Source organism: Streptomyces sp. NPDC046335, assembly GCF_055587985.1.
Genome location: NZ_JBVJFF010000006.1, coordinates 227292 through 282600, shown reverse-complemented (window position 1 = coordinate 282600; position 55309 = coordinate 227292). Strand labels below are relative to the sequence as shown.

55 protein-coding genes (2 of these 55 only partly in view) are annotated in these 55309 nt (G+C 72.7%); 22 read left to right on the top strand and 33 right to left on the bottom strand.

Translation table 11 applies throughout. The features are described from left to right. The 3 genes from ACZ6JY_RS16725 to ACZ6JY_RS16715 all read left to right on the top strand — a co-directional run. Window positions 1-996, top strand: partial view of a sensor histidine kinase gene (locus ACZ6JY_RS16725; RefSeq protein ID WP_469196628.1) — the 3' portion only. Its footprint begins 279 nt before the window's first position; the window shows 996 of its 1275 coding nt (coding positions 280-1275); the start codon falls outside the window, past its left edge; it ends in the stop codon at window positions 994-996. Beyond that, window positions 993-1658, top strand: coding sequence for a response regulator transcription factor (locus ACZ6JY_RS16720; protein WP_469196626.1), 666 nt, complete (start codon window positions 993-995; stop codon window positions 1656-1658). Before ACZ6JY_RS16725 ends, ACZ6JY_RS16720 begins: the two co-directional genes overlap by 4 nt. Before the next feature lie 115 nt (window positions 1659-1773). Further along, on the top strand, window positions 1774-2181 hold the full coding sequence (locus tag ACZ6JY_RS16715; protein WP_469196624.1) for a MarR family winged helix-turn-helix transcriptional regulator: 408 nt from the start codon (window positions 1774-1776) through the stop codon (window positions 2179-2181). Window positions 2182-2192: 11 nt separating this feature from the next. On the opposite strand, the gene ACZ6JY_RS16710 is transcribed toward ACZ6JY_RS16715, so the two are convergent. Next, the gene (locus ACZ6JY_RS16710; protein WP_469196622.1) at window positions 2193-2936 is read right to left on the bottom strand and encodes a maleylpyruvate isomerase family mycothiol-dependent enzyme; all 744 of its coding nucleotides are present in this window, start codon (window positions 2934-2936) and stop codon (window positions 2193-2195) included. Window positions 2937-3006: 70 nt separating this feature from the next. Between ACZ6JY_RS16710 and ACZ6JY_RS16705 the strand changes: the two genes are divergently transcribed. Further along, a complete protein-coding gene (locus ACZ6JY_RS16705; protein ID WP_469196619.1) occupies window positions 3007-3129 on the top strand; it encodes a hypothetical protein in 123 nt (40 codons plus the stop codon). Here the strand turns inward: ACZ6JY_RS16705 and ACZ6JY_RS16700 are convergent. Beyond that, on the bottom strand, window positions 3110-4303 hold the full coding sequence (locus ACZ6JY_RS16700) for an MFS transporter (RefSeq protein ID WP_469196617.1): 1194 nt from the start codon (window positions 4301-4303) through the stop codon (window positions 3110-3112). The genes ACZ6JY_RS16705 and ACZ6JY_RS16700 overlap by 20 nt on opposite strands. Before the next feature lie 230 nt (window positions 4304-4533). Here ACZ6JY_RS16700 and ACZ6JY_RS16695 point away from each other — a divergent pair, with 230 nt between their 5' ends. After that, window positions 4534-5766 (top strand): ROK family protein, encoded by a 1233-nt coding sequence (locus ACZ6JY_RS16695; protein ID WP_469196615.1) that lies wholly within the window; start codon window positions 4534-4536, stop codon window positions 5764-5766. A 22-nt stretch (window positions 5767-5788) separates the two neighbouring features. On the opposite strand, the gene ACZ6JY_RS16690 is transcribed toward ACZ6JY_RS16695, so the two are convergent. The 5 genes from ACZ6JY_RS16690 to ACZ6JY_RS16670 all read right to left on the bottom strand — a co-directional run bounded on the left by ACZ6JY_RS16690 (window position 5789) and on the right by ACZ6JY_RS16670 (window position 10123). Next, window positions 5789-7048, bottom strand: coding sequence for an MFS transporter (locus ACZ6JY_RS16690; protein ID WP_469196613.1), 1260 nt, complete (start codon window positions 7046-7048; stop codon window positions 5789-5791). Window positions 7049-7230: 182 nt separating this feature from the next. Then, on the bottom strand, window positions 7231-7830 hold the full coding sequence (locus ACZ6JY_RS16685; protein WP_469196611.1) for a TetR/AcrR family transcriptional regulator: 600 nt from the start codon (window positions 7828-7830) through the stop codon (window positions 7231-7233). Between the two features lie 126 nt (window positions 7831-7956). Continuing rightward, window positions 7957-8901, bottom strand: coding sequence for a phosphotriesterase family protein (locus ACZ6JY_RS16680; RefSeq protein ID WP_469196609.1), 945 nt, complete (start codon window positions 8899-8901; stop codon window positions 7957-7959). Then, window positions 8895-9491: a DUF4865 family protein gene (locus tag ACZ6JY_RS16675; RefSeq protein ID WP_469196607.1), complete on the bottom strand. Its 597-nt coding sequence runs from the start codon at window positions 9489-9491 to the stop codon at window positions 8895-8897. Before ACZ6JY_RS16675 ends, ACZ6JY_RS16680 begins: the two co-directional genes overlap by 7 nt. A gap of 59 nt (window positions 9492-9550) precedes the next feature. Continuing rightward, window positions 9551-10123, bottom strand: a complete 573-nt coding sequence (locus tag ACZ6JY_RS16670; protein WP_469196605.1) for a TetR/AcrR family transcriptional regulator — start codon at window positions 10121-10123, stop codon at window positions 9551-9553. A gap of 235 nt (window positions 10124-10358) precedes the next feature. Here ACZ6JY_RS16670 and ACZ6JY_RS16665 point away from each other — a divergent pair, with 235 nt between their 5' ends. Genes ACZ6JY_RS16665 through ACZ6JY_RS16655 form a run of 3 tightly spaced genes read left to right on the top strand, consistent with a single transcriptional unit; the run spans window position 10359 to window position 14085 of the window. Continuing rightward, window positions 10359-10652: an SHOCT domain-containing protein gene (locus ACZ6JY_RS16665; protein ID WP_469196603.1), complete on the top strand. Its 294-nt coding sequence runs from the start codon at window positions 10359-10361 to the stop codon at window positions 10650-10652. Next, window positions 10649-11518: an ABC transporter ATP-binding protein gene (locus tag ACZ6JY_RS16660; RefSeq protein WP_469196601.1), complete on the top strand. Its 870-nt coding sequence runs from the start codon at window positions 10649-10651 to the stop codon at window positions 11516-11518. Before ACZ6JY_RS16665 ends, ACZ6JY_RS16660 begins: the two co-directional genes overlap by 4 nt. Continuing rightward, window positions 11515-14085, top strand: coding sequence for an ABC transporter permease (locus tag ACZ6JY_RS16655; RefSeq protein ID WP_469196599.1), 2571 nt, complete (start codon window positions 11515-11517; stop codon window positions 14083-14085). Before ACZ6JY_RS16660 ends, ACZ6JY_RS16655 begins: the two co-directional genes overlap by 4 nt. A 173-nt stretch (window positions 14086-14258) precedes the next feature. Here the strand turns inward: ACZ6JY_RS16655 and ACZ6JY_RS16650 are convergent, their stop codons facing one another. Both ACZ6JY_RS16650 and ACZ6JY_RS16645 read right to left on the bottom strand, forming a co-directional pair. Beyond that, the gene (locus tag ACZ6JY_RS16650) at window positions 14259-14732 is read right to left on the bottom strand and encodes an ATP-binding protein (protein WP_469196597.1); all 474 of its coding nucleotides are present in this window, start codon (window positions 14730-14732) and stop codon (window positions 14259-14261) included. 213 nt (window positions 14733-14945) lie between these two features. Beyond that, entirely contained in the window at window positions 14946-15275 is a 330-nt protein-coding gene (locus ACZ6JY_RS16645; protein WP_469196595.1) for a hypothetical protein, read from the bottom strand. A gap of 352 nt (window positions 15276-15627) precedes the next feature. Between ACZ6JY_RS16645 and cds1 the strand changes: the two genes are divergently transcribed. Next, window positions 15628-16722 carry an L-cysteine desulfhydrase Cds1 gene (gene cds1 / locus ACZ6JY_RS16640; RefSeq protein ID WP_469196961.1) on the top strand — a complete coding sequence of 365 codons (1095 nt, stop codon included), beginning with the start codon at window positions 15628-15630 and terminating at the stop codon, window positions 16720-16722. A 7-nt stretch (window positions 16723-16729) separates the two neighbouring features. Here cds1 and ACZ6JY_RS16635 read toward each other — a convergent pair whose 3' ends face one another. After that, complete coding sequence (locus ACZ6JY_RS16635; RefSeq protein ID WP_469196593.1) at window positions 16730-17221, bottom strand: SRPBCC family protein; 492 nt, start codon at window positions 17219-17221, stop codon at window positions 16730-16732. A gap of 63 nt (window positions 17222-17284) precedes the next feature. Further along, window positions 17285-18124: a DeoR/GlpR family DNA-binding transcription regulator gene (locus ACZ6JY_RS16630; protein ID WP_469196591.1), complete on the bottom strand. Its 840-nt coding sequence runs from the start codon at window positions 18122-18124 to the stop codon at window positions 17285-17287. 287 nt (window positions 18125-18411) lie between these two features. Between ACZ6JY_RS16630 and ACZ6JY_RS16625 the strand changes: the two genes are divergently transcribed. Beyond that, the gene (locus ACZ6JY_RS16625; RefSeq protein WP_469196960.1) at window positions 18412-20676 is read left to right on the top strand and encodes a hypothetical protein; all 2265 of its coding nucleotides are present in this window, start codon (window positions 18412-18414) and stop codon (window positions 20674-20676) included. On the opposite strand, the gene ACZ6JY_RS16620 is transcribed toward ACZ6JY_RS16625, so the two are convergent. The 4 genes from ACZ6JY_RS16620 to ACZ6JY_RS16605 all read right to left on the bottom strand — a co-directional run bounded on the left by ACZ6JY_RS16620 (window position 20636) and on the right by ACZ6JY_RS16605 (window position 25327). Beyond that, the gene (locus ACZ6JY_RS16620) at window positions 20636-23047 is read right to left on the bottom strand and encodes a right-handed parallel beta-helix repeat-containing protein (RefSeq protein ID WP_469196589.1); all 2412 of its coding nucleotides are present in this window, start codon (window positions 23045-23047) and stop codon (window positions 20636-20638) included. The two genes, ACZ6JY_RS16625 and ACZ6JY_RS16620, sit on opposite strands and share 41 nt — an antisense overlap. Window positions 23048-23212: 165 nt before the next feature. Continuing rightward, window positions 23213-23818, bottom strand: a complete 606-nt coding sequence (locus ACZ6JY_RS16615; protein WP_469196587.1) for an Rv1733c family protein — start codon at window positions 23816-23818, stop codon at window positions 23213-23215. Between the two features lie 204 nt (window positions 23819-24022). Continuing rightward, the gene (locus ACZ6JY_RS16610; RefSeq protein ID WP_469196585.1) at window positions 24023-24847 is read right to left on the bottom strand and encodes an MOSC domain-containing protein; all 825 of its coding nucleotides are present in this window, start codon (window positions 24845-24847) and stop codon (window positions 24023-24025) included. 45 nt (window positions 24848-24892) lie between these two features. Beyond that, the gene (locus tag ACZ6JY_RS16605) at window positions 24893-25327 is read right to left on the bottom strand and encodes a DUF6643 family protein (protein ID WP_469196583.1); all 435 of its coding nucleotides are present in this window, start codon (window positions 25325-25327) and stop codon (window positions 24893-24895) included. Window positions 25328-25609: 282 nt separating this feature from the next. On the opposite strand from ACZ6JY_RS16605, the gene ACZ6JY_RS16600 reads away from it, so the two are divergent. Then, a complete protein-coding gene (locus ACZ6JY_RS16600) occupies window positions 25610-26899 on the top strand; it encodes a TerD family protein (RefSeq protein ID WP_469196581.1) in 1290 nt (429 codons plus the stop codon). Between the two features lie 25 nt (window positions 26900-26924). Here the strand turns inward: ACZ6JY_RS16600 and ACZ6JY_RS16595 are convergent, their stop codons facing one another. Next, on the bottom strand, window positions 26925-28100 hold the full coding sequence (locus tag ACZ6JY_RS16595) for a glycosyltransferase (protein WP_469196579.1): 1176 nt from the start codon (window positions 28098-28100) through the stop codon (window positions 26925-26927). Window positions 28101-28158: 58 nt separating this feature from the next. Here ACZ6JY_RS16595 and ACZ6JY_RS16590 point away from each other — a divergent pair, with 58 nt between their 5' ends. Continuing rightward, on the top strand, window positions 28159-28956 hold the full coding sequence (locus ACZ6JY_RS16590) for a glutamate racemase (RefSeq protein ID WP_469196577.1): 798 nt from the start codon (window positions 28159-28161) through the stop codon (window positions 28954-28956). Window positions 28957-29057: 101 nt separating this feature from the next. Continuing rightward, window positions 29058-29615 carry a hypothetical protein gene (locus tag ACZ6JY_RS16585; protein WP_469196575.1) on the top strand — a complete coding sequence of 186 codons (558 nt, stop codon included), beginning with the start codon at window positions 29058-29060 and terminating at the stop codon, window positions 29613-29615. Window positions 29616-29642: 27 nt separating this feature from the next. Here ACZ6JY_RS16585 and ACZ6JY_RS16580 read toward each other — a convergent pair whose 3' ends face one another. Next, window positions 29643-30656 (bottom strand): O-antigen ligase family protein, encoded by a 1014-nt coding sequence (locus tag ACZ6JY_RS16580; protein WP_469196573.1) that lies wholly within the window; start codon window positions 30654-30656, stop codon window positions 29643-29645. A gap of 253 nt (window positions 30657-30909) precedes the next feature. Here ACZ6JY_RS16580 and lnt point away from each other — a divergent pair, with 253 nt between their 5' ends. From lnt to ACZ6JY_RS16560, 4 genes are all read left to right on the top strand, one after another. Further along, window positions 30910-32523: an apolipoprotein N-acyltransferase gene (lnt, locus tag ACZ6JY_RS16575; RefSeq protein ID WP_469196571.1), complete on the top strand. Its 1614-nt coding sequence runs from the start codon at window positions 30910-30912 to the stop codon at window positions 32521-32523. 50 nt (window positions 32524-32573) lie between these two features. Next, a complete protein-coding gene (locus tag ACZ6JY_RS16570) occupies window positions 32574-33080 on the top strand; it encodes an NUDIX hydrolase (RefSeq protein WP_469196569.1) in 507 nt (168 codons plus the stop codon). Window positions 33081-33092: 12 nt separating this feature from the next. Beyond that, window positions 33093-34262 carry a methyltransferase gene (locus tag ACZ6JY_RS16565; RefSeq protein WP_469196568.1) on the top strand — a complete coding sequence of 390 codons (1170 nt, stop codon included), beginning with the start codon at window positions 33093-33095 and terminating at the stop codon, window positions 34260-34262. A gap of 241 nt (window positions 34263-34503) precedes the next feature. Beyond that, window positions 34504-36873 carry a phosphoketolase family protein gene (locus ACZ6JY_RS16560; protein ID WP_469196566.1) on the top strand — a complete coding sequence of 790 codons (2370 nt, stop codon included), beginning with the start codon at window positions 34504-34506 and terminating at the stop codon, window positions 36871-36873. Between the two features lie 21 nt (window positions 36874-36894). Here ACZ6JY_RS16560 and ACZ6JY_RS16555 read toward each other — a convergent pair whose 3' ends face one another. Beyond that, entirely contained in the window at window positions 36895-37617 is a 723-nt protein-coding gene (locus tag ACZ6JY_RS16555; RefSeq protein WP_469196959.1) for a 2OG-Fe(II) oxygenase, read from the bottom strand. 59 nt (window positions 37618-37676) lie between these two features. After that, window positions 37677-38174, bottom strand: a complete 498-nt coding sequence (locus ACZ6JY_RS16550) for a methylated-DNA--[protein]-cysteine S-methyltransferase (protein WP_469196564.1) — start codon at window positions 38172-38174, stop codon at window positions 37677-37679. A gap of 197 nt (window positions 38175-38371) precedes the next feature. Here ACZ6JY_RS16550 and ACZ6JY_RS16545 point away from each other — a divergent pair, with 197 nt between their 5' ends. Further along, entirely contained in the window at window positions 38372-40393 is a 2022-nt protein-coding gene (locus ACZ6JY_RS16545; protein ID WP_469196562.1) for an oxidoreductase, read from the top strand. Between the two features lie 36 nt (window positions 40394-40429). Further along, entirely contained in the window at window positions 40430-40975 is a 546-nt protein-coding gene (locus ACZ6JY_RS16540) for a PadR family transcriptional regulator (protein ID WP_469196560.1), read from the top strand. Here the strand turns inward: ACZ6JY_RS16540 and ACZ6JY_RS16535 are convergent. The 7 genes from ACZ6JY_RS16535 to dhaK all read right to left on the bottom strand — a co-directional run bounded on the left by ACZ6JY_RS16535 (window position 40968) and on the right by dhaK (window position 46996). Beyond that, the gene (locus tag ACZ6JY_RS16535; protein WP_469196558.1) at window positions 40968-42086 is read right to left on the bottom strand and encodes a Gfo/Idh/MocA family protein; all 1119 of its coding nucleotides are present in this window, start codon (window positions 42084-42086) and stop codon (window positions 40968-40970) included. The genes ACZ6JY_RS16540 and ACZ6JY_RS16535 overlap by 8 nt on opposite strands. Then, on the bottom strand, window positions 42083-42835 hold the full coding sequence (locus tag ACZ6JY_RS16530) for a sugar phosphate isomerase/epimerase family protein (RefSeq protein WP_469196556.1): 753 nt from the start codon (window positions 42833-42835) through the stop codon (window positions 42083-42085). Before ACZ6JY_RS16530 ends, ACZ6JY_RS16535 begins: the two co-directional genes overlap by 4 nt. A gap of 132 nt (window positions 42836-42967) precedes the next feature. Further along, window positions 42968-43435, bottom strand: a complete 468-nt coding sequence (locus tag ACZ6JY_RS16525; RefSeq protein WP_469196554.1) for a hypothetical protein — start codon at window positions 43433-43435, stop codon at window positions 42968-42970. Window positions 43436-43666: 231 nt separating this feature from the next. Further along, entirely contained in the window at window positions 43667-44665 is a 999-nt protein-coding gene (locus tag ACZ6JY_RS16520; RefSeq protein WP_469196552.1) for a fibronectin type III domain-containing protein, read from the bottom strand. Between the two features lie 180 nt (window positions 44666-44845). After that, window positions 44846-45256: a PTS-dependent dihydroxyacetone kinase phosphotransferase subunit DhaM gene (locus tag ACZ6JY_RS16515; RefSeq protein WP_469196550.1), complete on the bottom strand. Its 411-nt coding sequence runs from the start codon at window positions 45254-45256 to the stop codon at window positions 44846-44848. Continuing rightward, the gene (gene dhaL / locus ACZ6JY_RS16510) at window positions 45249-45875 is read right to left on the bottom strand and encodes a dihydroxyacetone kinase subunit DhaL (RefSeq protein WP_469196548.1); all 627 of its coding nucleotides are present in this window, start codon (window positions 45873-45875) and stop codon (window positions 45249-45251) included. The genes ACZ6JY_RS16515 and dhaL overlap by 8 nt, the downstream gene beginning before the upstream one ends. A 128-nt stretch (window positions 45876-46003) precedes the next feature. Next, complete coding sequence (gene dhaK, locus ACZ6JY_RS16505) at window positions 46004-46996, bottom strand: dihydroxyacetone kinase subunit DhaK (RefSeq protein ID WP_469196546.1); 993 nt, start codon at window positions 46994-46996, stop codon at window positions 46004-46006. A gap of 138 nt (window positions 46997-47134) precedes the next feature. On the opposite strand from dhaK, the gene ACZ6JY_RS16500 reads away from it, so the two are divergent. Further along, complete coding sequence (locus tag ACZ6JY_RS16500) at window positions 47135-47575, top strand: hypothetical protein (protein ID WP_469196544.1); 441 nt, start codon at window positions 47135-47137, stop codon at window positions 47573-47575. A 7-nt stretch (window positions 47576-47582) separates the two neighbouring features. Here the strand turns inward: ACZ6JY_RS16500 and ACZ6JY_RS16495 are convergent, their stop codons facing one another. Further along, window positions 47583-48152 (bottom strand): 2'-5' RNA ligase family protein, encoded by a 570-nt coding sequence (locus ACZ6JY_RS16495; RefSeq protein ID WP_469196542.1) that lies wholly within the window; start codon window positions 48150-48152, stop codon window positions 47583-47585. Window positions 48153-48273: 121 nt separating this feature from the next. Here ACZ6JY_RS16495 and ACZ6JY_RS16490 point away from each other — a divergent pair, with 121 nt between their 5' ends. Beyond that, complete coding sequence (locus ACZ6JY_RS16490) at window positions 48274-49179, top strand: MerR family transcriptional regulator (RefSeq protein WP_469196540.1); 906 nt, start codon at window positions 48274-48276, stop codon at window positions 49177-49179. Window positions 49180-49276: 97 nt separating this feature from the next. On the opposite strand, the gene ACZ6JY_RS16485 is transcribed toward ACZ6JY_RS16490, so the two are convergent. Next, window positions 49277-50008, bottom strand: a complete 732-nt coding sequence (locus ACZ6JY_RS16485; protein ID WP_469196538.1) for an SDR family oxidoreductase — start codon at window positions 50006-50008, stop codon at window positions 49277-49279. 95 nt (window positions 50009-50103) lie between these two features. Here ACZ6JY_RS16485 and ACZ6JY_RS16480 point away from each other — a divergent pair, with 95 nt between their 5' ends. Beyond that, window positions 50104-50952 (top strand): LysR family transcriptional regulator, encoded by an 849-nt coding sequence (locus tag ACZ6JY_RS16480; RefSeq protein ID WP_469196536.1) that lies wholly within the window; start codon window positions 50104-50106, stop codon window positions 50950-50952. A 68-nt stretch (window positions 50953-51020) separates the two neighbouring features. Here ACZ6JY_RS16480 and ACZ6JY_RS16475 read toward each other — a convergent pair whose 3' ends face one another. From ACZ6JY_RS16475 to ACZ6JY_RS16455, 5 genes are all read right to left on the bottom strand, one after another. Beyond that, a complete protein-coding gene (locus tag ACZ6JY_RS16475; protein WP_469196534.1) occupies window positions 51021-52397 on the bottom strand; it encodes an ABC1 kinase family protein in 1377 nt (458 codons plus the stop codon). An 86-nt stretch (window positions 52398-52483) separates the two neighbouring features. Next, entirely contained in the window at window positions 52484-52972 is a 489-nt protein-coding gene (locus ACZ6JY_RS16470; protein ID WP_469196533.1) for a hypothetical protein, read from the bottom strand. A 107-nt stretch (window positions 52973-53079) separates the two neighbouring features. Beyond that, on the bottom strand, window positions 53080-53523 hold the full coding sequence (locus ACZ6JY_RS16465; RefSeq protein ID WP_469196531.1) for a hypothetical protein: 444 nt from the start codon (window positions 53521-53523) through the stop codon (window positions 53080-53082). Window positions 53524-53744: 221 nt separating this feature from the next. Next, window positions 53745-54806 (bottom strand): polyprenyl synthetase family protein, encoded by a 1062-nt coding sequence (locus ACZ6JY_RS16460; protein ID WP_469196529.1) that lies wholly within the window; start codon window positions 54804-54806, stop codon window positions 53745-53747. A 100-nt stretch (window positions 54807-54906) separates the two neighbouring features. After that, on the bottom strand, window positions 54907-55309 hold the end of the coding sequence (locus ACZ6JY_RS16455; protein ID WP_469196527.1) for a terpene synthase family protein. The gene runs 665 nt beyond the window's last position; the window shows 403 of its 1068 coding nt (coding positions 666-1068); its start codon lies beyond the right edge, outside the window — the gene reads right to left on this strand; the stop codon is at window positions 54907-54909.

Genomic DNA, 55309 nt, shown 5'->3' with positions numbered 1-55309 from the left:
GCGTCCATCACCGCCGGGCTCACGCTGGTCTACCTCGGCGCCGGTTTCCCGTACGGCCCCGTGCTCCTCGCCGTCGCCGTGGCCTGCTTCGCGGCGGTCGTCGCGGGGCACCGGTGCGCGGCATGGGGAGCCGTCGGCGCGCTCTGGGCCGGGCATCTGATCCTCGCGCACTGGCTCTACCGGTGGCTGCCGCCCGGCGACGACGGGGCCCGCTCCTGGAACCAGGAGGTCGTGGTCGCCGTCTGGGTCGTCGCGATCGTGGCCGTCTCCGAACTCGGCCGCGTACGCCGTGAACAGTGGGCCAAGGAGCGTGCCGAGCGGGCGCGGGCCGCCGAGCGGCGTGCGGACGAGGAGCGGCTGCGCATGGCGCGCGAGCTGCACGACGTCCTCGCGCACAGCATCTCCGTCATCAATGTCCAGGCCGGCGTCGGCCTCGCCCTGCTCGACTCCGACCCCGAGCAGGCCCGCACCGCCCTGACCACGATCAAAGCCGCCAGCAAGGAGGCGCTGGGCGAGGTGCGCCAGGTCCTGACCACCCTGCGCGCACCGGGTGAGGCGCCGCGCGCCCCGGCCCCCGGCCTCGACCGGCTCCCCGAACTCGTCGAGCAGGCGGAAAGCGCGGGCCTGACCGTGGACGTCACCACCGAGGGCGCCCCCGCCAAGCTGCCGCCGGGCATGGACCTGGCCGCGTTCCGCATCGTCCAGGAGGCGTTGACCAACGTCGTACGGCACTCCGGTTCACGCCACGCGCGCGTGCTGGTGCGCCACGCGGGGGCCGCGCTCACCCTGCGGGTCGACGACGACGGGCCCGCCACGGGTGCCGAAGCGGGCGGCAGCGGCAACGGACTTGCCGGGATGCGGGAGCGGGCCGCGGCCCTCGGTGGCACGATCGAGGCGGGCCCGCGCCAGGACGGCGGCTTCCGGGTCACCGCTGTGCTGCCACTGCCTCCGGGCCGGGGCGCGAAGACCCGTACCGCATCCCGGGAGGACCAGTGATCCGCGTACTGCTCGCCGATGACCAGTCGCTGGTCAGAGCCGGATTCAAGGCGCTCCTCGACGCGCAGCCGGACATCGGGGTGGTGGGCGAGGCCGCGGATGGCGAGGAAGCGGTGCGGACGGTGCGCGAGCTGCGTCCGGACGTGGTCCTCATGGACATCCGTATGCCGGTGCTCGACGGACTCGCCGCGACGCGCCGGATCACCGGGGAGCCCGGCCTCGACGCCGTGAAGGTCGTCATGCTGACCACCTTCGAACTCGACGAGTACGTCTTCGAGGCGCTCCGCGCCGGGGCGTCCGGGTTCCTGGTCAAGGACACCGAGCCGGACGAACTGCTGCGCGCGGTGCGGGCGGTGGTCGAGGGCGACGCGCTGCTCTCGCCCGGCGTGACCCGCCGGCTGATCGCCGAGTTCGCCGCCCGCTCCAAGGAACCGGCCGCCGCCGACGCCCTCGCCGCGCTCACCGAGCGGGAGCGTGAGGTGATGGCGCTGGTCGGCATCGGCCTCTCCAACGAGGAGATCGCACGCCGCCTGGTCGTCAGCCCCCTCACCGCCAAGACCCATGTGAGCCGCACCATGGTGAAGCTGGCCGCCCGTGACCGCGCCCAGCTCGTCGTCCTCGCCTACGAGTCGGGCCTGGTCCGGCCGGGCTGGCTGGGCTGAGCCGGCGCGGGAGCGGTGAGTTCATGCGTGGCGAGAGGTCATGCGTACGCATTTACTGCACGTGCATTTGATTCCGATGCAATAAACGGCGTCTTCTCTGCTACCGTGCGATGTCATGGCGGCGAAAACGGCCGAGCAGGGGCTCGTGGACCAGTGGCGCGACATCCTCGCGGTGCACGCGCGCACCCTGTGCGAGCTCGACCGCGAGCTGCATCCGCACGGCCTCGGGGCGAGCGACTTCGAGGTGCTCGACGTCCTCGCCGAGGGCTCGTCGGACGACGGCGGCTGCTCGTTCCGCGTGCAGGAGATCGCCTCCCAGATGCACCTCAGTCAGAGCGCGCTCTCCCGTCTCATCGGACGCCTGGACAAGGACGGCCTGGTGGAGCGCTGCATGTGCAGTGAGGACCGCCGGGGCGTACGGGTCTCCCTCACCGACAAGGGGCGCGCGCTCCACCGCGAGGTGCGGCCGTTGCAGCGGGCGGTCCTGAAGCGCATGCTCACCACCGGCGCCCCGGCGGTCTGAGCCCCCGGGGCTCACCGCATCACGATGGCCGACTTCTCCCGCCACAGCGCGGCGAGCGAGGGGTCGCCGGACACCTCGGGGAAGGGCAGCCGGTTCCACAGCGCGAGATAGAGCCGGGCCGCCTGCCCCGACACCTCGCAGTCGGCGTCGGCCGTCGCGCCGCGCTCCGTCACGGGCGGGCCCTCGGAGAGCCGTACGGTCCAGGTCCACTCGGCGGGCGCGTCCGTGGCCCGCACCCTCAGCACCCGTGGCCCGGCGGTGCGGACCCGGCTCTTCTCCCGGCTGTGCAAGCCGAGCAGCAGTTCCTCGATCCCGTCCACGGCGAACTCCGCGTCGATCGGCGACACCCTGTCGCCGCACGCGGACTCGGCGTCCGTCCGGTGCACCGTCGTCTCGTGCGCCTGCCGCCGGGCCCAGAAGGCGAGGGGTGAGGGGGCGGGCAGGAAGGTCCAGCACTCGGCGTCGGGCGGCGTGGCGGTGAGTGTGTCGACCAGCGCGGCGTGCCCCTCGCGGAACCAGCCGAGCAGTTCGGCGCCGTCCAGCTCGGGCAGCTCGCCGCCGAGCCGGAACTCGGTGCGCCGCTCGGCGATGAACGCGGTGGCCCAGCGGTGCACCATGCCGGTGTGCCGCACCAGGTCCCGCACCTCCCAGTCCGGGCAGGCGGGCACCTTGGCCCCGGTCCCTGCCTTCTCGGCCGCCCGGGCCAGCAGAAGGCCCTCGTCGCCGACTGCGCGTATGTAACGGGAAACGTCCATGCGGGGATTGTGTCGGACGGCGGGGACGCGGATCCCGGTATCGAACGATGTCGTCACCGTCGTCACGGTCATGGCTGTCATCACCGTCGTCGCTGTCCTCACCGTCATCGCTGTCATCACCGTCGTGCAACGCCTTCAACCCGCCGCTCCCGGCCCGTGGCGGGGCGCGGTCGTCAGTGGCGGCGCGTCGTGAAGCCGATCGCGGCGGCGATCGCGGCCAGGGCGGCCACGCTCGTGAGCGCCGTCGGCAGGGTGAACCAGTCCGCCATGAAACCGATGGCCGGCGGGCCGAGCAGCATGCCGCCGTAGCCGAGCGTGGACGCGGTCGCCACGCCGCTGGGCCCGGCCAGCGCGCCGGCCCGTTCGATGGCCACGGGGAAGATGTTGGCCAGTCCGAGCCCGGTGACCGCGAAGCCGAGGAGCGCCGCCCAGACGGCGGGGGCGAGCGCCCCGAGCAGCATGCCTGCGGCGGCCGTGACGCCGCCCGCCACGAGCACGCGGGTCTGGCCGAGCCGTTCGAGCAGGACGGTTCCGCTGAGGCGGCCCACCGTCATCGCCAGGGCGAAGCACGAGTAGCCCGCGGCGGCGACCCCGGGGTGGGCGGCCAGATCCTCTTCGAGGTGGAGCGCGCCCCAGTCGGCGAGCGCCCCCTCTCCGTACGCCGTGCACAGGGCGATGAGCCCGAAGACGATGACAAGGCCGCGGGTACGGGCGTCGAGGCGGCGCGGGGCGCTGCCCTTGGACCGGGCGTCGTTCGGCGGGGCCGGGGGCTCGATCCGCAGCAGGGCGCGCCCCGCGACGGCGGTGACGACCAGGCCGGTCACCGTGAGGCCGAGGAGGTGGCGGGTGGGGGAGAGCGACCCCGCGATGAGGCCGCCGACGCCGGCGCCGACCATGCCGCCCAGGCTGAACGCCGCGTGGAAGCTGGGCATGATCGGCCGGCGCAGCGCGGCCACGAGGTCGACGGCGGCGCTGTTGAACGCCACGTTGATGCCGCCGTACGCGGCGCCGAAGACCAGGAGCACCGCGGCCAGCGCTGCCGGGGAGTGGGTCAGCGGCGGTAGCGCCACGCTCAGCGAGAGCAGTACGCCGCAGACCACGGTGACCCGGTGGCTGCCGAAGCGGCGGCAGAGCCGTCCGGTCAGCATCATCGTGATCACCGCCCCGGCCGAGACGCCGAGCAGCGCGAGCCCGAGCGTGCCGGTCGACGCGCCCGTCTGTTCCTTGATGGCGGGGATGCGGACGACCCATCCGGCGAAGATGAAGCCGTCGAGCGCGAAGAAGACGGTGAGCACGATCCGCAGGCGGCGGAGGTCGGGGACAGCGGGCCGCGACGCTGCGGTCCCTAGTTTGTTTAGTAGCGGCACAAAGTGAGGGTAGAGTGCGGATGCCCGACGGAGCAAGGCGTTACGGGCGCCGGATCGGGGCGTACGGGCCGCGGAGCGAGGCGGACGGGTCCCAGGGCTAGGCGTACCTGCCGTGGAGTAAGACCTGCCGGTCGCGGGAGCGGTGCGCGGCAGTGGTGGTTCCCTGGGAGGAACGAGCGGATGACGTCCGAACGGCCTGGCCATGTACGGACCATGGGAGACTCCCCCTCATGAACGGCAAGGCTGACCCCCGCGCCGAGGGGGAAGTGACCACCCGCACCCGCCTGGAGCGAGGCCGCGGCGCGCTGGGACCCGCGCTCGAACTGGTGCACACCGGGCGCGCCCCCACGCGCGCCGTGCTCACCGCGGAGCTGGGCGTCACGCGCGCCACCGCGGGTGCCGTGGCCGCCGAGCTGGAGGCGCTCGGCCTGATCCGGATCGACGCGAAGCCGAGCGCTGCGGCAGGGTCGCAGGGCAGGCCGTCGCACCGCCTCTCCGTCGCGGAGGACGGCCCCGTGGTGCTCGCCGCGCAGGTGCACGCCGACGGCTTCCGGGCCGCTCTGGTCGGCCTCGGCGGGCGCATCGTGGCGACCGCGCCCGGCTGCGAGACCATCGACGCCGACCCCGCCCAGGTCCTCGGCTCCGTCGTCGAGGCGGGCGCACGGCTGCTGCGGGAGACCGGAAGGCGCTGCGTGGGGGCGGGCCTGGCCGCGCCGTCCGCCGTCGCCGAGCCGGAGGGCACCGCGCTGAACCCGCTGCACCTGGCGTGGCCCGCGGGCGCCCAGGTACGGCAGATCTTCACCGACTGCGTACGCGACGCGAAGATCGCGGGCCCCGCCTTCGCCGCCAACGACGTGAACCTCGCCGCGCTCGCGGAGCACCGCCACGGCGCGGGCCGCGGCGCGCGGGACCTGCTCTGTGTGGCGACAGGACACCGCGGTGTCGGCGGCGCGCTCGTCCTGGACGGCCGTCTGCACACCGGGAGTTCAGGCCTCGCCCTGGAGGTCGGCCACCTCACGGTGAACCCCGAGGGCCGGCCCTGTTACTGCGGCAGCCGCGGCTGTCTCGACGTCGAGACCGACCCGCTGGCATTCCTGACGGAGGCGGGCCGCGAACCCGGCCCCGAGGGGCTGCTCGTACAGGCCCGTGAACTGCTGCGTGACGCCTACGGCGACCCTGCCGTGCGCACCGCAGCCGAAGCGCTGATCGACCGGCTCGGCCTCGGGCTCGCGGGCCTGGTCAACATCCTCAACCCGGACCGCATCATCCTGGGCGGCCTGCACCGCGCACTCCTGGAGGCGGACCCCGAGCGGCTGCGTGCCGTCGTCGCGGACCGGAGCCTGTGGGGACAGAGCGGCGGCGTACCGATCCTGGCCTGCACGCTGGACCACAACAGCCTGGTGGGCGCCGCCGAGCTGGCCTGGCAGCCGGTGCTCGACGACCCCCTGGGCGCGCTCGGCTAGACGACCCCTTGGGCGCCCTCGGCTACAGGGTTCCCGCGAGGTCCGGCGCGGTTTTCCGCTCGGCGGCCGGCTCCGGCTCTGGCTCCGACTCCGACTTCGACTCTGGCTCCGGCTCACGCGCCGTCCCGGCCTCGCCACCGGCCCGGCGGCGGCGCAGCACGTCCGGCACCAGTGTGACCAGCCCGAGCAGGGCGAGGCCCGCGCCGATCCACAGCGGTGCCCGCAGCCCGAAGGCGTCGATGGCCGGGCCGCCGACGGAGGTGGCGATGATGATGCCGAGCGTGATGAACGACGAGTGGACGGTGTTGACCAGCGGCCGCGCGTTGCCGACGCGCTGGACGCGGGTCACCAGGGCCGGGTTCATCGTCACCCCGACCAGGCCGATGCCCATCATCAACACCACGGCGGGCACGGAGAGTTGGGCGAAGAGCGCGAAACCGGTGAGGAAGGCCAGGTTCAGCGCGAGCCCGATCAGCAGCACCGGGATCGTACGACGGTCGGCGAACCGCCCCACGACCGTGTTGCCGACGACGGTGGCCGCCCCGTACGCGATGAGAAGCAGCGGCACGGTTCCTGTCGCGAAGCCGGTGATCTCGGTGAGGATCGGGTTCAGGTAGCTGAAGGCGGAGAAGGTGGCGCCGATGACGAAGGTGCTGGTGGTGAGCGTGAACCAGAGCCGCGGGTTGCGGAAGGCGCCCAGTTCCTGCCGGAGGCCACCGCTCTCCTCGGCGCCGCCGTCGGCGCCCGGCACTCCGGCGAGCGTGGCCAGGGCGGCGAGCACCGTCAGTGCCGTGATGGCCCAGAACGCCGCGCGCCAGCCCAGGTGTTCACCGATGACGGTGGAGAGCGGCAGGCCGAGCAGCGTGCCGAGCATCAGCCCGTTGAGGGCCACGGCGACGGCACGGCCACGCACCGCGGGCCCGGTGATGCGGAAGACCAGCGAGAGGGAGACGCCGAAGAAGGCCTGTGACGCGATGCCGGTGACCACGCGGGCCACCAGCATGGTGCGGTAGTCGGGCGCGAGGGCGGCGAGCACGTTGCCCGCGGGGAAGATGCCGAAGAGCAGCATCAGCGCACTCTTCTGACGCAACCTCAGGAGAGCGACGGTGAGGAAGGGGCCGCCGAAGGCCATGGCGGCTGCGAAGGCGGTGATGAGGTAGCCGATCTCGGGAATCGTGGCGTCGAGGCCGTCGGCCATCTGGGGCATGAGACCTGCGACGACGAATTCGCTGGTCACCATGGTGAAGATGCCGAGGGCCAGTACGTATACGGCGCGGGGCATGGCGTCGTACTCCTGTCAGGTGGTGGGACCGAGGCTGGTCTCATGGTTTTGGATAGGTCAGTACAAAACAAGGGCATGGGTGGGTCACCCACGGTGGTGCGGGATGTGGCGGCCGAGCCGGACGGAGTCGCCCCGGTGGCGCGGGTGCGGAACGGTTGAGGGCGGACCCTGTCAGTGCACCGTCAGCGCACCGCCAGCGCGTCGAGCGCCGTCTCTGCGATGGCCTCCAGGGTGGCCCGGTCGGCACCGCCCTGCGCGGAGACGCGCATGCCGCCGATGACGGCGTTGAGGTACCGCGCGAGGGTCCCGGCGTCCCGGGCCGAGGTGATGTCACCGTCCCGCTGACCGGCCCGGATGGCGGTCTCCATCGAGGCGAGCCGTTGCGCGAGGTCCCGCTCCAGCATTCCGGCGGCTTCGGGGTCACGCGCGGCGAGCTCGACGGTGGTGTTGACGGTGAGGCACCCGATGCTGTGCCCGTCCTCGCGCTGAGCGAACTCCCCGTCGATCACCCGGGCGAACAGTGCCCGCAGCCGCGCGGTGGCCGGCCGCTCCACGTCCTCCAGGATTTCGAGCTGGCCGGTGTTCATGGCCTCCATGTAGCGGGCGAGGGCGCGCCGGAACAGGTCGTGCTTGCTGCTGAAGGTGTTGTAGATGCTGCTGCGGCCCAGGCCGGTGGCTTCGCAGAGGTCCTGGGTCGAAGTGGCCTCGTAGCCCTTCGCCCAGAACGCGTGCATCGCCGCCTCCAGGGCCCGCTCCTCGTCGAAAGTCCTCGGTCGGGCCATGCGGGAAACCGTACAGGTTTTGGAATGAACAGTGCAATACCGAAAGGCGAGCCGGAAATTGGGTCCTGGGGTCCTGGGTCCTTGGGTTCTGCGTCCCGAGTCCCGAGTCCTGCGCCCTGGGCCGGTCTAGCCCCACTTCACCGCGAAGGCCCGCCCCGGATTGACCGCGAGGATCTGCCGTACGGGCTCCTCGCCCACCGCGAGTTCGAGCCGTCGGCGTACCCCGCGCAGCAGGTGCGGCATGCCCGGGCCGCCGTCGACCGACCTCGCCCCCGCCGTCGTCGTGTCGCCGCCGAGGAGGAGGCGGTCGCCGAAGCCCGCTTCGACCAGGGCGCGCACCGCGTCCGGCATGCGCCAGTCCGTCGCGTGGTGGGCGCGGGAAGGGCCGTCGAAAGCCAAGTAGGCGCCGCTTTCGGCGGCGAGGCGGTGGACGGTGAGGTCGGGGGAGCGGTTGAGGTGGCCCAGGATGACTCTGTGCGGCGGCACCGCCGAATCGGCGCAGAGGAGGTCGAGTACGTCGAGCGGGGCCGTGCCCAGCTCCAGGTGTACGGCGATCGGGGCGCCCGTCGCGTGGTGGGCCTCGGCCGCTGCCGCCATCGTCAGGCGGGCGTGGGCGTCGAGCCCGTGGAAGCCGCCCGCGACCTTGATGAGCCCGGCCCGTACGCCCGACTCCCCGATGCCTTCGGTGAGTTCACGGACGAACAGTTCCGCGAGTCCGTGCGCCCGGAGCCGGTCCAGTGTCTTCGGGGTGTAGTGGACGGCCTGATGCAGGCCCGTCGCGGCCACCACGTGCACCCCCGCCGCACGTGCGAGCGCGGGGAGCCGCTCCGCCCGCCGCCCCATGCCGTGCGGCGTCCACTGGACCACGCCGCGACCGCCGGCCGCGCGGAACGCCGCCAGTTCGTCGGCCGCGGATGAGGGTGAGTCCAGTTCCTGCCCCGGTAGTCGCGGGCTGCGGAGGAAGAGGTGGTCGTGGGCGTCACAGACGCCGAGATCCGCCGGGGGGATGTCACCGAGGACGGTACGGACCGTGGCCGAGGGGGCGGGATCCGGGCCGGGCGGCGTCACCACTGCCGCCCCCGCGGCAGCTTCGCCCGCTCAGGCGCCGAGACATGCAGCACCTCGAAGACGTCCCCGGCGCCCCGCGGTGCCTCGTGCTCCCAGAGAGAGAAGTGCACCGCCTCCCAGGTCCGCGGGTCGACGGCCGTCAGCGCGGACAGCGCGCCCTCCTCGCGGATGAACCGCTCGGCCTCGTCCGCCAGTTCGTCCGCCAGCCCCGGCAGGGGCGTCGCCTCGGGGATCGGCCGGCGGTGGCGTATCGCCGCCCTCGGCGTGGCCGCGCCGGTCGCCGTGGCGGCGGGCGACTCCTCGTACGAGAGGGCCGTCCAGTGCTGCACCACGGGCCGCCCGAAGTCGTCGGCGAGGCCCTGGAATCCGGGGCCGCAGAGGAAGGAGTTCATGCCGTGGGCGGTGTTCCAGAGGTAGAACGGCGCGTACTGGTTGACGGGGGAGCCGTCCCTGCCGCGCTCGCGCATCAGGTACGCCTTGAAGCCGAGCCCGGGGAACGCGTCGAGCAGATGGCCCTTCGTGGCGACGCGGCGCCGGATGACGTCCATGTCGTAATCGGCGGGGAGCGTGATCTCGTACTGCATGGCGTGCATCGTGTACTCCTCTACTCCTCTACTCCTCTACTCCTTCGGCTGAGGCTGAGGCTGGTGGCTCACTCGGCGGTGGGCGTGGCCGACGCGAGGAGGGCGAGCAGGCCGCGCGCGCCCGCCTCGAAGGCGGCCGGTGAGCCGGAGGCGCGGGCCAGGACATAGCCACCCTGGACCGTCGCCACGATCGCCGACGCGGTCTCGTGCGGGTCGAGCGACGCCGCGAACTCGCCCCGCTCGCGCCCCTCCCGCACGATCGCGGCCAGCCGGTCGCGCAGCCAGTCGAGCGTCTCCGTGACGGGCGCGCGCAGGGCGTCGTCGGCGATGACGTCCGGGTCCATCGTGAGCCGCCCGAGGGGGCAGCCCCGCAGCACGTCGCGCTCGCGCAGGAGGTACGCCTCGATGCGCGCGTACGCCGGTCCGTCGCCGCCCAGCACGTCCTCGACCGTGCGGCGCAACTCGTCGGCGGTGCGCCGGATCGCGGCGAGCGCCAGGTCGGGTTTGCCCGCGAAGTGGTGGTACATACTGCCTTGCCCGGCGCCCGCGTGCCGCTGGATCGCCTTGGGGCTCGTGCCCACGTATCCGCGCTCCCACAGGAGTTCGCGGGTGGCCTCGATCAGACGCTCGGGAGTGCTCATGAGAGCACTGTACATACTAGTAGGTACAGAGACGGTGTCGTGGCCGTGGAGCAGTCGATCCGGCGCCGCGTACTCCCGCCGTCGTACGTGCGGTGACGCTGGCCGTACGACGACTCGGCACGCCTCGCGGAGCGAGTCTCGGAGTGTCGTTCGAGAACCCTCCCGAACCCCTTCCGAACCCCTTCCGAACCCCTTCCGAACCCCTTCCGAGAACCCTTCCGAGGAGCTGACTCCCATGCAGACCCTGGCGCACTGGGACGGCGGGCCCGGCCCGTGGATCCTGTTCTTCCCGCTGATCTGGGCGGCCGTCGTGATCGGCGCCGTCACCCTCCTCCGCCGAGCCGGACGGCGTGGCGGGCGCGGACCGTTCCGGTCCGCCGGGCGCCGTGCCGGGGTCGGGGCGGACTCGCCCATCGCCGTCCTCGGGCACCGCTTCGCGGCCGGCGAGATCGACGAGGACGAGTACTGGCGGCGGCTCTCCGTGCTGAACGAGGAGTTCGGCCGTGCGCCCAAGGGCGGTGCCGCATGAGCACCGCGGCCGGACGTCCCGCGCACACCGCGCACACCGCGCACACCGCGGACGCCGTGGATGCCGCCCGGGTCGCAGGGGCCGTGAAGGTCTACGGCAGCGGCGACACCTCCGTAAGGGCCCTGGACGGGGTGAGCGTCGGCTTTCCGGCCGGGCGGTTCACCGCGATCATGGGCCCTTCGGGCTCGGGCAAGTCCACCCTGATGCACTGCGCCGCGGGCCTCGACACGCTCACATCGGGCGCCGCCTTCATCGGTGACACGGAGCTCGGGACGCTGGACGACCGGCGTCTGACGCTGCTGCGCCGCGACCGCGTGGGTTTCGTGTTCCAGGCCTTCAACCTGGTGCCGACGCTGACCGTCGCCGAGAACATCTCCCTGCCCATGGACCTCGCGGGCATCCGCGGCGACCGCGAGTGGACCGAATCCCTGATCGACGTCGTCGGGCTGCGCGACCGGCTCGGTCACCGACCCTCCGAACTCTCCGGCGGGCAGCAGCAACGCGTCGCCGTGGCACGGGCGTTCGCGGGCAGGCCCGATGTGGTCTTCGCCGACGAGCCGACCGGCAACCTCGACTCACGCTCCGGCGAGGAGGTCCTGAACCTGCTCGGCCGGGCGGTGCGCCGGATGGGCCGCACCGTCGTCATGGTCACCCACGACCCGGTCGCCGCCGCCCACGCCGACGAGGTGGTCTTCCTCGCCGACGGCCGCCTCGTGGACCGGATGGCGGCCCCGACGGCCGACCGCGTCCTCGACCGGCTCAAGGCCTTCGACGCGGACCACGCGGGCGACAGGTCCGCAGACAGGTCCGCAGACAGGCCCGCACACCACCCGGACGCATATCCCGTACGAGGAGCGCGGCCATGAGCTCTCTCGGAGCCTCCACCCGCATCAGCCTGTCCTCGCTGCGCGGCCACAAGCGCCGCTTCGCCGGCACGTTCCTGGCCGTCATGCTCGGCGTCGCCTTCCTGGCGGGCACGCTCGTCATGGGCGACACCCTGCGCGCGAGCTTCGACACGATGTTCGGCGCCGCGACCAGCGGCACCGACGCCGTCGTCCGCAGCGCGAACGCCGTCACCACCCCGGACGACAGCCAGGGCACCCGGCAGCCGGTGAAGACCTCCCTTGCCGACGAGATCGAGAAGGTCGACGGAGTCGCCGCCGCCGCGCCCAGCATCCAGGGCGCGGGCCAGCTCCTCGGCAAGGACGGCGAACCCATCGGCGGTCAGGGACCGCCCACCCTCGCGGGCAACTGGATGGCGGACACCGGCCTCAACGCCTACCGGCTCGCCCAGGGGCGCGCCCCGGAGCGATCCGGCGAGGTCGTCGTCAACCGCGGCGCGGCCGAGACCGGTGACCTGGAGATCGGCGACACCACGACGCTGCGCACGCCCGACCCCGTACGCGTCACCATCGTCGGCCTGGCCACGTTCGGCGGCGAGGACGGCATGGCGCAGACCACCTTCACCGGCATGACCCGGGCCGACGCCGAGAAGTACCTGACACCGAGGCCCGGCGAGGCGGCGGCCATCCAGGTGCGGGCGGGCCCCGGCGTGAGCGAGCGCCAACTCGTCGAGCGGCTGGAGCCCGTACTGCCCGAAGGCGTCGAGGCCATCACCGGCGAGGCGTCCGCCGCGGAGAACACGGACAACGTCTCCGGTCAGTTCCTGACGCTCTTCACCGGCTTCCTGCTGGTCTTCTCCGGGGTCGCCCTGCTCGTCGCCACCTTCAGCATCCACAACACCTTCGCCATCGTCGTCGCCCAGCGCACCCGCGAGAACGCCCTGCTGCGCGCGCTCGGCGCGTCCCGCCGCCAGGTCACCGCGTCGACCCTCGTCGAGGCGGCCGTCGTCGCCGTGGTGGCTTCGGCCGCGGGGCTCGCGGGCGGCATCGGCATCGCCGCCGGACTCCAGGCGCTCTTCCCCGCCATCGGCTTCCCCTTCCCCGAGGGCGACCTGGTGGTCGGCGCGCTCTCCATGCTGCTGCCGCTCGCCGTCGGCGTGGTCGTCTGCCTCGGCTCCGCGCTGCTGCCCGCGGTCCGGGCCGGGCGCACCGCGCCGCTCGCCGCGCTCCGCGAGAGTGCGGTCGACCACTCGGGGGCCTCGCGCGGCCGGGCCGTGGTGGGACTCGGCCTCGCGTCGCTCGCCGTCGGCCTCACCCTGGCCGGCGTGCTGGTCAGCCCGTCGGTCTGGCTCGCGGGTGCCGGGGCGGTGCTCGCCCTCGCCGCGTTCGTGGTGCTCGGCCCCGTCGCGTCGTCGCGGGCGGTACGGATACTCGGCGGGCCCCTCGACCGGCTGCGCGGCGTGACGGGCGGCCTCGCCAGGCGCAACGCCCTGCGCAACCCCGGGCGGACCGCGGCCACCGCGAGCGCGCTGATGGTCGGCGTGGCCGTGGTCTCGCTCTTCACGGTCTTCGGCGCCTCGCTGAAGGCGACCATGGACCAGACGGTGAACCGCTCCTTCGCGGGCGACGTCGCGGTGAGCACCCCCGGCTTCGGCGCAGGCGGCAGCGGCCTCAGCCCCGCGCTGGCCCCCGCGCTCGCCGAACGCCCCGAGGTGGCCACCGCCGTCGGCCTCGGCAAGGGCGCCGCGGAGATCAACGGCGAGGGACGCGCGCTCACCGTCACCGACCCCGTCCCCTTCGCCAGGTCCTTCGACCTCGGCGAGGTCGAGGGCTCCCTGCGGGCGCTGGGCGACGACGGCATCGCGATCACCCGCGCCGAGGCGGAGAAGCAGGACCTAGAGGTCGGGTCACGGGCCGAACTGGCCTTCCCCGACGGCACGGCGGAGACCTTCGAGGTCCGCGCCGTGTACGGCAGGTCGGAGCTTGCGGGCGACTACGTCATCACCCGCGAGGCCTGGGCACCGCACCGGGCGCAGGACGCCGACAGCCTGGTCTCCGTCACCTTCAAGGACGGCGTCGGCGCGGCCGACGGCAGGGCGGCGGTCGCCGAGACCGCCGAGAAGTACGGCAACCCGGACGTGCAGACCCGCGAGGAGTACGCGCGGTCCGCAGTCGGCGGCATCGACATGATGCTCACCCTCGTCTACGCCCTGCTCGCCCTCGCGGTGCTCATCGCGCTGCTCGGCATCGCCAACACACTGACCCTCGCCGTCCACGAACGCACCCGCGAGCTCGGGCTGCTGCGGGCCGTCGGGCAGACCAGGGCGCAGCTGCGGGCCATGGTCCGCTGGGAGTCGGTGCTCGTGGCCGCCTTCGGCACGGCGGGCGGGCTCGCGCTCGGCGGCTTCCTGGGCTGGGTGCTGGTCAAGGCCTCCGACGGGGCCACGGACAGCGTCTTCGCGTTCGCCCTGCCGCCGGTGCGGCTCGCGGTGGTCGCGGCGGTGGGCCTGGCCGCGGGAGCCTTGGCGGGGCTGCGCCCGGCGCGGCGCGCGGCGCGCCTCGACGTGCTGCGCGCCATCGCCACCGAGTGACCCCACCGGCGTACGCGTGAAGGCGTAGCGGGCGAAGGCGTGACGCGTGAAGCCGTGGCGCGGGAAGGCGTGACGCGCGAAGGCGTGACGCGGGAAGGCGTGGCGCGGGACGGGGTGACGCGTGAAGGCGTACGCCCGGCGCGGGGCACGCGCGCGGGACGATCACCGCCCGGTCAGCCGGCAACGGCCGACCGGGCGGGAGTCTTCTCGGTCATCCCGTACACGGGGCGAAGGGGGACGGGCGCCGAGGGATCGGGGGCGGGGATCGTGAACCACACGACCTTTCCCGACTCCCCCTGGGGACGCACGCCCCAGCTCTCGCTCACCGCCGCGACCATCGCGAGGCCGCGGCCACAGGTCGCCATCGGCTCCGCCTCGTGGATCACGGGCAGCCGGGGATCGTGGTCGTGGACGGAGACGGTGAGCCGTTCGAGGAGCAGCTCGATCTCCACGGTGCACCCCTTGTCCGGTTCGGCATGCCGGTGGACGTTGGTCAGCAGCTCGGTCACGCCGAGTGCGGCCCGGTCGATCAAGGGGTCGAGATGCCAGTACCGCAGCTGCGCGGAGATGATTCGGCGGACCTGGCGGATCCGCGACGGCAGGGCCTGAAGCTCCACCGTGCAATGCCTGCTTGGTTTGCTGATCACGGCTGCGACTCCCCGAATTGAGGTCCGGAAGAAGGCGTCGTTCGGATCCAGCAGGTGGCCGCTTGGTCTGCCGCCTACTGCGTGCCGGCGGCGGGCTGGTTCGCAGCGTCATCGCCGGTAAACCCAGAGTGATGTGAGACCAGAGTGACCCAGGGGGAACGGGTGTGCAACTCGCGCGGGCGGATGGAGTCCGTTCGGCCCGGTGCGGACCGTTCAGCTTCGCGCACGGCGTCCCGCGGCGCCGCGTACCGCCTCGATGAACCTGCGCACGGTCGGGGGCCCGGCCTGGCCGGGGGCCGGTTCGCGCCCGCCGAGGGTGAGCCGGTAACGGATGCCGTTCACCTCGGCCAGGGCGCGGTCCTCCGGGGCGAACCAGGGTTTGCCCGCCCGCACGGCCTGCACCGGAGCACTGTCGATCTCCGTACCGTAACTGGTGAGCAACTCAAGCCTGCCGTCGGCGATCCGGACCTGTCCCGCGCGCGTGAGGGAGCGCAGGCGCCGACCGATCCGCACACCCGTCGCCGTGAACTCCGGCTCAGCCATGACGTAAGCCCCCTCGCGCGCCTCGGTGACATCGCTCCGTCCGGGACAGTGTCCCGTACTCCGTCCGGGTCATGTCCGTGACGTGCAGTCTGCCCGCCGTGAGCGTCGAGCACCAGTGCGCATTGGAGACGTCGGGAAACGCCGTCGACACGGCGCCCCGGCCGCCCGCCGAGCCCGTTGCCGTCGGCTGGGCCAGCAGTGCCTTTGAGGTGCTCAAAGGTGTGTTTATGCAGGTGAGAAGCGTGCGAGGGGTGTTTAAGATCGAGGTGTACGGCCGCGTCGAATCGCGTCCGGCACGACGCGAAGGAGCCCCGCGGTGGACACCCCACAGCAATTTCGAGCCGACGGGCCGATGCCGACGCTCGACGTCGACCACAGTGACGCGGAGTACCGCGACTGGCTGAAAGAAGCCGTCCGCAAGGTTCAGGCCGACGCCAACCGTTCGGCCGACACCCACCTGCTGCGCTTCCCGCTGCCCGAGCGGTGGGGTATCGACCTGTACCTCAAGGACGAGTCCACGCACCCGACCGGCAGCCTCAAGCACCGACTGGCGCGCTCGCTCTTCCTCTACGGCCTCTGCAACGGCTGGATCAGGCCGGGCCGCCCGGTCATCGAGGCCTCCAGCGGCTCGACGGCCGTCTCCGAGGCGTACTTCGCGAAGCTCATCGGCGTGCCCTTCATCGCGGTGATGCCGCGCACGACCAGCGCCGAGAAGTGCCGCCTGATCGAGTTCCACGGCGGCCGGTGCCACTTCGTCGACGATTCGCGCACGATGTACGCCGAGTCGGCGGCCCTCGCCGTCGAGACCGGCGGCCACTACATGGACCAGTTCACCTACGCGGAGCGGGCCACCGACTGGCGCGGCAACAACAACATCGCCGAATCGATCTACCAGCAGCTCCGTCTCGAGCGCTACCCGGAGCCCGCGTGGATCGTCGCCACGGCGGGCACGGGCGGCACATCGGCCACTCTCGCGCGCTACGTCCACTACATGCAGCACGACACCCGCATCTGCGTGGCCGACCCGGAGAACTCCTGCTTCTTCGACGGCTGGACGAAGAACGACCCGGACGCCACGAGCGACTGCGGCTCCCGCATCGAGGGCATCGGCCGCCCCCGCATGGAGCCCAGCTTCGTGCCCGGCGCGATCGACCGCATGATGAAGGTGCCGGACGCGGCGTCCGTCGCGGCGGTGCGCGCCCTGGAAGCCGCCATCGGCCGCAAGGCGGGCGGCTCGACCGGCACCGGCCTGTGGAGCGCCCTGAAGATCGTCGCCGAGATGGTCGCCGAGGGCCGCCAGGGCAGTGTGGTGACGCTGCTCTGCGACCCGGGCGACCGCTATCTGGACAAGTACTACTCGGACGCGTGGCTGGCCGAACAGGGCCTGGACATCACGCCGTACGCGGCGGCGATCGAGACACTCCTCGCCACGGGCGAGTGGCGGTAGCCCCGCCCTAGCCGCGGTCCCGCTCCGCGGCCGCCGTGAGCCGGCGGTCCAGGTTCGTCACGGCGCCGCGGAAGGACCGGCCAAGACCCGCGCGGCCGGCCCTCAGCAGGAAGCGGAACGGAGCGGGGCCGTCCGCCGAGACGGTCCACTGCACGCGGGTGCCGGTCCCCGCCGGGCTGAGCAGCCACTCCTCCATGAGGGCGCGGGGGCCAGGGGCGTTCGTCTCGTCGACGCGGTAGGCATAGCGGTGCGGGGCCTCGGCGGCGAGGATCGTCTCACGGAAGCGGGTGCCGCCCCTGAGGCGCACCTCACGGCCCTTGCCGCCGTCGACCGGGCGGCACAGGGTGACCGCGGTGAACCACCTCGGCCAGTCGGCCAGGTCGTCGGCGAGCGCGCGGTGGACCGCCGCGGGATCCGCGCTCACCTCGCGCGCGAAGACCAGGCGCAGCGGAGCGGACTCGGCGAAGTCGAGCTTCACGGGCTTCAGACGGCGTGCCATCGAACGCTGCCCCCAGTGGAACGGGCGGGTTGACCGGGCACGGTCACCATAGCTGGCGGTCCGTCAGTTGTCTGCGGGTCCGTCCACGGCCTCGGGCTCGCCCGCGACCACGAGCCTGCGCAACTGCTCGGAGACCTCCGCGCGCGCGTCCGCCGGCAGCCCCGCGTCCGTCACCAACGTGTCGACCTGCGAGAGCGCCGCGAACGAACTCAGACCCACCGTCCCCCACTTGGTGTGGTCCGCGACCACGATCACGCGCCGCGCGGACTGCACAAGCCGCCGGTTCGTCTCCGCCTCCGCCAGGTTCGGCGTCGACAGGCCGGCCTCCGCCGATATGCCGTGCACACCGAGGAAGAGCACGTCGAAGTGGAGCGACCCGATCGCCTGGTCCGCGACCGGACCGACCAGCGAGTCCGAGGGAGTGCGCACCCCGCCGGTCAGCACCACCGTGGCCGCGCCCTGCCGCTGCCCGGAGCTGCGCTGCGCGGAGTGGAAGACGTCAGCCACCCGCACCGAGTTGGTCACCACCGTCAGGTCCGGCACGTCCAGGAGATGGTGCGCCAGCGCATACGTCGTCGTGCCGCCGGACAGCGCGATCGCCGAACCCGGCGCCACCAGGGACGCCGCCGTCCGCGCGATGTCCTCCTTGGCGCTCAGCTCAAGACCGGACTTCGCCTCGAAGCCCGGCTCGTGCGTGCTCGCCTCGACGACCGGCACCGCGCCGCCGTGGACCTTCTCCAGGACGCCCTGCCGGGACAGCGCGTCCAGATCGCGGCGGACCGTCATGTCGGAGACGCCGAGCTTGCGGGTCAGCTCATTGACGCGGACCCCGCCCCGGCGGCGCACCTCGTCGAGGATGAGGGCACGGCGCTGCTCGGCGAGGAGGTTCTGATTCTCACTCACGCCAGGCCCCGGCCTTCTGCCTCGTCACATCCGCCGCGCCCCTGCGGCGCGCTGCGCATCATCCTCGCACGCGCCTGTGACACCCGGGTCACCGCCCGCGTTGTGGTTCCCCGCCGCCCGTACGGGGGAGATTCAGTGACGGAGGGTGCGCACCGGCTCCTCAGCCGAGATCCTGGCCCCCTCACCACGCACTTCTCGGGGGATGCCGAACAGTGGAACGTGCGACGAAGGACGAGACCGCCCTGGAACTCCTGGTGCACGGGGTCGGCGGCACCACACCGCAGGACATGCTCGGCGATCCGCGGACCGTGCGGATCTCCGGCGACGAGACGGCGGCCGTCTTCCGCCGGACCGAGGACGCCGACGCCGAGCGGCGCCCCGACGACTACCGCGGCAAACCGGTGCCCGAGGCGTACGTGTGGTGCAACCTCACCTCCGGCAACGGCTCCCGCGCACTGTGGCTCCTGCTGCTGCCCTTCATGGTGGTCAACCTCGCCCACTGGATGCGCCCCACCTCGCGCCGCCGCCGACGGCTCGTGCGCACCTACGGCCTCCTGGTGCGGCTGATCGGCCTCACCCTCACCGTGCTCCTGACCGCCGCCGCCTGCGAGGTCGCGCTCGACCTCACCGCCTGGCAGTGCGCGGGCACCCCCGAGTGCTCCGCCGACCGCGCCTGGCTCGGCTTCCTCGCGACCGACGGGGCGGGGCACGGCGGCTGGTGGTCGCAGCCGGGCCGCCGGCTCGGCCTCGCCGCCCTGGCGCCCGCCGCGCTCACCGGCCTGCTCTGGTACCTCTCCCACCGCACCTGGAGCGCCTACGAGTCCCAGCGGCCGCTGCCCCACCAGCCCGACCCGGAGGAGGAGACCCACCGCTCCGCACTCGCCAGGCCCGGCTTCTGGTACGGCCGCCGCCTCGTCGCCCGGCTGCGCGCCGCCCACACGGCCGCCGGGCTGCTCACCGTCGCCGCCGCCGTCGGCGCCGCGGCCGCGCGGCACGACCGCCGCTCAGGCGGCCCCGCCCTGCTCGACACCCTCGGCTGGGTCCTGGAAGCCGTACTCGTCGTGGGCGGCGGCGTCGTCGTGTGGGTGGTGTGCCGCAGGGGGCGCAGCGAGAACCGGCTCGACCGCAGGCTCGACAGGGTCCTGGTCCGGCGCCTGCCCCAGGCCGCGCTCGCCGTACTCGTCCTCACCCTGCTCTACGCGGGCGTCTCACGCCCCGGCTGGCGGTCCGCGGGCAGGCTGCCGGGCGACGCCACGTTCGGCGGCATCGCGCTGGTCCAGGGAATCCTCGTCATCTGCCTCGCGGCGGTCGCGCACGCCCTGTACCGCTCCTCGCCCAGCTCCCGCACCGCCATCCGCGGCCTCGCCGGACCCGCGGTCGCCATGCTCTCCTGCGCGCTCGGCGGCGTGATGTCCGGCGGCGGCGCCCAGCGCGTGGCCGACTGGCTCGACGGCACCCACGGCTCGATAGCGGGGCCGCCCGTCCTGCTCACCTGGCAGGCGTCCGTGATCCCGCCGCTGCTCGTCGTCGCCGCGGTGCTCTGCGCCTGGCTCGGCGCGCAGACCGTCCGCCGCAAGCGCCGCGAGCGGGCGCAGGTGCCGCTCGACTACCCCGGCGAGCCCAGGGACCCGGCGCGCACCCGCCGCATCGCGGCCACCCGCGCGCGTGCCGCCCTCACCGACCGCGCCCCCCTCGTCGTCGGCATCATCTCGGCCGTGACGCTGCTGCTCGGCGCGGGCGCCATCGTCGGCGCCCGGCTCACCGGGAAGGTGCCGGCCAAGGCCGCCCAGGGGATGCCCGACGTCGTGGAGGGCGCGGCGGAGACCGCGCAGGCGCTCGGGTCCTGGCTGATCGGCTTCGGGTTCATACTGTTCGTCACCTGGGGCCGCCGGGCCTACAAGGACGCGTCCGCCCGCCGCACCATCGGCATCCTCTGGGACGTCGGCACGTTCTGGCCCCGGGCCGCCCACCCCTTCGCCCCGCCCTGCTACGCCGAGCGCGCGGTCCCCGACCTGACCTGGCGCATGGCGGCCTGGACGCGCGCGACCAGCGCCACGGGCGGCCGCCTCGTCATCTCCGGGCACTCGCAGGGCAGCGTCCTGGCCGCGGCGGCCGCCTGGCAGCTCCGCCCCTCCGTGCGCAAGCGCGTCGCCCTGCTGACCTACGGCTCACCCCTGGAGCGCCTCTACGGCCGCTGGTTCCCCGCCCACTTCGGCCCCGCGGCCCTGTCGTCCCTGCACCGCGAGGTCGACTGCTGGCGCAATCTGCACCGCGCCACCGACCCGATCGGCGGCCCCATCAGCCTGCACGGCGACTGCGGCCCCCAGGTCGACCGCGCGGCCCTCAGGGACCCCCTGGCCTACGGGCGTACGGAGGCCCATCCGCTCCCGGCGCCGATACTGGGCCACGGCGACTACCAGGCCGACCCCGCCTTCGCCGAGGAGCGCGCACGGCTCCTCGCGCGCCTGAAGGCGGCCGTGCCGTCACCGCGGCCCGCGGCGGCCGAAGCGGTCACACCAGCTCCGGCAGATCCTCCGGATACAGCAGGGTGAGCTCGTCCGTGCTCGGATCGGGCAACTGGGCGACGCGGCCGGCGTGCCGCTCCACCATCGCCTCGAAGGTCTGCCGCGCGGTGCGGCCGTTGCCGAACGCGGGCCCCTTCGGCAGGGCCGTGAAGTACTTCAGGAGCGCCTCCGAGGCGCCCGTGCCGAGGCTGTACTCGTGCTCCTCCGCCTGCTGCTCCACGATCCGGAGCAGCTCCTCGGGCGCGTAGTCCCCGAAGGTGATGGTGCGTGAGAAGCGGGAGGCCACGCCGGGGTTGACGGTGAGGAAGCGCCGCATCTCCTCGGTGTAGCCCGCGACGATCACGACGACGGCCTCGCGGTGGTCCTCCATCAGCTTCACGAGTGTGTCGATGGCCTCGCGGCCGAAGTCGCGCCCGGAGTCCTCGGGGGAGAGCGCGTACGCCTCGTCGATGAACAGGACACCGCCGCGCGCCCGGTCGAAGGCCTCCTGGGTGCGGATCGCCGTCGAACCGATGTGCTCGCCGACCAGGTCCACACGGGACACCTCGACGAGGTGGCCGCTCTCCAGGACGCCGAGCGAGGCGAGGATCTCGCCGTAGAGCCGCGCGACGGTCGTCTTGCCGGTGCCCGGTGAGCCAGTGAAGACCAGATGGCGGCGGACGGACGCGGCCTTGAGACCGGCCAGCTGCCTGCGCCGGCCGACCTCGATCATGTCGGTGAGCGCCCGCACCTCGCGCTTGACGCTGTCCAGGCCGACCAGGGCGTCCAGCTCGCCGAGCACTTCATTCGAGGCGCGCACGGCCTGCTCGGGAGCCGGGGGCGGCGCGGTCTGCTGGGCGGGGACGGCGCCGAGCAGCCCCGTCGTCTGCGTGGCCGTGCGCACGGCGGGCGGCTCCGGCACCGCAGCCGTGGCCGTCGGCGTACGCAGCCCCCCGCTCTCGTCGCTCGCGCAGTCCTCGACGAGCGGGCCCTCCTCGGAGAACTCGAAGCCGCCGCGCGCGCACCGCTCCGTGCGGCACTTGCGCAGCGTCGTACGGCAGCCGTCGATGACGTGGAAGCCGTAGCCCCCGCTGCCGCTGACCCGGCAGCCCTGGAGGGTGCCCCGGCCGCCCGCCGATACGTAGAAACCGGCCTCGGCGGGCGAGGTGACGGTGCACCGCTCGACGGCGGGGTCGGCGCCCTTGGTGATGATCACGCCGGTCTGGACGCCGTCGACCGTGCAGTTCGCGAGCGTGCCGCCGCTGCCGTGGTCACGGAACCACGCACCGGTGGCGGCCTCGCGGATACGGCAGTCGTCGAGCTCCGCGGTCGCGCCGTCGCTCACCGACACCGCCGTGTTGCGCACCTGGCTGATGTCACTGTCGACGACGTCCGCGCGGGAGCCGCGGTCCAGGACGAACAGCGCGTCCGGCACGTCGTGCACCCGGCAGGACTCCAGGACGGCGGTCGCGCCGTCGCTGACCCAGACCGCCGGATAGTCGCCCGTACTGTCGTGGATCTCGCACTGGTTGGCGTCCACGCGCGTGCCGGGGTCCCACACCGAGAGGCCGTTGCGCCCGAACCGGCTCACCGTGGAGCGGGTCAGGGTCAGCACGGAGCGCGAACGCAGGTCGACCGCGTTCTCCGGGATGTCGTGGATGCGGCAGTCGGCGAGGGTGAGCACGGCGTCCGTGTCGAGCGTGACGCCGTCGGACGTGGTGCGGTGCACGTCGCAGTCGGTCAGATGCGCCGCGGCCCGCGCGGTGACCTGCACGCCCGAGCCCTTGACCTCGTACACCTCGCAGCCGATCGCCTCCAGGCCGCTGTTCTCGCCGGTCACCGAGAGCCCGGCGCCCGAGGCGTGGTGCACGCGGCAGCGCTCAAGGCGGGGGTGGCCGCCGCCGCGCACCGCCACGCCGGACTGGCCCGCCGAGACGATCTCGCACTCCTCGAAGACACCGCCGCCGTCGTCGAGCACGGCGATGCCGATGCCGCCGGGGTTGTCGACCGTGCAGCGGCGCACCGTCGGGCGGGCGCCGCCGCGCACCTCGATGCCGGCGGCGGAGCGGGTCACCACGCGGATGCCGGTCAGCTCGGGGGCGCCGTCCTCGACGAGCAGCGCGGGCGCGGAGGAGTCCTGCCCCTCGATGTGCAGGTCCTGCACGGTGGCGGAGGCGCGGACCGTGAGCGGCACGCCGTCGGGCGGCGCGATGCGCACGGAACCGGGCGCGCTCTCCGGGCCGCGCAGCGTCACCGCGCGCTGGACCACGAGGTTCTCGCGGTAGGTGCCCGCGGCGACGGTCAATATGTCTCCGTCGCCCGCGGCCTCCAAGGCAGCGGCGAGCGAGGCGTATTCGCCGGTGCGGCGCCGCCACCGCGACGTGCCGGTGTGCGTCACCTGGACCGTGCCCTGTGCCATGGAGTTGCTCTGCCCCCACCTCGTCGTACGCGGGATCCTGCGTCGATGTGCCGTCTCGATGCGCAAGGAGCCGAAGAGTTCGGCCGGTCCACCGTAGCGCGCGTGCGCGGGGCCAGTTGACCCGAACGCCAGGCTCTCACCTGCGCGGGCCGCCCGCGTGGCGGTTCAGGAGCCGGTGCCGGTCCTGCCCCAGTCGGGTCCCGCCTTGTCCCATGCCCGGTCCCATCGGGCATAACGCCCCTGCACGATGCGCCAGAGGACGAGCCTGCGGGTGCCCTCTATGAGCCCGACGCCCGCCGAGGCCGCGCCGAATCCGGCGAGCACCGCGTGCGTGGTCGCGGTCGCGGTGTCCAGCGGGCGCCCGACCACCCGGCCGCGGTCGTCGGTCCACAGCCTGAAGTGGTCGCCGGGGCCCGGGGCGTCGAGGTCGGCGACGACGACGCCGGAGCGGTCCGTGCCGTCCGGGCCCGTCCAGCGCGCGAGGACGCGGCTGTGGGCGTCGCGGGCCGAGGAGGTCTCGGGGTCGGGGTCGAGCGGGGGAGCGGAGAGCTTCCGCACGACCGTGCCGACGACGGCATGGCGGGCCTCGTGCTGCTCGCGCACCGAGGCGAGGAGGGTGTCCCGCGTCAGCTCCGTGGTGACCACGCCGACGACGGGGGCGGCGGCGACGATCAGCACCAGGGCGGCGAAGGCCACCCACGACTCCAGCAGGTCGGTCCCGCGGCGCAGCGGATTGTGCCGCCAACGCCAGAGTCCGACGATTGCTCGCACAGCCCTGCACCCCCTTACGCGTCCGTCTTTACCAGTGACGGCACGGCTTGCGCGCGGGCGGCGAGAAGAGAGAGCGGAATCACCCGCGCGAAGCCGGCCCGCGAGGGCCGTCCCGCACGGTCTCCTCGCGGCTTCTCCTCGTCTCTCCGCAGCCACATGCTCCAACGTCCGTGCTCCGCCGTCGAGTTCCCACCGCGATACCGGTCATTCGAGGATCTCGAACGTGTCTCCGGCGCGGATCCGCCCGGTCGATTCCGGCACCAGGTTCTGCCCGAAGACGAGCAGGTCGCCGAAGCGGCGGTGGTGGGCGAGCGTGCGCAGCGGCTCCTTGCCGCGCTCCCCGGTGTTCTGGTCGGTGGTCGTCACGACGCAGCGTCCGCACTTCTTCGTGACCCGGAAGACGACGCCGCCGATGGCGACGCGCTTCCAGTCGTCCTCGGCCCAGGGCGGGGTGCCGTCCACGACGACGTTGGGCCGGAAGCGGTTCATCGGCAGCGGGCCCTCATCGGCGTGATCGCCCTGGGCGATCAGTGAATTGAGGGCGTCCAGCGAGGACGAGGAGGTGAGCAGCAGCGGAAAGCCGTCCGCGAAGCTGACGGTCTCGCCCTCCTCGCCGTACGCCGGGTCGATCGGGCGGCGGGTGGCGGGGGCGTCGAGGTGGACGAGCCGCACGTCCATGCCGAGGTGGGCGCTGAACCAGGCGTGCGCGGCGGCGTCTGCGGGCACCGCGTCGACCTCGTCCCGCCCGACCTCCACCCGCACCGTCTCGCGCTGCTCCGGCACCGCCGCCGTGAGCGCCCTGCGGCCGGGCGCGGACACGCGGATGCCGCCGCCGGGCAGAGGCTCGGCGGCGACCATCGCCATGCGCGGATACGGCCGCTGGGACACGAACCGCCCGTCGCCGTCGACCAGCATCCAGCGATGGTCCCCCACGAGCCCCCAGGGCTCCACGACGGCCTCACGCGGCGCGTGTCCCTGAGCCGCCTTCAGCGGGTGGACGTGGATCGACCGCAAGGCTGGATTCGACATGCGGACATCCTGCCAGCAGCCACTGACAGGAATGCCCGCGGTCGGTCAGTACCCGCGATAGGGACGGTTGTACGGGTCCTCGTACGGACCGGGGGCGGGGCGGGGCTGCGCGGGGCGCATCGCCTCGTACCCCGTGCCGGGGGCGGGGCGCTGCTGCTGGGCGCCCGGATACCCGCGCGGGCCCGCGGCCTGCTGCGGGATGTACGGCGCCGGAGCCTGTTGCAGCGGGGCGTGCTGCTGGGGCTGCGGGTAGCCGTACGCGGGGTTCTGGTGGTGGGAAGGGGCGGCCGGCAGGGCGGGCAGCGCGGCCGGGAGTGCGGGCAGATGGCTGTGGCTGCCCGTGTCGTACGCGGAGGGAACCCGGATCGGGGCGATCTGAGGAGTGCCCCGCTCTGCGACGAGGGAGTCGTAGATCGGAGTGTCCGGGAAGGACGGCGCGGAGTAGTAACCGCCGCCATAGGTGGAGCGGGGGGAGGTCATGCTTCATAAGTTAAGCCCTTGATGTGCTGATTGGGGAGACCGATAAGAGGGTTGTTTTCCGTGTCGGCAGTGGCGACGGATCCCCAATCCGAGCGAACTTGGGAAAATCGGTCGCCGGATGACGTACTGATCATGTAAAAGCCGAGTTCCCGGCGGGTTACCCGCGGTCGTCCCTGCGGTGACGGAAGAGGCGCGTGACACGGGCGTGGGCCTCCCGGGGGTCCGGGTAATAGGTTGGGCCGGGAACGGAATCGGCGGCCCTGCCGGACACGGCCACTAGCGATGGGGGCGGACATGACAATGCCTAAAGGATCGAATGTTCCCGTGCCGGCACCCGCCGTGCGCATCGAATTGGGTTGGGGTTCGGGTGCCGGTGTGCCCGACGTCGACGCGTCCGCACTGTTGTTGGCGTCTTCCGGGAAGGTGCGCTCCGACGCGGACTTCGTCTTCTACAACGAGCCCGAGCACTCCTCCGGCGCCGTGCGGCACGAGGGCAAGCAGCGCGCCGCGGGCGGCGTCACCGATGCCCTGACCGTCGACCTCGCGCGCGTGGAGCCCGCCGTGGAGCGGGTGGTGATCGCCGCGTCGGCCGACGCAGGCACCTTCGGGCAGGTGCCCGGCCTGTACGTCCGGGTGCTCGACGCGGCGGGCGGCACGGAGATCGCGCGCTACGACAGCGCGGACGCCACCGTGGAGAGGGCCTTCGTCCTCGGCGAGCTCTACCGGCGCCAAGGCGCCTGGAAGTTCCGCGCCGTGGGTCAGGGATACGACAGCGGACTCGAAGGCCTCGCCACGGACTACGGGATCACGGTGGACGAGCCGCCCCGGGCCGCCGCACCGGCCGCTCCCGCCACCGCGCCCGCGGCGGCTCCGCCGGCGCCCGCCGCCGTCCCGCCCGCTCCGGCCCCGCGGGCCGCGCCGCCCGCCGAACCCGTCCGCCTCACCAAGGTCACACTGACCAAGGACGCCCCTTCGATCTCCCTGACCAAGCAGGGTGGAACATCGGGCGCCATGCGCGTGAACCTCAACTGGCAGACGCGCAAACAGTTCAAGGGATGGGGCGCGAAGCTCGGCAGAGCCGTCGCCATGCACGCCGACCTGGACCTGGACCTCTGCGCGCTCTACGAACTCACCGACGGCCGCAAGGGCGTCGTCCAGGCGCTGGGCAACGCCTTCGGGGCGCTGCACCAGCCCCCGTACCTGCTCCTCGACGGCGACGACCGCACCGGCGCCGTCGATGCGGGCGAGAACCTCACCATCAACCTCGACCACATCAAGGACTTCCGCCGCATCGTCATCTTCGTGACCATCTACGAGGGCGCGCGCAGCTTCGCCGACCTCAACGCCACGGTCACCCTCCAGCCGCAGCACGGCGCCCCGGTGGACTTCTCGCTCGACGAGTGCACGGTGCCCTCGACGGTGTGCGCGCTGGCCCTGCTCACCAACACCGGCGGTGACCTCGTCGTTCAGCGTGAGGCGCAGTACCTCGTGCCCGAGCGCGGCGTGAGCCCGCAGCGCACCATCGACCGCGCCTACGGGTGGGGCATGAACTGGACGCCGGGCAAGAAGTGAGCGACCGGGTACGGGCCCTGACCGCTCAGCGCTGCTCGGGCGCGGGCTCGGGGCGCGTGTACGTACGGCCCTTCCAGGCCGCGCCGCGCCCCCTGTAGTGCCGCACCGCCGAGTCCACGGTCATCAGGAGGTACAGAAAGGCGGTCCAGGGCAGCGACAGGGCGAGCCACGGCGGCTGCCGGTAGTAGCGGAGCATCGGCAGGTAGGTCGCGGTCATCACCAGCCAGGCGAGGCCGCCGGCCACCGCGGCTTGCACGTCCCCGGTGGCCGCGCCCGCGAGCAGGGCGAGCGGCGGCGCCAGATAGACCAGGGCCAGGCCCGCCACGGTCCCCGCGAGCAGCAGCGGACTGTGCCGCAGTTGTGCGTACGCGCTCCGCGACACCATGCGCCACAGGTCGGCGAGGCGCGGATAGGGGCGGACGCTGTCGACGCGTTCGGCGAGCCCCAGCCAGATGTGGCCCCCCGAGCGGCGCACCGCCCGCGCGAGCGCCACGTCGTCGATCACCGCGTGCCGGATGGCGTCGGGAATCCGCGCCCGCTCGGCGGCGTCCGCGCGCAGCAGGACACAGCCGCCCGCCGCCGCGGACGTACGCGCGCCCCTACGGCCGATCCACCGGAAGGGGTAGAGCTGCGCGAAGAAGTAGACGAACGCCGGGACCACCAGGCGCTCCCAGGCGCTCTCCACCCGCAGCCGCGCCATCTGCGAGACCAGGTCGAAACCGCCCGCGTGCGAGGCGGCCACCAACTCCCGCAGGGACTCGGGACCATGCGCGATGTCCGCGTCCGTCAGGAGCAGGTACTCCGGTTCGCGGGCGCGGGCCAGGGCGATGCCGTGGCGTAGGGCCCAGAGTTTGCCGGTCCACCCGGCGGGCGGCTCACCGGGGGAGGCGACGGTCAGCGGCAGCCCGCCGTGCCGCTCGGCGAGGTCCCGGGCGAGGCCGCCCGTGCCGTCGGTGCTGCCGTCGTCGACGAGGAACACCTCGGCCCGCCCGGGATAGTCCTGCGCGAGCAGCGAGGGCAGGCTCTCGGAGAGCACGGCCGCCTCGTCCCGCGCGGGCACGACGACACAGACCGACGGCCACTCGGCGGGCTCCCGTCGCGGCGGGAGACGCACGTCCGTGCGCCAGAAGAAGCCCTGCCCCAACAGCAGCCACAGCCATGCGGCAAGCGATCCGGCGGCGATCCACGCGAGGGCGCTCATCCGACGAAGTCTGCCCCACGGACCGGGCCCTGGGAGGCCGATCGACTATGGTGACCGGGTGAAGATCGCGCTCATGGACTCCGGAATCGGACTGCTCGCCGCGGCGGCCGCGGTGCGGCGCCTGCGGCCCGACGCCGATCTGGTGCTCTCCTCGGACCCCGACGGCATGCCGTGGGGGCCGCGCACCCCGCAGGACCTCACCGGCCGCGCCCTCGCCGTCGCCGAGGCCGCGGCCGCGCACCGCCCCGAGGCGCTGATCGTGGCCTGCAACACGGCCTCCGTGCACGCGCTGCCCGCGCTGCGGGCCCGCCTGGAGCCGCTGATCCCGGTGATCGGGACCGTACCGGCGATCAAGCCCGCCGCCGCGGGGGGCGGCCGGGTCGCCATCTGGGCCACGCCCGCCACCACCGGCAGCCCTTACCAGCGCGACCTCATCGAGCGGTTCGCCCACGACGCCGACGTCACCGAGGTGCCCTGCCCGGGTCTCGCCGACGCCGTGCAGTACGCGGACGAGGAGGCCATCGACGAGACGATCGCCGCCGCCGCTGCCCTCACTCCGCCCGATGTAAGGGCCGTCGTCCTGGGCTGCACCCATTACGAACTGGTCGCTGAGCGTATTCGCGCCGCCGTTCAGCGGCCGGATCGGCCGCCGCTCGTCCTGCACGGTTCGGCCGGGGCGGTCGCCGCGCAGGCCCTGCGCAGGATCGGCGAGCTCCCGGGATCCGGTCCCGCGGGCCCCGCCGGGGCGGCTCCCACGCTCACCGTCCTGCTCAGCGGGCGCGAGGAGCGGCTGCCGCGGGCGGCACTCACGTACGCCGAGGGACGCCTGCTCGCGGCGGTCAGCCCCGCCCTCTGAGAACCCCTCGGGGCGGTGCCGGTCCGGCCCCCGAGCGCGGTCCGGCGGTCACGCTGGGTGACGCGGTGGTGTCTCGGGGGAATCTGAGTAGTCTCGAAGACATGAAGGACCCAGCCGAAGAGGAGCGCGACGAGCGAGCCGGCTCCGGCAGCCCGCCGGCGGTGTGGACCGGTCGCGCGACCAACCGCGTGCAGTGGCTGCTCGCCTGCGGAGGCGCCGCCTGCCTGGCGCTCGGCATCGTGATCGCGGTCGAATCCATGTGGACCTCGGGCATCGCGGCCCTGGTCATGTCGGTGGTGGGCTGCATCGCCGCCGGACTCCTGATCCTCTTCGGGACGCTCGCCTTCGTCCATGTCGCCGTGAAGGTCGACGACGACTGCCTTGAGGTGCGCTGCGGTCATCTGGGCCTGCCGCGCCGCCACATCCCGCTCTCCCATGTCGTCGGCGCCGACTTCGTGCCCGCCGTCACGCCGCGGCAGTGGGGCGGCTGGGGCTACCGCTGGCGCCCGGAGAAGGGCACCGCCGTCGTCGTACGACGCGGCGAGGCGCTGGTGCTGAGCCTGGGGGACGGCCACAAGTTCACGGTGACCGTGGACGACGCGGAGTCCGCGGTCCGCGTCATCAGACAGCGCCTCCGCCGCAGGGACACGGCACTCTGACACCGGGCTCCCAAAGACGCGGCCCCCTCACGCCCCAGACCGAAGCCCCTCCGGCGTCTCGTCCTCCAACCGGCGTGCCGTGGCTATGCCTGCCAGTAGGCCCGCTCCCGCGGTCACCGTCGTCACGCTGAGCGCGTTGCCGACCGTTGCCACGGCTGTCAGGGCCGTCAGGGCGGCGCCCGCCGAGAGTACGACCTGGGTGGAGCGCGGTGAGCGCCACAGCGCGTACAGGAGCCAGCAGAACACCGCCGCGAGCAGCGCGAGGCCCACGACACCCTGCTCCGAGGCCTGCTGGAGCGGTGCCGAGTGGGGCTTGCCGTCAGCGAGGAGGTTCTCCGCGAGCACGGGCCTGACCTCGCTGAACCGGCCCGGGCCCACCCCCGTCGCGGGCTCGCGCCCCGCGATGCCGAGCGCGTCACGCCACAGCAGTACCCGGTGCCTGCCGAGCCCGCCCTCCACGGAGGCCGTGAGACCACCGGGCAGGACGCCGTCGGCCACCGCCAGGGACGCCCCCGTGACCAGGGCCGTCGCCACCGCGAGCCCCGCCAGGCCCAGCACCCTGCGCCGCACGCGGGCCGCCGCCAGCGAGCAGAGCAGCACCGCGGCGCAGCCCGCGAAGGCGGCGGGTGAACCCTGCGCCAAGGCGGTCCCCGCGATCCCCGCGGCGAGCAGCCACAGCGCCAGGCGCGTCACCGGGGCACGGGCCGCCCATGCCGCGCAGCAGGCGGCGCCCGCTGAGAGGACGAGCAGCCCGGCGCTGGCCCCGGTGTGGCCCAGCGGAGAGGAGGGACCGATGGCGATGCGGGGCGCCGTCACGGTGACGGCGAGACCGGCGAGCGCGCCCGCGCAAGGAGCGGCGACCGGCAGCAGCGCCCCGCAGATGCGCCCGCCCGCGTACCCGGCGGCCACCGCGAGCACCGCGAGGATGACCCCCTCGGGGCTCCCGCCGCGCACCCCCGCGGTGATCAGCGCCCAGGCGGCACACGCGCCGAGCAGCGCCACCCCCGTCACGTCGGACGCGCCCCGCCGCTCACGCGTCACCGCCGGACCGGCCGTCGCGGCCGTACCCGAAGACCCCACCCCGTCGCCCCCCGGTGTATGACGGGCCCTGGACGGCGCGGACACCGGCCCACCATGGTGTGGCCCGGGCGCACGTCAGGGACTGGGCCACACGTTAATGGCGGATGCCCCGCCGGGGGAGCGGTTGTGCGGGAACGATACTGCCGAGGCCAGGGGCCCGCCGCCCCGCGGACCGACCTGTCGGCGCCCGGGTGACGCGCCGTAGACTCCCCAGGTGACCGCCACCACCACCCCCGTCGACGAGCCGGAACAGCTCGATCCGCAGCCCGCGCGGGGCCCCCGTGCCGCGCGCGTCCTGCGGCGGCTCGTGCCCGCCGCCGCGGCGGCCCTCTCCGGAGTGCTGCTCTACGTCAGCTTCCCGCCCCGCACGCTCTGGTGGCTCGCGCTCCCCGCCTTCGCGGTCCTCGCCTGGTGTCTGCACGGCCGTACGTGGAAGGCGGGCCTCGGCCTCGGCTACCTCTTCGGCCTCGGCTTCCTGCTGCCCCTCCTCGTCTGGACCGGCGTCGAGGTGGGCCCGGGCCCGTGGCTGGCGCTCGCCGCCGTCGAAGCGGTCTTCGTGGCCCTGGTCGGCGCGGGCACGGCGGCGCTCTCGCGGCTGCCGGGATACCCGCTCTGGGCGGCGGCCCTGTGGATCGCGGGGGAGGCGGCACGCGCGCGTGTGCCCTTCAGCGGCTTCCCCTGGGGGAAGATCGCCTTCGGCCAGGCGGACGGCGTGTTCCTGCCGCTCGCCGCGCTCGGCGGCACACCCGTGCTCGGCTTCGCGGTCGTCCTGTGCGGCTACGGGCTCCACGAGGTCGTCCGGCAGGCCCGCGAAGCCCGCGGCACCGGCGAGGTACGGCGCGGCGCGGCGGCGGTCGCCCTGCTCAGCGTCCTCGTCCCCGTCGCCGGCGCTTTCGCCGCCCGCCCGCTGGTCAGCAACGACGCGGAGGACGGCACCACGACCATCGCCGCGGTCCAGGGCAACGTCCCGCGCGCGGGCCTCGGCTTCAACGCGCAGCGCCGCGCCGTCCTCGACCACCACGTACGCGAGACCGAACGCCTGGCCGCCGCCGTCAAGGCGGGCAAGGCCCAGCAGCCCGACCTCGTCCTGTGGCCGGAGAACTCCTCCGACATCGACCCCTTCACCAACCCCGACGCGCGCCGCGAGATCGAGGACGCCGTCGAGGCCATCGGGGCGCCGGTATCCGTGGGCGGCGTCGTCGAGACCAAGGGCGGCAAGCTCTACAACGAGCAGATCCTGTGGGACCCGGAGAAGGGCCCCACGGACACCTACGACAAGCGGCAGATCCAGCCCTTCGGCGAGTACATCCCGCTGCGCGGCCTCGTCAGTGTGTTCAGCAGCGACGCCGACCGGGTCCGCCAGGACTTCAGCCGGGGCGGCGAGCCGGGCGTCTTCAGCATGGCGGGCGCCAAGGTGGGCCTCGCGACCTGCTACGAGGCCGCCTTCGACTGGGCGGTGCGCGACACCGTGACCCACGGCGCCCAGCTCATCTCGGTGCCCAGCAACAACGCCACGTTCGACCGCAGCGAGATGACGTACCAGCAGCTCGCCATGAGCCGCGTCCGCGCGGTCGAGCACAGCCGCGCCGTCGCCGTCCCGGTGACCAGCGGCGTGAGCGCCGTCATCATGCCGGACGGCACGGTGAAGGCGAAGACGACGTGGTACACCGCCGACTCGCTCGTCGAGGAGGTGCCGTTGCGCTCCTCCCGCACCCCGGCCACCCGCCTCGGCGTGCTCCCCGAGGGCATCCTCGTGCTGATCGCCGCGGGCGGCCTCGGCTGGGCCGTGACCTCGGCCGTACGGACGCGGCGCACCGCGGCCCTGTGACCTGTCCACAGGCGGCGTGAGCGGTGGCCGTACCCCGTTAGGGTCGAGCCATGGCTACTCCTGACTTCATCCGCGCCATCCGGGCCGACGCCGGCCAGCAGCTCCTGTGGCTCCCCGGGGTCACCGCCATCGTCTTCGACGACGAGGGCAGAGTCCTGCTCGGCCGGCGCTCCGACAACGGCAGGTGGTCGGTGATCGGCGGCATCCCGGAGCCCGGCGAGCAGCCGGCCGAGTGCGCGGTCCGCGAGGTGTACGAGGAGACGGCGGTGCACTGCGTGCCCGAGCGGGTGGTCCTGGTGCAGGCGCTCCCACCCGTCACCTACCCGAACGGCGACACCTGCCAGTACATGGACATCACGCTGCGCTGCCGTGCCGTCGGCGGCGAGGCGTGCGTCAACGACGACGAGTCCCTTGAGGTCGCCTGGTTCGCCGTGGACGCGCTGCCCGACCTGCACGAGTTCTCGCTCTCCCGCGTCAAGCAGGCGCTCGCGGAAGGGCCGACCTGGTTCGAGCCCCCGAGCGACGACGCGCTCAGCGCCGGTGCGGCCCTCCGTTAGCCTGAGGGCACGATGAACCGTTTGAGCACGTCATGGGGCGCGTACGACCTCACCCGCTTCCCGGAGGACTCCCGGGACCAGTTGCGCGCCTGGTCGGCCGCCGACGCCTATCTCCTGCGGCACCTGGCCGGGGAGGAAGGGGCGGCGGCCGTCGGCCTGGACGGCACCGTGGCCGTCGTCGGTGACCGCTGGGGCGCGCTGACCACCGCGCTCGCGGGGCACGCGCGCGCGGTGACGCAGATCACCGACTCCTTCCTCGCCCAGCAGGCGACCCGCGCCAACCTCGCCAGGGCGGGCCACGGGCGGGACGCGGCGCGGCTCCTGACGACCCGCGACGCCCCGCCCCCGCGCATCGACGTGCTCCTGGTGCGCGTGCCCAAGAGCCTCGCGCTCCTGGAGGACCAGCTCCACCGGCTCGCGCCCGCCCTGCACGAGGGCACGGTCGTCGTCGGCACCGGCATGGTCGCCGAGATCCACACCTCGACCCTCGAACTCTTCGAGCGGATCGTCGGACCGACCAGGACGTCACTGGCCCGCCAGAAGGCGCGGCTCATCTTCAGCACACCCGACCCGGCACGCACACCGGCGCCGAGCCCCTGGCCGCGCAGTCACGTCCTGGACGGCGACTCGGGGGCGGGCGCGGGCCTGACCGCCGTCAACCACGCCGGGATCTTCTGCGCCGACCGCCTGGACATCGGCACCCGGTTCTTCCTCAAGCACCTGCCGCGCGCCCGCGCCGGCGCCCACGTCGTGGACCTGGGCTGCGGCAACGGCGTGCTCGGCACGGCCGCCTCCGTCGCCGAGCCCGACGCCGCGGTCACCTTCGTCGACGAGTCGTTCCAGGCCGTGGCGTCCGCCGAGGCCACCTTCCGGGCCAACGCGGCCGACGGCGCCAAGGCGGAGTTCCTGGCGGGCGACGCCCTCACGGCGGTACCTGCGGGGACGGTGGACCTCGTACTGAACAACCCGCCCTTCCACAGCCACCAGGCCACGACCGACGCGACCGCCCGGCGGATGTTCGGCGGGGCCCGTGCCGCCCTGCGGCCCGGCGGTGAACTGTGGGTCGTCGGCAACCGCCACCTCGGCTACCACATCAGGCTCCGCAAGCTCTTCGGCAACGCGGAGGTCGTGGCGAGCGACCCGAAGTTCGTGGTCCTCAGGGCCGTGAAGGGCGACCGGTAGGGCCACCGGTGCGGCTTTCAGGCCACCGGTAGGGCCGTGCAGCGCTCGCGCCGCGGCCCGTGCGGTGGCAGCGTCTGGGGTGGAGCGGCGGGGCGGCCCCGTGCGGTGGCGTCCGCCGCCGCGCACGGCTGCTCCGGCGTCCGTCGTTCGGCACGACTGACCCGGCACTGTCGTGGAACCCGGTACCGATCACGTACTCCCTGATCCCGCCGCACACCCCGACCCCCGGGAGGAGACCCCCATGGGGCACTTGGCCAAGGAGCACCTGGCGGCACTCGACGCGCACTGGCGTGCCGCCAACTACCTGTCCGTCGGTCAGATCTACCTGATGAGCAACCCCCTCCTGTCCGAGCCGCTGCGGCCGGAGCACATCAAGCCGCGCCTGCTGGGCCACTGGGGCACCTCACCCGGGCTCAACCTCGTGCACACCCACCTCAACCGCGTCATCAGGGAGCGCGACCTGGACGCCCTGTGCGTGTGGGGCCCCGGCCACGGCGGGCCCGCCGTGCTCGCCAACTCCTGGCTGGAGGGCAGCTACACGCAGACCTACCCGGCGGTGAGCCGCGACGAGGAGGGCATGGCGCGGCTGTTCCGCCAGTTCTCGTTCCCCGGCGGAGTGCCCAGCCACGTGGCGCCCGAGACGCCGGGCTCGATCCACGAGGGCGGTGAGCTCGGCTACTCCCTCGCGCACGCCTACGGAGCCGCCTTCGACAACCCGGACCTCCTCGTGGCCTGCGTCATCGGCGACGGCGAGGCGGAGACCGGGCCGCTCGCCGGGTCCTGGCACTCCAACAAGTTCCTCGACCCCGTGCACGACGGCGCGGTCCTGCCGATCCTCCACCTCAACGGCTACAAGATCGCCAACCCGACGGTCCTGTCCAGGCTCCCCGACGCCGAGCTCGACTCACTCCTCAAGGGCTACGGCCACGAGCCGCTGTACGTGGCGGGCGACGACCCCCTCTCCGTCCACCAGGCGATGGCCGAGGTCATGGACGAGGCGCTCGACCGCATCGCCGCCGTCCAGCGGGCCGCGCGCGGCGGCGGCACCCACAGCCGCCACCGCTGGCCCGTCATCGTCCTGCGCACGCCCAAGGGCTGGACAGGACCCGCTTTCGTGGACGGAAAGCCCGTCGAGAACACCTGGCGCGCGCACCAGGTGCCGCTCTCCGGGGTCCGGGACAACCCGGAACATCTGCGCCAGCTGGAGGAGTGGCTGCGCTCCTACCGCCCCGACGAGCTCTTCGACGCCGACGGCGCCCCCACCGCGGACGTCCTGTCCTGCGTGCCCGAGGGCGAGCGCCGCCTCGGCGCCACCCGGCACGCCAACGGCGGGCTGCTCAGCCGCCCGCTGCCGCTGCCGCCCCTGGAGCGGTTCGCCGTCCCCGTCGACGGGCCCGGCGCCACCCTGCACGAGCCGACCCGGGTCGCGGGCGAACTGCTTGCCCAGGTCATGGCCGACACCGCGCGGCGCCGCGACTTCCGCGTCATGGGCCCCGACGAGACCGAGTCCAACCGACTCGGTGCGCTGTACGAGGCCACCGGCAAGGCCTGGCAGGACCGGACCCTGGACACCGACGAGCACCTGGCCCGCGACGGCCGGGTCATGGAGGTGCTCTCCGAGCACATGTGCCAGGGCTGGCTGGAGGGCTACACGCTCACCGGGCGGCACGGCCTGTTCTCCTGCTACGAGGCGTTCGTCCACATCGTCGATTCGATGGTCAACCAGCACATCAAGTGGCTGAAGACCTCGCGTTCACTGCCCTGGCGCGCGCCCGTGCCGTCCCTCAACTACCTGCTCACCTCGCACGTGTGGCGCCAGGACCACAACGGTTTCTCGCACCAGGACCCCGGGTTCGTCGACCACGTGCTCAACAAGAGCCCCGGCGTCGTACGCGTCTATCTGCCGCCGGACGCGAACACCCTGCTGTCGGTCACCGAGCACGTCCTGGGCAGCCGCGACTACGTCAACGTCGTCGTCGCGGGCAAGCAGCCCTGCTTCGACTGGCTCTCCCTCGACGACGCGCGGGCGCACTGCGCCCGCGGCGCGGGCGTCTGGGAGTGGGCGGGCACGGACGACGGAACGCGCGACCCGGACGTGGTCCTGGCCTGCGCGGGCGACGTGCCCACGCAGGAGGTCCTCGCCGCGGCGGGGCTGCTGCGGAAGCTGCTGCCCGACCTCGCGGTCCGCGTCGTCAATGTCGTCGACATCGCCCGCCTCATGCCCCAGGGGGAGCACCCGCACGGCATGGCCGACCCGGAGTTCGACGCGCTGTTCACCCCCGACCGGCCGGTGATCTTCGCGTACCACGGCTACCCGTGGCTGATCCACCGCCTGGCTTACCGCCGCACCGGCCACGCCAACCTGCACGTGCGCGGCTACAAGGAGGCCGGTACGACGACCACGCCGTTCGACATGGTCGTCCGCAACGACCTCGACCGGTACCGGCTCGTCATGGACGTCATCGACCGGGTGCCTGGCCTCGCCGTCCGCGCCACGACGGTGCGCCAGCAGATGGCCGACGCACGCTCCCGCCACCACGACTGGATCCGCGAGCACGGCACCGACCTGCCCGAGGTGGCCGACTGGACCTGGCCGCAAGCCACCGGCTGACGAGGCCCGGGGCCTGCACCTCTAGCCCGCCTCGTGGAACACCAGCCCCAGTGACCTCCGCAGCCCCGACCGTACGGTGCTCACGCCGTGCCGCACGGGGGCCGCGGACCAGCCGCGCGCGGAGCGGACCGGGCGGTCGCGGGTGGTGAAGACCAGGCCGTGGCCCTGCGGCAGGACCATCGACGTGCCCCGCGACTGCGCCCGTGGGCGCTGCTCGACGAGCAGGAACTCGCCGCCGGTGTAGTGCGCGTTCTGCTCGTCCAGGCCGATGACGACCTGGAGGGGGAAGACCATGTCCCCGAAGAGGTCGCGGTGCAGGGCGTTCCAGTCGCCCGCCTCGTAGCGCAGCAGGATCTGCGACGACTTGGTCTGGCCCGCCGCGTGGCACCGCTCCAGCCACTCCGCCAGGGAGTCGGGCCACGGCGCGGGGCGCCCGAGGCGGGCCGCCCAGTCGCGGGCCACGGCCAGCAGATGGGGGTAGAGGGCCTGGCGCAGTTCGGCCACCGGGCCCGGCAGGTCATGGGTGAAGTAGCGGTAGCGGCCGGAGCCGAAGCGGTGCCGCGCCATGTCGACCGTGGAGCGGAACAGCGCCGGGTCGTCGTACAGCCCGGCGATGGCGTGGCACTCGGCGGGGCCGATCAGCCGCGGTGTGAGCGCGCAGCCGTGCGCGTCGAGCTCGGCGGCGATGGCCGGCCAGTCCGCGGCGTCGACCGCCGCACGGACCGACGGGACGCCTGCCGTCACGTCACCGCCACCGCCACCGTCACCGCCGCGAGGAGCCGTTGCGCCGCCACGTCCAGTCGTCACGCCGCCTCCAGGTCGAGCAGGAGCCGCTTCGCGGCCAGGCCGCCCGCGTACCCGGTCAGGGTGCCGTCGGCGCCGATCACGCGGTGGCAGGGGCGCACGACGAGCAGCGGGTTGCGCCCGATGGCGGTACCCAGGGCGCGGACCGCCACGCGGGACAGGCCGAGCTGCTCGGCGAGGCGTCCGTAGGTCGTCGTGGTGCCGTACGGGATCGTCTCCAGAGCGTCCCAGACCTTGCGCTGGAACTCCGTGCCGGCCCCGGCCGCGTACTCGATCTCGAAGTGGGTCAGGCTCCCGGCGAAGTACGAACGGAGCTGCCCGGCGATCGCGCCGAACGCCTCCGCGTCGTGGACCCAGTCCTCCCGGGCGACGGCCGCGCCCTTCTGTCCGGGCAGGGACAGCGAGGCCAGCGCGGTGCCGCCCTTGGCCGTGGCCGACTCCTCGCCCACCAGCAGAAGCTCGCCCAGCGGGCTGTCGATCGTCGTGCAGACGGTCATCGGACTCTCCTTGGTGTTCTGTGGTTCGTCCTCCAGTCTGCGGCTCGCGCGAGGCTGCGGCTGGCGGGATTCGGACAGCGCGCTCACCCCCGTACCGGCGCGGTGAGACACCGCTCACGCTTTATGCAACTAGTTGCACAACGCTTCCGTCGTCGTCTACAACTGAACCCGGAAGACACCGCGTACGGAGGCGCCGCATGAGCCGTTACCCGAACCTGCTCACCCCGCTCGACCTGGGCTTCACCACGCTGCCCAACCGGGTCCTCATGGGCTCCATGCACGTGGGCCTGGAGGAGGCGCCGAACGGGTTCGAGCGGATGGCGGAGTTCTACGCGGCCCGCGCGCGCGGCGGCGTCGGCCTCATCGTCACCGGCGGCATCGCACCGAACGACGCGGGGCGGCCCTACGAGGGCGGCGCCAAGATGACGGACGAGGCGGAGGCCGGGCAGCACGCCGGCATCACCGCGGCCGTGCACGCCGCGGGCGGCAGGATCGCGATGCAGATCCTGCACTTCGGGCGCTACGCCTACCACAAGGACCTCGTCGCACCGAGCGCACTCCAGGCCCCCATCAGCCCCTTCGTCCCCCGCGAGCTGACCGGCGCCGAGGTCGAGGAGACCATCGAGGACTTCGTGCGCGCCGCCGAGCTGGCCAAGCTCGCCGGTTACGACGGCGTCGAGGTCATGGGCTCCGAGGGCTACCTGATCAACGAGTTCATCGCGGCCCCCACCAACCAGCGCACCGACCGCTGGGGCGGCGCCTACGAGAACCGCGTCCGGTTCCCCGTCGAGATCGTCCGCCGCATACGCGAGCGCGTCGGCGCGGACTTCATCATCATCTACCGCCTCTCCATGCTGGACCTGGTGCCCGGCGGCTCCACCCTCGAAGAGGTCGTCCACCTCGCCAAGGCGATCGAGGCCGCGGGCGCCACGATCATCAACACCGGCATCGGCTGGCACGAGGCGCGCATCCCCACCATCGCCACCTCCGTGCCGCGCGGCGCCTACACCTTCGTCACCAAGAAGGTCATGGGCGAGGTCTCCGTACCGCTCGTCACCACCAACCGCATCAACACCCCCGAGATCGCCGAGGATTTGCTCGCCGACGGCGCCGCCGACATGGTCTCGCTGGCCCGCCCGCTCCTCGCCGACCCCGACTTCGTCGCCAAGGCGAAGGCCGAGCAGCCCGACGCCATCAACACCTGCATCGGCTGCAACCAGGCCTGCCTGGACCACACCTTCAACCTCCAGATCACCTCCTGCCTGGTCAACCCGCGCGCCTGCCACGAGACCGAGCTGGTGCTCGCCCCGACCCGCACCAAGAAGAGCGTCGCGGTCGTCGGCGCGGGACCCGCGGGGCTCGCCTTCGCCGTCTCCGCCGCCGAACGCGGCCACGACGTCACCCTCTACGATGCGGCCGACGAGATCGGCGGCCAGCTCAACGTCGCCCGCAAGGTCCCGGGCAAGGAGGAGTTCGACGAGACACTGCGCTACTTCCGCACCCAGCTCGCCCTGCGGGGCGTCGACGTCCGCCTGAACACCGTGGTCACCGCCGAGGAACTCGCCGAAGCCCCGTACGACGAGGTGGTCGTCGCCACGGGCGTCACGCCCCGCGTCCCGGAGATCCCCGGCATCGACCACCCCAGCGTCGTCAGCTACCTCGACGTGCTGCGCGACGGGGCGCCCGTGGGGGAGCGGGTCGCGATCGTCGGCGCGGGCGGCATCGGCTTCGACGTCGCCGAATACCTCACCGACGGCGGCGAGAAGGCGAGCCTCGACCCCGCGACGTACTTCCGCCAGTGGGGCGTCGACATGGACTACCGCGGGCGCGGCGGCCTGACCGAGCCCGAGCGGCCCACGCCGCCGCGCACCGTCCACCTGCTCCAGCGCAAGACGTCCAAGGTCGGCAAGGGCCTCGGCAAGACCACGGGCTGGATCCACCGGACCGAGCTGCGCCACCGGGGTGTCGCGATGGTGGCCGGGGCGAGCTACGACCTGATCGACGACGCGGGGCTGCACATCACCGTCGACGGCGTCTCCTCCGTACTCCCGGTCGACACCGTCGTCCTGTGCACCGGACAGGAACCGCGCCGCGGCCTCTACGAGGAGCTGCTCGCCGCCGGGCGCAGCGTGCACCTCATCGGCGGCGCCGACGTCGCGGCCGAGCTGGACGCCAAGCGGGCCATCAAGCAGGGCACCGAGCTGGCCGCCGCGCTGTGACGGCGGTGCCATGGGCCCGTCCCTAGGATTGGGCCCATGTCTCTCCCGCACGCGATCCTGACCGCCCTCCTGGAGAAGCCGTCGTCGGGCCTCGAACTGACCCGCAGGTTCGACAAGTCGATCGGCTACTTCTGGTCGGCCACCCACCAGCAGATCTACCGCGATCTTGGCAGGCTGGAGCGCGAGGGGGCGATCCGCGCCCTGCCGAGCCAGGGCGCGACGCGCGGGCAGAAGAAGGAGTACGAGGTGCTGCCGGCGGGCCGCGCCGAACTGGCGCGCTGGACCGCCGAGCGCCAGGATCCCAAGCCCCTGCGCGACACCCTCCTGCTGCGCCTGCGTGCCGCGGCGGTGGTCGGCACGGAGGGCATCCGGGAGGAGCTGCACCGCCATCTCGCGCTCCACCGGCGGCAGTTGGCGGAGTACGAGGAGATCGAGCGGCGCGACTTCCCGCCGGAGAAGGACGCCGTCGAGGACCGGCTGCGCCATGTGGTGCTGCGCGCGGGCATCGACCTGGAGACCTTCTGGACGCAGTGGCTCACCCGCGCCATCGAGGAGCTGGGGGAGAGCCCAGCAACTAAGTGAGCGTCGCCTCCCGTGGGTCCCAGTCCACGGGCAGCGGCTCCGGCGGCACCGGCTGCGTCCCCGGCGGTGTGAACTCCGAGCGGTCCGCGGACCGCGTGATCGCCGTCATGACCTGGAGTACGTGCAGGGCGAGCGCGCCGGACGCCCGGTGGGCGCACCCGCCGCGCAGGGCGCGCGCCATGTCGAGCGCCCCGAGGCCGCGGCCGTCGGTCCGCCCCCGCACGGGCAGCTCGCGCCACTCGTCGGCGCCGTTGGGCAGCAGCTTCAACGGCCCGCCGAAGGTGTTCGGATCGGGCACGGCCAGGGTGCCATCGGTCCCGGTGATCTCGAAGCGCGTGCGGCGCGGCGCGGAGTCGAAGCTGAACGTCGAGGTGGCCCGTACACCCGAGGTGAACTCCAGGAGCGCCGACACATGCGTCGGCACGTCGACCGGGAAGGTCTGCCCCGCCTTCGGGCCGGAGCCGACGGAGCGTTCCGCGCGCGCCCGCGCCGCGACCGCCGCCACCTGAGACACCCCGCCGAACAGGGCCACGAGCGAGGTCAGGTAGTAGGGGCCGAGGTCGAAGAGCGGTCCGCCGCCCGGCTGGTAGAAGAACGCCGGGTCCGGGTGCCAGATCTCCGGGCCGAGCCCCTGCACCACGGTCGAGGCCGCGACGGGCGCGCCGATGTCCCCGGCGGCGACCGCGCGCAGCGCCGACTGGAGGCCCGCGCCGAGGAACGTGTCCGGGGCGTTGCCCACGAGCAGGCCCCGCTCCGAGGCCTCGGCGAGCAGCTTCTCCGCCTCGGCGGGGGCGAGGGTGATGGGCTTCTCGCCGTACACGTGCTTGCCCGCGCGGACGGCGGCGGCCGCCACCTGGGCGTGCGCGGCGGGCACGGTGAGATTGACGACCAGTTCGACCTCGGGCAGCGCGAGCACCGTCGCGGGACCGCCCGAGACGGGGACGCCGTGGGCGCGCGCCGCGTCGGCGGCCCGCCGCTCGTCGAGGTCGGCGACGGCCACCACCCGGACGTCGGGGAAGCCGCTCAGCGTCCGCAGGTACTCGGCGCTGATGACGCCCGCGCCGACCACGGCGACACCGACGGGCCCACCGCGGGGAGCTGTCGTACTCATGCCGTCTCCAGCGAGGCCAGGTAGGCGCGGCTCGCCGCGAGCTCGTCGAAGAGGGTGTCAGTGGAGCCCGCGCAGGCGTCGAACTCGACGACCCGCCACGCGTCCGGCGCCGCGGCGAGGATCTCCGGCACCGGCATGGTGCCCCCGCCGACCGCCACGTTCGGATCCTCCCTGGTGCCCGGCCCGTCCTTCATGTGCAGCGCCAGGACACGGTCACCGAGGCGGCGCAGCAGCCCCGGCACCTCGGCGCCGCCGACCGCGGCCCAGTAGGTGTCCACCTCCAGGAACACGGCGGGTTCGAGCAGTTCGGCGAGGACTTCGAGGGCGTGCCGGGCGCCGAAGCGGGGCTCCGTCTCCCACCAGTGGTTGTGGTAGCCGACGCGTATGCCGTGCCGTTCGGCGAGCGGCACCAGGGAGTTGAGCCGGTCGGCGGCCCGCGCGAGCCCGTCACGGGTGGTGAACGCCTCGGGTTCGATCCCCGCGGGGACGATCGCGAGGTCCGCGCCGAGCGTGCCGATGGCGTCGAGCACGGCCTCCGGCGCGGGGCCGAGGAGCTGCACGGCGTGCGTCCCGGACACGGTGAGCCCCAGCTCGTCGGTGATCCGCCGCAGCCCCTTGGGGTCCGTGAGCACGTCGTACGGTTCCACGGCGCCGTATCCGATGTCCGCGAGGCGGCGCAGGGTCCCCTCGCGGTCGGCGATGAGCTGGTCCCGCACTGTGTAGAGCTGAACGCTGAGCGGTCGTGTCATGAACGCGCCCTCCCTGTCGTTGGGAGGACGGTAAGTCGCTCTCTTCCGGCCGGGCAAGGGTGCGTCGGGCGCGACGCGAAGCCGCCGCCCACCCTCGACGGGTGGACGGCGGCCGGTGGCGCGCCCCGGGGTTCAGGGCCGCCCGCGCGCTCCTCGACGGCGCAGATACCAGAGCCCGGTGCCCACGGCCGCGGCCACCAGCGTGCCCCCGGCGGCCAGCGCCAGCGGGCCCCGGTCCTCCGAACCGCCCCCGAGGCCGCCCCGGACGCCGCGCGCGGGCGCCGTCGTCGGGGAGGTCGTGGGCACAGGGGAGACGGTGGGCATCGAGGTGGGCGCCGTCGTCGAGGACAACGTGGGCATCGAGGTGGGCGTGGTGCCGTCCTCGCCGGCGATCCGCACCGTACGGGTGCCGGCAGCGACTGTCCGCCAGGAGCCGCTGCCCTCCGCCGGCTCCACCTGCCGGATGGCCTGCGCGGTGGAGCCGGTGGCGGTCACTGTGGAGTCGCCGGCCGCGACCGCCGCTGTCGTGCCCAGCGCCGACGGCAGCGCTGCGGCGACGACGGCCAGACCGGCCCGGACACATATCTGAGTGGTACGCATGAGTCATTCCTCCGGCGGCACGGGAGGCGGTACAACCCATGCGCCGCCGGGGGTCGGGAAACGCCCGTGCCACCTGACGACGAGCCAACGCGCCGCCGCCCCGTTCCGCATGCGGAGAGCCGCCGGGCAGGTGACGCCGTACGTCGTCCGGCGCAGGGCCGAGGCGTGACCGGTGCCGGCGGATGGCGGCCCTGCCGAGCGGGCGGGCCGCCGCCGCGTGATGAGGGACCGTCAGCCCGTGGTGACCGTCCGCGTGGGCGAGTAGCCGCCCCACGTGCCGTCGGGCAGCTTCGGGCGAATGCGCACCCGGTGCCGCTCCCCGGCCTTCTCGCCGATGTAGAAGCTGTGCTCGGCCTTGTCCCGCGGCACCGTCCCGCCGAAGACCAGCGAGGTGGCCGTGCGGCCGTCGAGCTGGATCTGGTACTCCGCCACGGCCCCGCCGGTACGCGGCGGAACCCAGGTCAGGTCGATGTAGTACGCCTTGTCGGCGCGGTGCGTCGCGGCACGGAAGCCGGTCGGTGCTGTGCCGCGCCCCGAGTCCTTGCCCGCCGCGGTCGTGAGGCGGACTTCCCGGCTGGCGGGGGAGAAGTTGTCCGCGGCGTCGCGCGCCTTGACCGTGAAGGTGTAGTCGGTGCCGGGACGCAGCCCGGTGACGAGCGTCGCCGTCTGCCCGCCGCCCACGCTGTGGACCTTCGAGCCGCCCTGGTAGATCTCGTACGAGGCCACGCGCCGGTCGTCCGTCGACCTGTCCCAGGTCAGCATCGCCGACCGGCTCCCCTCCGCCTCGCCCCGCAGCCGTGCGGGCCGCGAGGGGGCCCCGCGGTCGGCGGCGGCCGCCCCGGGCGTCCTGACGGTCAGCTTCCTGCTGTCGGGACTGACGTTGCCCTCGGCGTCACGGGCGCGCACGGTGAAGGCGTACGTGGTGGAGGGCCGCAGGCCGACGACGTCCACCATGTGCTTGTGGCCCGGCACCGCCTTGACCTTCTTGGCGTCCCGGTACACCTCGTAGCCGGTGACCCCGGTGTCGTCGGTGGCCTGGTTCCACATGACGTGGGCGGTGGTGGCACTGCCCGCCTCCACCGTGAGGCCGCGCGGCGCCGCGGGCGGCGTGGTGTCCTGCCCACCGTCCCCGCCGCCCCAGTCGCAGCCGCCGGCGGCGGTCACGGCGAGGACGGTCAGCAGGGCCGGGGCCAGGGTCCGGGAGAGGGGCGAACGGGAATTCCGTCGCACGGTGCGGCCTTCCACTCGACGGCATTGGTCCGGACCTATTTGACACAGGTGACGGAGGCACATCAAGAGGCAGGACGTACGCCGTACGGGCCGGCACCCGCGTACGGGGTGCGGCGGGGTGCACGACTGCGCACAGACCGGGATATGCGGGGCCGCGAACGGCGGCCCGGGGACCTCCGCTCAGGTCTTGCGGTAGTCGTACGCCTCCGTGGCCGCCGCCTCGACCGCGGCGAGGGCGGCGCCCGCCGACGCGGTGACCACGGCCGCCACCGCGCCCTCCACGAAGGGGGCGTCCAGCAGCCGCGTGTCCGGCGGGAGTTCGTCGCCCTCCGCGAGCAGTGCCTTCACGGTGAGGACGGCGCTGCCCAGGTCGGTCAGGACGGCGACGCCCGCGCCCCGGTCGACCCGCGCGGCGGCCGCCGCGATCAGCTCGGCGCTCGTGCCGAACCCGCCGTCCACGGTGCCTCCCGCGGCGGCCACGGGCGCGGTGGTGCCGCCCCCCGCGAGCCCCGCGGCGAGCGCGGCGACCGCCTCCGCGACGGCGCCGCTGTGCGACACGAGGACGATGCCGACCAACTTCTCATCACCCATGGCCGGCCTCCGGGGCCCCGGACTCCTCGGCCGTTTCGGCGAGCGCCTCGAAGAGCAGCGCCGACGAGGTCGCGCCGGGGTCCTGGTGGCCGATGCTGCGCTCGCCCAGGTAGCTGGCCCGGCCCTTGCGCGCGAGGAGCGGCACCGTCGCGAGGGCGCCCTCCCTCGCGGCGTCCCGCGCCGCGCCGAACGACGTGCCGAGCGCGTCCACGCCGGGCATCAGCGCGTCCAGCATCGTCTTGTCGCCGGGGGCGGCACCGCCGAGCGCGGCCACCGCGTCGACGCCGGTACGCAGCGCTTCGGCGAACCGGGCCTCGTCGACCTCGGCGGCATCGCCGAGCGCCTTGCCGGTGCGGCGGAGCAGCGTGCCGTAGAGCGGCCCCGACGCGCCGCCCACCGTGGAGATCAACTGCCGCCCGGCCAGGGCGAGCACGGCTCCTGGCGTCTCGGGCAGCTCCTTCTCCAGGGTGACCACGACGGCGGTGAAACCGCGCTGAAGATTGTTCCCGTGGTCGGCATCGCCGATGGGCGAGTCCAACTCCGTGAGCAGGGCCGCCGTACGGTCGACGGCATCCGCGGCATTGGTCAGCCAGCGGCGGAAGAAGTCGGCGTCGAGCATGGGTCTCCTTGCGTGGTCGGTCGGTGGTGCGGGGGTGACGAACGCGGACGGTCAGAGCCGAGCCTGGCCCAAGCCCAAGCCCAAGCCCAAGCCCAGCCCAAGCCCATGTCCTGTCCTGTCCCGGAGTATCAGACGCCCCAGCGCAGGGCGGGCGTCCGCACCGGCGCGTCCCACAGGCGCAGCAGTTCCTCGTCGACCTGGCAGATCGTCACCGAGGCGCCCGCCATGTCCAGCGAAGTCACATAGTTGCCGACGAGGTTGCGGGCCACGGGCACGCCGCGCTCGACGAGGACGCGCTGCACCTCGGCGTTGAAGCCGTAGAGTTCGAGGAGCGGGGTGCCGCCCATGCCGTTGACGAGCAGGAGCACGGGGTTGCGCGGGTTCAGGTCCTCCAGCACGGCGTTCACGGCGAAGTCGGCGATTTCGCCGGAGGTCATCATCGGGCGCCGCTCACGCCCCGGCTCGCCGTGGATGCCGACGCCGAGCTCCAGCTCCCCGGCGGGCAGATCGAAGGTGGGGCTGCCCTTCGCGGGGGTGGTGCAGGCGGTGAGCGCGACGCCGAAGCTGCGCGACTCCGCGTTGACCTGCCGGGCGACGGCCTCGACCTGCTCCAGCGGCATCCCCGCGTCGGCGGCGGCCCCCGCGAGCTTCTCCACGAAGAGGGTGGCGCCGGTGCCGCGCCGCCCCGCGGTGAAGAGGCTGTCGGTGACGGCCACGTCGTCGTCGACGAGAACGCTGGCCACCTGGATGCCCTCGTCCTCGGCGAGCTCCGCGGCCATGCCGAAGTTGAGCACGTCGCCCGTGTAGTTCTTCACGATGAACAGCACTCCCGCGCCGCTGTCCACGGCCGCCGCGGCCCGCACCACCTGGTCCGGCACGGGGGAGGTAAAAACTGCGCCGGGGCAGGCGGCGGACAGCATCCCGGGCCCCACGAACCCGCCGTGCAGCGGTTCGTGCCCCGAGCCGCCGCCCGAGACGAGGGCGACCTTCCCCGCCACGGGGGCGTCCGCCCGTACGATCACGCGGTTCTCGACGTCCACCGCCAGCTCGGGATGCGCGGCCGCCATACCGCGCAGGGCGTCGGCGACCACGGTCTCGGCGACGTTGATCAGCATCCTCATGAGTACCTCCTGGGAAACCTGGCAGGCCGGTCGACCCCTGCTGTCGGCAGTATCGGCCTTGCGGCAGCGAAGGTCACGCGCGAGAACGGCTTGGGGCCCTGGTACGCGGGTGGTGGCCGGGCAGGTTAGTTTTCCTGGATGAGTCTTCTTGATGATGTGGCTGAGCGCGACGGCTGGCGATGCTGGGTGTGCGACGAACCGGTCGACCCCGACGAGTCGGTGAACGACCCGCGGGGGCCCAGCGTCGACAGCCGGACCGCCGATCGGAAGGCCAAGGTCGCCGAGCGGCTCGCGCACCGCGGGTGCAACAGCCGCAAGGGTGCGGTCAAGGTGGTCATCGCCTGGCCGGAGCGCCTGTACGTAGTCGAACCCGCGCCGCTCATCGCCGTTGCCGACAGGCTGGAGCGCAAGGGGGGCCGCGAGATGGTGGGCCGCTGTCCGACCAGGAAGGACGCCCAAGAGGCGGCGGATTGGCTGGTGGACCGGTTCTCCCGACTGCTGCCGGGGGTGCCGGTGACCGCCGGCGTCGAGGCGGGCGGCGGCCAGTTCCTCGTCATCCTGGCCACCGGCCGCCGCTGACCGGGGTTCAGGAACTTCCGTCCGGGACGCCGAGCGGCACGGCGAACCGTGGCTGCCAGCCTTCCTCCGTCAGTACCACCAGCTGGACCGCCGCCGCACGGGTGTGCAGCGGCAGCAGGCTGCTGATCGCAGCGCGGACATGGGCGGCGGTTGCCGGGTCGTCCGCACCCATGGCTACCGTGACATGGGCGGCGGGCCGCGCCCCGAAGCGGCCCTTGTACGGGCGCAACCCGGGCCACCGGGTGCGGAACGCATCGACGACCGTTTGGAGTCCCGGAACGGTGACGGCGACGAAGCCGGACGCCGTCACGACCTCCTCCAAGAGCAGATCAGTTGCCGGGAAACTCTCGGCCAGGGCACGCACGCCCTTCTCGTCCTGATCTGTCAGCGCCGATTCCGGCACGAACGGGTAGAGGAGCGAGACGTGCGCCGGCACCCCACGACGCACCAGAGCCGGGGCGATACGCCACGCCGCGTCGAGGAGCGGGGCGGCATCGGGCAAGACAATGACGACGGCAGTGGTCCCTGGCTCTGGCACGCCGTCATCATCGCAGGCCAGTCCGCTGCTGCGCGCCAACAGGCGATTGCGGTACTTGCCCTCGCGCGGATGCCGGGCGGCGTGGCTCGGGTTGCACCTTCCGTAGCGGCATATGGTCCGGTGGACTCACGTCCCGCCCCACTGAGGAAGGCCCCTGCTCATGTATTCGTCCTTCGTCCCGCAGCGCCAGGTCAAGATCGGTGACGCGGCCGCCTTCGCCGGCACCACACCGCGGGCGATCCGTCACTACCACGAGATCGGCCTGCTCCCCGAGCCCGTGCGGGGCAGCGACGACCGCCGCCGCTACTCCTACGAAGACATGATCCGGCTGCTGTGGATCCGCAGGATGGCCGACGCCGGGATCGCCCTGGACGACATCCGTGACGCCTTCGCCGACACGGCTTCCGCCGATGCCGACAGCGACGACGGCATCGCGAGCACCCTGGAACGGCTGGAGGAAACCCTCGTCGCCCAGGAAGCGGAACTGCGGCGGCAGCGGACTGCCGTGCGACGCATGCGTACTGAGGGCAGCAGGATGGGTCTGCTCTCCGACTTCGTCACCAGCCGCCTCAAGAGCCTGCCCGAGGGCTCCCTGCGCCAGGATGACCTGGACAGCCTGCTGGTCACCGAGCGGATCTTCGGCCCGCTCGGTGCGGCCGTCCAGGCCACCCGTTTCATCGCCCTGGCCACTCACCCGGATCTGCGGGAGCACTCCGACCGTGTTGATGCCGCCGAGGAGGCACTCGATGACACGATCGCCGTCGATGACCCCCGCGTGGCCCAGGTGGCTGCCGAACGGCACGCCTTCGAGAAGGCGTTGCAAGCCGTCATCGAGGATTCCGGCCTGGCGGAGAGCGACGATGCGCTCTTCGACTCCTGGGACGCTCTGCACCCCGCTGCCGCTGATGAGGGTGAGGACGAGATCGGCCAAAGCTCTGGCGGGCGGCAAGAGTCCATGAGCGCATTCGAAGTCATCGGAAAGATGCCCTACGACTTCACCCCGGCCCGCCTGCGCTGCATGGAACTGACCGAAGAACTCGCCGCTCACGAGTCACCCGCTTCCTGAAACACGGCCCGGGCGGCAAGCCGCTCCCTGGTGCCGCGCCTGGTGCGGGGCGCTGTCCCGGACGCCGCAGCGGTGGCCGAGACGGCCCGCCAGCAGATCACCAGGGAACCACGCCGGCGTCGTCGAAGAACTGGCCGGTCGGGCCGTCGTCGGGCAGGGCCGCGAGTTTGACGGCGATCGCCGCGCCCTGTTCGGGGGTGCGCACGCCATGGAAGCCGTTGAGGTCGGTCGCGACGTAGCCGGGGCAGCCGGCGTTGATCAGGATGTTCGTGCCGCCAAGTTCGCGGGCGTACTGGAGGGTGACGGCGTTCAGAAACGTCTTTGACGGTGCGTACGCCACGGACACCGGACCTGTCGTCTGCTCGGCAGCGGGCCCTGACTGCCGGGTGAGGGAGCCGACGCTGCTGGACATGTTCACGATCCGCGGTGAGGCGGAGCGGCGTAGCAGCGGCAGCATCGCGTTGGTGACGCGGATGACGCCGATCACGTTGGTCTCCACGGCCGTTCGGATGGTGGCGGGATCGACCCGGGTGGGCTCCTGGGGCATGCCGCCGGTGATGCCGGCGTTGTTGACGAGCACGTCGAGGCGCCCGGCCTGTTCCTCGATCAGCCGTGCGGCGGCGGTCGCGCTCGCGTCGTCGGTCACGTCCAGCGGTACGCCGAACGCGTCGACGCCGGCTGCGCACAGTTTCTCCACCGCGGCCTCACGGCGCTCATCGTCGCGGGCGCCGACGCCGACGCTCCAGCCGAGGGCGCCCAGGCCCACGGCAATCTCGTAACCAATTCCCTTGTTCGCGCCGGTGACCAGCGCAATCGTTCGTTCGCTCATGGGGACCATGCTGCTCTCCGGCCCCCGGCGGGGTCCAAGACCGATCGGGTGGGCAACGATACCGACCAGGTATTGATCCGGGATACCGTGGCGGTATGGAGACCAGGCAACTGCGATATTTCGTCGCTGTCGCTGAAGAGCTGCACTTCGGGCACGCAGCGCAGCGGCTCGGGATCGCGCAGCCGCCCTTGTCACGGGCGATCCAGCAGCTCGAACGCCGGCTCGGGGCGGCGCTGCTGGATCGGACCAGCCGCACGGTCACGCTGACGGAGGCCGGCGCGGTGCTGTTGGTCGAGGGCCGGGCGGCGCTCGACGCGGTCGACGCCGCTGAGCGCCGGACCCGCCGCGCCGCCCTTTCCGTGACCGGCCGTCCCGGCTTGGTCCTGGTCACAAAGGCCAGCGCGTCCAGAGAACTGCTGTCGAAACTGCTCGACGCGTACGCCGCCGAACCCGGCGCGGTTCCCGTCGACGTCATCCTGTGCGGTCCGGCCGAACAGGAACGACTCCTGCGCGAAGGCCGGGCCGATGTGGCGCTGCTGCACCGGCCGTTCGACTCGACGGCCGGTTTCGACACCGAAGTGCTCAGCACGGAGGGCCAGGTCGCGGTCCTGCCGGCCGGGCATCCGCTCACCGCCCGGGCCCATGTGCACATGGCCGACATCACCGGGCTGCCGGGCCTGCCCCTGCCACGCTGGCCCGACACCGACGGCACCTACCCGCCCGGCCCCGGCCCGCAAGTCCGCGACCACGCGCAGTTGTTGCAGCTCGTCGCGCTCGGCCGTGCTTGCGCGGTCTCGCCGGAGTCGTGCCGAGCACAACTGCACGGTGACCTCGCCGCCGTGCCCGTGCTGGACGCGCCGACAGTCACCACCGTGATCGCCTGGCCACCACACAGCCGGTCCAGAGCCGTCGCCGACCTTGTCCGGACTGCGACACGTCTCTAGCTCGAGAACTACCACGCCTCCGCGGAAGGCGCACTCCTCCGCGGAAGGCTCACCCCTCCGCAGAAGGGTCACCCCTCCGTAGAGGGGGAGTGTCTGCTGCGCATGAAGCCGCTCATCTGGTCCGTCACCGAGCCGATGCCGAGCATCAGTTCCAGGGCGGTGCGGGCAACCTGCTCCTTCGAGACGGTCTCGGCCGCCAGGGACAGCATGACGTTCTGCATCTCGCCCTTGAACACCTCGATGAGGGAGAGTTCCGGCGCCAGATAACGTACCGACCCCTCGACGTTGGCGAACGCCTTGCCGAGGACCGCGACCGTGGGGCTGGTCCTGATGCCCCGCTTGGTGGAGCACGTCAGGACGCGGGTGAGGGTCAGGCCGAAGTTGAGGTCTTCGAGCGGGGCGTCGGCGATCTGCGGTACGAGGACCGCCATGTCGGAGGCGAACGCACCGAGCTTCGCCCAAGGCGTGGCATGCCCCAGCTCCACCCACGCTTTGGCCAGGCCGTGACCGTCGTTCTGGGCCAGCGTGAGGAGGATCAGCATGAGCAGCATGCCGGTCCGCCGGTCGGTGCGCCCCACCATGCCCCAGTCGATCAGGGTGGCCTTCTCCCCGGGGGCGACGAAGACGTTTCCGGGATGGAGATCGGCGTGGAAGAAGCGGTCGACGAAGAAGCCGCGAAACACGAACGCCAGCAGGTCCTCCCCGATCCCCAGCCGTTCGTGCGCGGAGAAGGCGTCCTTGTCGGCATGGCGGATGGACTGGCCAGGCGCCAGGCTCTGCACCAGAACCCGCGGGGTGGCGAGGAGGACCTCCGGCACCGCGAGGTGCTTGAAGGACGCGGTGAGCTCGGCGGCTCGCCGCATGTTGCGTGCCTCGGTGGTGAAGTCCAGCTCGGGCCTCATCGCCTCGAAGAGGACTTCGAGCATGGCCTCGATGTCGATCACGGCGGTGAACCGGGGGGCCAGCCGTCCGGTCAGGCGGGCCGCCCGGCGCAGGATCACCATGTCCTGGGCAACCGTCTCCCGTACTCCCGGGCGCTGGATCTTCACCACGGCGGGCCGCCCGTCGGCCAGGGTGGCACGGTAGACCTGGGCCAGGGATGCCGCACCCAGGGGCTGCTGGGTGTCGACGTCCCTCAGTTCCCTGGCCCAGTCTGCGCCGAGCTCCTCACGCAACACCGGCTGGAGCTCGGAGAAGGGCAGCACACACGCGTTGTCATGCAGCTTCTCCAGCTCCGGAATCACGTAGTCCGGCACGATGTCGGGGCGGGTCGAGAGGATCTGACCAACCTTCATGTAGAAGGGGCCGAGCTGCTCGAACGCCCTACGGACACTCTGAGCGCGCTCCGATCTCTGCTGTGCCCGCCCGTCGAAGGAGCCCGGCCTCCGGAGGCGGCCGTTGCGCACGGAGCGGGACACTTCCTCGGCGGCCAGCTGCCTGAACACACGGGACACCTGGCTCAGACGGCCGCTGCTCACCATGGGACCGCCTCGACGATAGACAGCAGCTGATTACCGGCAGGACCGGGACGTCACGTCCGCCGCGACTCCTGACCCCTCTCGCCCCGCCGGCTCCGGCGGCTCTGACGGGGGAAATCAGCGGCGGCCCGGGGGAGCCGGTCCCTGGAGTCGTCACCGTCGTCCTCGACGGATCGACGGCCACTTCCCCGGTCCCGCCGGCGATCGCGGTCCCGGCCGTGCCACCGGCCGTCGTCCTCACGGTCCCGCCAGTGGTCGCGATCGCGGTCGTGCCAGTGGTCGCGGTCCCGCCAGTAGTCGCGGTCGCGGTCGTGCCAGCGGCCGTCGTCCTCGCGCTGGCGCCAGCGATCGTGGTCGTGGTCGTGGTCGTGCCAGCGGCCGTCGTCCTCACGGTCCCGCCAGTAGTCGTCCCTCCTTCGTCGCCGCCCACCCCTGCGCCTGCCGTAATCGTCGTAGTCGATGACGTCATCGAATGCCTCCTTGAGGTCATCCGTGATGCCACCGAGAAGGTCTCTGAGGGTGTCGCTCGTGCTTTTACCCATTCATCTTTCCTTTCGGGGTTTCCGAGGTCCGATCGGTTTTACGCGACGGCCCTATTCCGGGATCTGGTGCGAGCTGCGCGATTCGATCGCCGCGTGGCCACCAGGGTTCAGGTGGTATATCGCTGGTCCTCCAGGTGGAGGACGAGTCCGGCGCGGATACCGAGCCAGATGGTGTGGTCAACTCCCGAGCCGTCGAGCGCGAAGCGGCCGTACCGGAGGGTCCGCTCGTCGGCGCGAACGGTGACCCAGACGTTGTCCAGCAGCCAGTCGTCGCGCTCGACCTGCGCGTTGAGTCGCAGATACACCGGGTAGCGGTCCACGTCGCCGAGGGTCAACTGCGGTGCGGCCGGGTCGTTTTCCGCGGGGTGCGTGACCGTGCTGTCACGCCCCAGCCTGAAGTAGTTCCTGTCTCCGCGGCGGAAGTCGTCCTCGTTGTAGTTGTCGAGCAGGAACTCGCGCCCTCCGATGCCCAGATAGACCAGGGCATCCGTGCCCGAGTCCGGTTCATCGCCGGTCAGCACTTCGATCTCGATCTGTTCGATGTCGGCCATGACACTCCCTTTTCTCCGGCCGAGGCCCGGGCGGACATGTGGGCCTTCGGGGTGATTCGACGGGTGTTGCGATAAGCATTCCCTACTGCGTCCTGATAAATTCCGGAGAGGGCGGCGATTTTTTTCTGCGGGGCCGGATTGCTTTTCTCTGGATGTATTATCCGCGGAAAGTCATATCGATCCGGGGGGAAAGCGGTGGGCCGAGCTCACACCTGGCGTACTCAGTGGGCTCGCTCGATCAGGTGGTGCGCGAGAGCGGTCAGTTCCGCTCCGGCGCGGGGGTGGAGGGACAAGGACGCCAGCGCTTCCCGCGCCCGCCGGAGCGCGGCATGTCCCTCTTCGGTGACGAGAGCGCGGCCGCCCGCGTCCTCGATCAGCTCGGTCGCCCGAGTCACCTGCGTATCCGTCAGGGCGTCCGGACCCGCGAGCAGTTCGGCCAGCCCTCGTGCCGAAGGACCGCCCCGCTCCAGGGCCTTGAGTACGGGTAACGTCTTCTTGCGCCGACGCAGGTCGCTGCCGACGGGCTTTCCCGTCCGGGCGGGGTCGCCCCAGATTCCCAGGACGTCGTCCATGATCTGGAAGGCCAGGCCCATTTCGCGGCCGGCCGTGTCGAAGGCTTCGATGTGCCGCGGGCTGCCACCGGCGAGCAGCGCGCCAAGCGCGGCGGACATGCCGAGCAGAGCGCCTGTCTTGTTCACCGCCATCGTCCGGTACTCCGCGGCGGTCACGGCGCCGGGGCCGTGCCAGGGGCGTTCTTCGAAGTCCAGGTCCTCGGTCTGCCCGTGCATCAGTGCGCGCAGGCAGCCGCACAGCAGACTCAGGGCCTGCGGGGAGCGGTCCCCCGTGGAGTGGGTCGCGGTCTCTATCGCGAGGGTGAGCAGCACGTCACCGGCCAGGACGGCCGGTCCGACGCCGTACGCCTTCCACAGGGTGGGGCGGTGCCGGCGCTGTTCGTCGTGGTCCATGACGTCGTCGTGCACGAGGCTGAAGGCGTGTATGAGTTCCGCCGTCACCGCGGCGGGCACGGCGTCCTGGCCGCGGCCGCCGACGGATTCCGCTGCCAGGATCGCCAGGACCTGCCGGATTCCCTTGCCCGTACGTCCGCGGTCGCCGGCGTGGGGTTCTCCGTCCGCGTCGCACCACCCGAGGGAGTAGCGGGCCATCAGGCCGGTCCGGGGGTGGAGCCGGTCCGTGACCGACCGCAGCGCCGGATGGACCAGATGACGGCAACGGTCGATCACGTCGTCGATGCGTTCGTCGTGAACCGTGGACAGGGAAGTCATGCGTTCACATCCTTTGTCTCGGTGCGCCTGGACGGGAGGGCGCCGTTACCGCCTGCGCCGTACCGGACGCGGACCGGGCGGGTGCCTTACGGCTGCCGGGTCAGGCAAGGTCGTCCCACCACCAGGCGACGGAGGGCACGGGCACCGGGCCACTGCCGGTGTACGCGGGTGTGTCCGCCCACCTCGGCGGTGCTTCGTCCGCGCCCGCGGAGTCCGAATCCGGACTGAGATAGCGCGGCACGCGCAGTCCCCATTCGATATTCCCCCGGATTCCGTGACCCAGGCCGAGCAGGTAGGTCCGCAGCTCAGTGCTCGCCCGTATCCGTACTCGCTCCTGAAGGTCCAGAAAGCGCGTCAGAATACGATCGCGCACGCCGGTCGCCGCTCCGACGGCCTCCGCCAAGGACATGCCCGTTCCTTGCGTCAGGGCACGGTAGATATTCATGCCCTGGCCGCTGGCGAGCTCTCTGCGCAGCGAATGCCGGTCGTTGTCGAGGGCGGCG

Coding starts and splice junctions, on each gene's coding strand:
- ACZ6JY_RS16715 (WP_469196624.1), top strand. CDS start 1,774: ATGGCGGCGAAAACGGCCGAGCAGGGGCTCGTGGACCAGTGGCGCGAC.
- ACZ6JY_RS16710 (WP_469196622.1), bottom strand. CDS start 2,936: ATGGACGTTTCCCGTTACATACGCGCAGTCGGCGACGAGGGCCTTCTG.
- ACZ6JY_RS16705 (WP_469196619.1), top strand. CDS start 3,007: ATGGCTGTCATCACCGTCGTCGCTGTCCTCACCGTCATCGCTGTCATC.
- ACZ6JY_RS16695 (WP_469196615.1), top strand. CDS start 4,534: ATGAACGGCAAGGCTGACCCCCGCGCCGAGGGGGAAGTGACCACCCGC.
- ACZ6JY_RS16690 (WP_469196613.1), bottom strand. CDS start 7,048: ATGCCCCGCGCCGTATACGTACTGGCCCTCGGCATCTTCACCATGGTG.
- ACZ6JY_RS16685 (WP_469196611.1), bottom strand. CDS start 7,830: ATGGCCCGACCGAGGACTTTCGACGAGGAGCGGGCCCTGGAGGCGGCG.
- ACZ6JY_RS16675 (WP_469196607.1), bottom strand. CDS start 9,491: ATGCACGCCATGCAGTACGAGATCACGCTCCCCGCCGATTACGACATG.
- ACZ6JY_RS16670 (WP_469196605.1), bottom strand. CDS start 10,123: ATGAGCACTCCCGAGCGTCTGATCGAGGCCACCCGCGAACTCCTGTGG.
- ACZ6JY_RS16665 (WP_469196603.1), top strand. CDS start 10,359: ATGCAGACCCTGGCGCACTGGGACGGCGGGCCCGGCCCGTGGATCCTG.
- ACZ6JY_RS16660 (WP_469196601.1), top strand. CDS start 10,649: ATGAGCACCGCGGCCGGACGTCCCGCGCACACCGCGCACACCGCGCAC.
- ACZ6JY_RS16655 (WP_469196599.1), top strand. CDS start 11,515: ATGAGCTCTCTCGGAGCCTCCACCCGCATCAGCCTGTCCTCGCTGCGC.
- ACZ6JY_RS16645 (WP_469196595.1), bottom strand. CDS start 15,275: ATGGCTGAGCCGGAGTTCACGGCGACGGGTGTGCGGATCGGTCGGCGC.
- cds1 (WP_469196961.1), top strand. CDS start 15,628: ATGCCGACGCTCGACGTCGACCACAGTGACGCGGAGTACCGCGACTGG.
- ACZ6JY_RS16635 (WP_469196593.1), bottom strand. CDS start 17,221: ATGGCACGCCGTCTGAAGCCCGTGAAGCTCGACTTCGCCGAGTCCGCT.
- ACZ6JY_RS16625 (WP_469196960.1), top strand. CDS start 18,412: ATGCTCGGCGATCCGCGGACCGTGCGGATCTCCGGCGACGAGACGGCG.
- ACZ6JY_RS16620 (WP_469196589.1), bottom strand. CDS start 23,047: ATGGCACAGGGCACGGTCCAGGTGACGCACACCGGCACGTCGCGGTGG.
- ACZ6JY_RS16610 (WP_469196585.1), bottom strand. CDS start 24,847: ATGTCGAATCCAGCCTTGCGGTCGATCCACGTCCACCCGCTGAAGGCG.
- ACZ6JY_RS16605 (WP_469196583.1), bottom strand. CDS start 25,327: ATGACCTCCCCCCGCTCCACCTATGGCGGCGGTTACTACTCCGCGCCG.
- ACZ6JY_RS16600 (WP_469196581.1), top strand. CDS start 25,610: ATGGGGGCGGACATGACAATGCCTAAAGGATCGAATGTTCCCGTGCCG.
- ACZ6JY_RS16595 (WP_469196579.1), bottom strand. CDS start 28,100: ATGAGCGCCCTCGCGTGGATCGCCGCCGGATCGCTTGCCGCATGGCTG.
- ACZ6JY_RS16585 (WP_469196575.1), top strand. CDS start 29,058: ATGAAGGACCCAGCCGAAGAGGAGCGCGACGAGCGAGCCGGCTCCGGC.
- ACZ6JY_RS16570 (WP_469196569.1), top strand. CDS start 32,574: ATGGCTACTCCTGACTTCATCCGCGCCATCCGGGCCGACGCCGGCCAG.
- ACZ6JY_RS16565 (WP_469196568.1), top strand. CDS start 33,093: ATGAACCGTTTGAGCACGTCATGGGGCGCGTACGACCTCACCCGCTTC.
- ACZ6JY_RS16560 (WP_469196566.1), top strand. CDS start 34,504: ATGGGGCACTTGGCCAAGGAGCACCTGGCGGCACTCGACGCGCACTGG.
- ACZ6JY_RS16550 (WP_469196564.1), bottom strand. CDS start 38,174: ATGACCGTCTGCACGACGATCGACAGCCCGCTGGGCGAGCTTCTGCTG.
- ACZ6JY_RS16545 (WP_469196562.1), top strand. CDS start 38,372: ATGAGCCGTTACCCGAACCTGCTCACCCCGCTCGACCTGGGCTTCACC.
- ACZ6JY_RS16540 (WP_469196560.1), top strand. CDS start 40,430: ATGTCTCTCCCGCACGCGATCCTGACCGCCCTCCTGGAGAAGCCGTCG.
- ACZ6JY_RS16535 (WP_469196558.1), bottom strand. CDS start 42,086: ATGAGTACGACAGCTCCCCGCGGTGGGCCCGTCGGTGTCGCCGTGGTC.
- ACZ6JY_RS16530 (WP_469196556.1), bottom strand. CDS start 42,835: ATGACACGACCGCTCAGCGTTCAGCTCTACACAGTGCGGGACCAGCTC.
- ACZ6JY_RS16525 (WP_469196554.1), bottom strand. CDS start 43,435: ATGCGTACCACTCAGATATGTGTCCGGGCCGGTCTGGCCGTCGTCGCC.
- ACZ6JY_RS16515 (WP_469196550.1), bottom strand. CDS start 45,256: ATGGGTGATGAGAAGTTGGTCGGCATCGTCCTCGTGTCGCACAGCGGC.
- dhaL (WP_469196548.1), bottom strand. CDS start 45,875: ATGCTCGACGCCGACTTCTTCCGCCGCTGGCTGACCAATGCCGCGGAT.
- dhaK (WP_469196546.1), bottom strand. CDS start 46,996: ATGAGGATGCTGATCAACGTCGCCGAGACCGTGGTCGCCGACGCCCTG.
- ACZ6JY_RS16500 (WP_469196544.1), top strand. CDS start 47,135: ATGAGTCTTCTTGATGATGTGGCTGAGCGCGACGGCTGGCGATGCTGG.
- ACZ6JY_RS16490 (WP_469196540.1), top strand. CDS start 48,274: ATGTATTCGTCCTTCGTCCCGCAGCGCCAGGTCAAGATCGGTGACGCG.
- ACZ6JY_RS16485 (WP_469196538.1), bottom strand. CDS start 50,008: ATGAGCGAACGAACGATTGCGCTGGTCACCGGCGCGAACAAGGGAATT.
- ACZ6JY_RS16480 (WP_469196536.1), top strand. CDS start 50,104: ATGGAGACCAGGCAACTGCGATATTTCGTCGCTGTCGCTGAAGAGCTG.
- ACZ6JY_RS16470 (WP_469196533.1), bottom strand. CDS start 52,972: ATGGGTAAAAGCACGAGCGACACCCTCAGAGACCTTCTCGGTGGCATC.
- ACZ6JY_RS16465 (WP_469196531.1), bottom strand. CDS start 53,523: ATGGCCGACATCGAACAGATCGAGATCGAAGTGCTGACCGGCGATGAA.
- ACZ6JY_RS16460 (WP_469196529.1), bottom strand. CDS start 54,806: ATGACTTCCCTGTCCACGGTTCACGACGAACGCATCGACGACGTGATC.